Consider the following 57,671-nt stretch of genomic DNA (forward strand, 5'->3'; position numbering starts at 1 on the left):
GGCCCGAACCCACTAATGTTGAAAAATTAGGGGATGAGCTGTGGATCGGAGTGAAAGGCTAAACAAGCCCGGAAATAGCTGGTTCTCCTCGAAAGCTATTTAGGTAGCGCCTCGTGTATCACTCCTGGGGGTAGAGCACTGTTATGGCTAGGGGGTCATCCCGACTTACCAAACCATTGCAAACTCCGAATACCAGGAAGTGCGAGCACGGGAGACACACGGCGGGTGCTAACATCCGTCGTGGAGAGGGAAACAACCCAGACCGCCAGCTAAGGTCCCCAAATCATGGCTCAGTGGGAAACGATGTGGGAAGGCAGAAACAGCCAGGAGGTTGGCTTAGAAGCAGCCATCCTTTAAAGAAAGCGTAATAGCTCACTGGTCGAGTCGGCCCGCGCGGAAGATTTAACGGGGCTTAAGCCATGTACCGAAGCTGCGGGAATCAGATGGCAGATTTCAGATATTAGAAATCAGAAGCAACATGGAGGTTTGATATGGATGCGAACGGATTCGAGCGCATGGAGGTTTTTCAGCGGGCATACAAGCTCTCGCTGGAAATACACCGTGCAAGTCTGAAGCTGCCCAAGGTCGAGCAATATTGTTTGGCTGCACAGATGCGTCGGGCGAGCAAGTCGATACCGGCGAATCTGGCGGAAGGATATGCCAAGCGCGCCTCTCAGGCCGAGTTCAACCGTTTCGTTCAAATGGCGATCGGTTCGGCTGACGAGATGCGGGTCTGGCTACGATATTGCGTAGATCTCGGATACATCGGAAAAGACGAGTGGACGAACTGGAAGGCCGAGTACGTCGAAGTGGCGAAAATGCTCACAGGCCTCTCAAAAGCCGCCAGTCTGAAATCTGATGTCTGATCTGAGATCTGATGTCTGAAATCTGTCATCTGATTCGGTAGAGGAGCGTTCCGTACGCCTGTGAAGGTGTGTCGAGAGGCATGCTGGAGGTATCGGAAGTGCGAATGCTGACATAAGTAACGATAATGCGGGTGAAAAACCCGCACGCCGAAAGCCCAAGGTTTCCTGCGCAACGTTAATCGGCGCAGGGTTAGTCGGCCCCTAAGGTGAGGCAGAAATGCGTAATCGATGGGAAACAGGCTAATATTCCTGTACCTCGTGATACTGCGACGGGGGGACGGAGAAGGCTAGGTCATCCGGGCGTTGGTTGTCCCGGTTCAAGCGAGTAGGGAGTGATTCCAGGAAAATCCGGTTTCACAATCCTGAGACGTGACGACGAGTTCCTACGTGGAGCGAAGTGACTGATGCCATGCTTCCAAGAAAATCCTCTAAGCTTCAGGTATCACGGGACCGTACCCGAAACCGACACAGGTGGGCAGGGTGAGAATCCCAAGGCGCTTGAGAGAACTCGGGTGAAGGAACTAGGCAAAATGGTACCGTAACTTCGGGAGAAGGTACGCCCTTGGTGGTGATGGGACTTGCTCCCTGAGCTGCTGGGGGTCGCAGAGACCAGGCCGCTGCGACTGTTTATTAAAAACACAGCACTCTGCAAACTCGAAAGAGGACGTATAGGGTGTGACGCCTGCCCGGTGCCGGAAGGTTAATTGATGGGGTTAGTCTTCGGACGAAGCTCTTGATCGAAGCCCCGGTAAACGGCGGCCGTAACTATAACGGTCCTAAGGTAGCGAAATTCCTTGTCGGGTAAGTTCCGACCTGCACGAATGGCGTAACGATGGCGGCACTGTCTCCACCCGGGACTCAGTGAAATTGAAATCGCTGTGAAGATGCAGTGTACCCGCGGCTAGACGGAAAGACCCCGTGAACCTTTACTACAGCTTCACACTGAACTTTGAACCTGCTTGTGTAGGATAGGTGGGAGGCTTTGAAGCGGCGACGCCAGTCGTCGTGGAGCCAACCTTGAAATACCACCCTGGCATGTTTGAAGTTCTAACCTAGTCCCGTTATCCGGGACAGAGACAGTGTGTGGTGGGTAGTTTGACTGGGGCGGTCTCCTCCCAAAGAGTAACGGAGGAGTGCGAAGGTACCCTCAGCGCGGTCGGAAATCGCGCACTGAGTGCAAAGGCAAAAGGGTGCTTGACTGCGAGACAGACAAGTCGAGCAGGTGCGAAAGCAGGTCTTAGTGATCCGGTGGTTCTGTATGGAAGGGCCATCGCTCAACGGATAAAAGGTACTCCGGGGATAACAGGCTGATACTGCCCAAGAGTCCATATCGACGGCAGTGTTTGGCACCTCGATGTCGGCTCATCACATCCTGGGGCTGAAGCAGGTCCCAAGGGTATGGCTGTTCGCCATTTAAAGTGGTACGCGAGCTGGGTTTAGAACGTCGTGAGACAGTTCGGTCCCTATCTGCCGTGGGCGTCGGAAATTTGAGAGGATCTGCTCCTAGTACGAGAGGACCGGAGTGGACGTACCTCTGGTGTTCCGGTTGTCACGCCAGTGGCATTGCCGGGTAGCTAAGTACGGAAGGGATAACCGCTGAAAGCATCTAAGCGGGAAGCCCACCTCAAGATGAGATTTCCCTGGACCCTCGAGGTCCCTGAAGGGCCGTCGGAGACTACGACGTTGATAGGCTGGGTGTGGAAGCGCAGTAATGTGTGAAGCTAACCAGTACTAATTGCCCGTGCGGCTTGACCATACAACCCCAAACAGTTTGGGTGTGTATGTGGCTCCAAAATCGACATGACACTGCGCCTGGATGTTTTTCCGAATTCCGTGTGACGAGATTGATCGGAACACGGTACAAGTTTGCCTGGCGGCAATGGCGAGTGGGAACCACCCGATCCCATCCCGAACTCGGAAGTGAAACCGCTCAGCGCCGATGATAGTTTGGGGCTTCCCCATGCGAAAGTAGGTCACTGCCAGGCACTTAACGCAAAACCCCGGCTGAGCAATCAGCCGGGGTTTTTTTTTGGTTTGAACCACGAAGCGCACGAAGCGCACGAAGGGCACGAAGGGTCTTGGTCAAATGATCAATTGCCTGTGTGAAACCTTGGTAATCGAGCTGGGCTTCAGTGCCCGGGAGACACTTCCGGCTTGTTCCTCTCGCAAAGCCGCGAAGCGCGCCAAGAACTTCGAAGATTGAGTAGGTTGGGGTGAGGTACGAACCCCAACATCATTGGCTGGGATCACTCACCGCATGTTGGGGTTCGTTCCTCACCCCAACCTACATGATGTTGGTTTTCTTGGCGCGCTTCGCGGCTTTGCGAGAGACATGTTCGCCGGAGCGAACGAAGCCACCACCCCTTAGGATGGCGCAGGACCTCACGGATCAGGCGAAACCCAACAGCACGAGAGCCTTTTCTTCGTGCCCTTCGTGCCCTTCGTGGTAAGAAACGCCTTTGCCGGAGAGGGGACTTCAGCGGGCCGCGGCGGAAGCATCCGCCAGGCGCTGGTAGTGGTCCATGACGCGGACGATGTAGTTCTGGGTTTCGCGGAACGGGGGGACGCCCTCGTGGCGTTGCACGGCACCGGGGCCGGCGTTGTAGGCGGCCAGAGCCAGGGTGACGTCCTGGTCGAACTGTTGCAGCATGCGATGCAGGTAGCGCACCCCACCGCGAATGTTGTCAACGGCGTCGAAGCTGTCGCGTACACCGAGTTCATCCGCGGTGCCCGGCATCAGCTGCATCAGGCCGCGAGCGCCTACGCGCGATACGGCGAAACGGTCGAAGCACGACTCGACGGTGATGACCGCCTTGACCAGTTGCGGGTCCACGCCGTAGTGGTTGGCGAAGTCATGAACGGCGGCCGTGTAGGGCTCGGCGCGCCGGGCGAGCACCGCGGGTGTGATGCCGTTGCAGGAGTGCGAGGCGGTGGGCCGCCCGTAGGAGCGGATGTAGGCGTAATCGGGCCCCATGACACGGCGATCGGTGAACAGCATCGTGCCGTCCGGTTGCCGGTGGACATGGATCTGGTTCTGGGCAAGCAGGGGCGGCGCCAGCACGAGCAGCAGCGCCAGCCCCAACGGCAGCCGGGAAATCCCGCTTCTGTGAATCAGGCGCATTGAGTTCCTCCCCTGAGCCCCTGATCATAAAGGAAATACGGACAGACCCATAAGTGTGCCCAGCCACCATCCATCCAAACCAGATGCCATGTTGTCGGATACCGCCCTGATGCAGGATGCGGCGGACCTGCTGGGCTACCTGATCGCCCGGGCCGAGCGCCCCGGTGTGACGACTGCACTGCCGCTGGCGGGGGCGCGCCTGCAGGCCGCCCGGCAGGTGCTGACCCAGTGGGGAATGATCCTGCCCGAGTCCGCCAGCGACGACCTGCGATGGCCGGCTGCCTGCCTGCCGCCCCTGGAGGTCCGGCGGATCGAGGCTGGGCTCTCCGCCGCGACGCGCAGGCGGCTTGAGGTTCACGTGCACCCCGTGGTGGATTCCACCAATGCGTGGGTGGCGGCTCTGCCCCACGGCGACCGGGTGCCTGCCTGCCTTGCGGAATACCAGACGGCCGGTCGCGGCCGGCGCGGGCGCGGCTGGCACATGCCGCCCGGTAGCGGTATCGCCATGAGCCTGCGCTGGGATGTCTCTGCCTGGACCGCACTGCCGCCCCATATCACTTTGGCGCTCGGGTTATCCGTGGCCCGGGCGCTGCACGATCTGGGCGTCACCGGCATTCGCCTGAAATGGCCCAATGACTTCCAGGTGGACGGCAGGAAGCTGGGCGGGATGCTGGTTGAGAACCGGCAGGGCGGGCAGCGAAAGCGACTGATTGTCGGGCTTGGCATCAACGTGCGCGTTCCGGGGGATACGCACATCGACCAGCCCTGGACCGATCTGGAAACGCTGTTGCCCGGGGGTTGCCCCGGGCGGGAGCACCTGGCTGCCGTGATGCTGGATACCCTGGTCCGGGAATTGTCCGGGTTTCCCGGGCGGGATCCTGCGTCGCTGCCCGGAGACTGGGCGCGGTTCGATGCATTGGCCTCGGAGCCGGTACGCGCCGAGGCTCCGGGCGGCGCCATCGAGGGCATTGCCCGGGGGATTGACCCCCACGGTCGCCTGCGGGTGGAGACGGCACAGGGTGTCGTGGCCCTGGATGCCGGCGATGTCCGGGTTCGGAGGCGCCGCGCATGAACGGGAAACTGCTCCTGGATGCCGGCAACAGCCGCCTCAAGTGGGCATTTGTGGGCGCCGGGCATGAGCCGGTCACCGGGTGTGTGCAGCCCGACGCCCGGGGTTTCGGGGAACTGGTCCGGCAGGTTGCGAATGCGGGCACTCCGGATGCGGTGGCGCTGGTCAGTGTGCGCGGCGAGCAGTTTGCGGACCAGGTCTCCGGGTGGTGCGCCGAAGCGGGATGGCCGGAACCGCTTCGCGTGAGGGCCTCCTCCGGCACCCACGGTGTGCGCCCGGCCTATGCGAACCTGGACAGCCTGGGCGCCGATCGCTACGCGGCCATGGTGGCGGCCCGCCGGCTGTTCTCGGGGCCCGTCGTCGTCGTGGATTGCGGCACCGCGGTCACCGTCGACGGCGTCGATGAGGCGGGGGCGCACGCGGGCGGCGTGATCATGCCCGGCAGGGATCTGATGCTCGACGCCCTGTCCACGGGCACGGCCGTGCTTCCCCGCGCGGAGGACCGGGAAGTCGATTTTCCGGCCGTCAACACGGTTGATGCCATTGTATCCGGGAGCACGCTCGGTCTGGTGTATGCTGTAGAGGGTATCTGCCGGCGCATGGTTGAATGTCTGGGCGGGCAGGCCGAATGCGTGCTGACCGGGGGCAATGCGGGCCTTGTCCGCGCGCACGGCACCTTGTCTTACGCGTGGCGCCCCTGGCTCGTGCTCCAGGGGGCGTATTTCATCATGGAGGGTGAGTCATGCGATCCCTGGCACTCCTGCTGATTCTGCTCAACGTCGCCTTCTTCTACTGGCACACCGCCCACCAGGAACCCGCGCCGCACCTAAACGGCTACGCCGAGGTGCAGCCGCCGTCCGGGGTGGCCCGGCTGGTTCTGCTGGACGAGCGGGAGGCCCCGGAAGCGCTGCCCGAGACGCAGCCGCGCGAAGCGCCGGAACCGGCCGTGGTCGCCGTGCCGGCGCTGATCTGCGAGACGGTGGGGCCGCTCGCCGAGCGCGAGGCCGCCGAGGCGTTGCAGGCTGCGCTGGAGGAACAGGGTGCCGCCGCCAGCCTGCGCACCGCATCGAGGGAAGTGCCCTCCACCTACTGGGTCTACCTGCCGCCACGCAGCAGCCGCGAGGCCGCACAGGACCTGGCGCGCTCGCTCACCGAACTCGGTGTCGAGGATCTTTACGTGATGGGCGAAGGCGATTTTCGCCACGGGCTGTCCCTTGGGCTGTTCTCCGAGCACGAGCGGGCCAGGCGCCGCGTCCGGGAGTTGGAGGCGCTGGGTTATTCGCCGCAGATCGAGGCCCGGTTCCGGACCCAGACCGTCTATTGGCTGGACCTGGCTGTACCCGCCGACCGGGTCGATGCGCTGGACGTACCCGAGACACTCGGTCGTATGCAACGGCCTTGCCCGGGAGAGGCCCTCCCACAGGGATGATTGCCCCTGCCGCCAACCTTGAAGTAGACTGCGAAACTACCGGGATGCACGTGAGGCCACTGGTCGAACGCGTCCAAACCCGGTGCCGCCAGGTGGGCATAACCGGCACCCATCCCGGATGCCGGCCGGTCCGCGAATGTCGGGATATTCGGCTGGCGTAGCTCAGTTGGTAGAGCAGCTGATTTGTAATCAGCGGGTCGCAGGTTCGACTCCTGTCGCCAGCTCCACTTTCCGGTGCAAGGGTTTTATTCCCGCCACCGGAGCCGAGCCAGGGACCGATCCGGATGTACCCGGATCGAGCGAGGGGGGCGTGGTGCTACACGCTTCCCTCGCTTTTTTCCTGCCCACCCTGGCCGAACTGCCTCCATCTCACAGAGAGTTGTTGGACTCATCCGACGGCTACGCCCCGTCAGAGAGATTCGCCCCACTATCTATATCAATTCCGCCGGACATGCAAGGTGTCACCATACCCCATTCTCGGTGATCCGGCACCATCTGCGCTCGATACGTCGCCTTACAAAGCGGTGAGGTTGCCCACGATATGCCGCAGCTGCTCCGTGTCGGTCTCGACATAGCTGAGAGTGGTTCGGATGTCGGTATGCCCCAGGAGCTGCTGCACGGCCTTCACGTCCGGGTTCCGGCCACGCATGAGCTCGGTGGCCACCGTGTGACGCATCCGGTGGGCAGAGATCGCGATTCCCGTAGCCCCGGAGAGGCGCCTGAAAAAGCCGTGAACGTGTGCTTCTGTCATCTCGGCCCCTTTGTACCGCTTGTAGAACAGGGTCACGTTGAAAACCTGTCGATCCAATAGTGCTGCCTGGGCCGTGATACCCGATGTCCGCATCGTGCGGTTCATGAGAAGGCGGAGATCGTCCCGGAGCAGGGTCGATAGGGGGATGGTCCATTCCCGTCGCGTCTTGCTTCCCTCTGCCGTGAGAAGGATCTCGTTGCGCGCAAAATCGATGTCACGCCAACGTAGGGAGACGAGTTGACGGAGTCGCATCCCGGAGTAATAGAAGGTTCTCAGCACGATCCGCCAAAACCAGCGGGGATACAGAGAACCAGTATCCGTTCCGCCGTCGTCCCCATAATCGTCGTTCAGTAGCGCCAGAATTGTGCGCAGGTTCTTTTCAGGGACAGTGCGCTTGCGCCGCTGGGCCGTCGGGGCGGATTTCACATAGATGAGCGGATTGGTCTCGATCCATCCCCAGAGAATCGCATAGTTCAGGAGGGCCCTGAGATGGGTGCGATAGTTGTTCCAGGTGGCCGGCGAGGCTCTCTCAAGGACCATCCGGCGCCATTCGGTCAGGAGGTCGAACGTGATCTCACCGAGAGGCAGGGTGTCCGCACCCTTGCCGCAGTCTTTGATCAGGCAGGCGATAACCTTTCGGTAGGTCCTGAGCGTTGCTGGGCGCAGGATGTTGTCCTTGAGGTAGCGCTCCAGCAAATCGGTGATGGTTGACGGGCTGATCTCGGCCCGAGCCAGAAGTTCTGCCATGGGGATGCTCCCTTTCCCGTTGTCTGACGCACAAACGTCGGAATTATACGGGAAGTGGAAAGTTTGATCCCTGGCAAATCGGAGTATAGCCCGGAACGGAGTGGTTACGCGCGAGGGGCGCTACTCCACTGAATCAGCGCGCTGCAGGTACTTGTTCGGTGCGGGAGCCGGCCCGTCGAAGATGAGGCCGGGATCCGCCACCATGAATCCCTTGATACTGGATTGGCGCCTGGGGCCGCTCACACGGTAACGGTGGATGTTGGTTCCATCCGGAAGTTTTTCGTGGAGCTTGAACTTTGCGAAGCGTTTCTGTACGTGCTCCCACGACTCACCACCGGCTTCCGACGAAAAATCCTTGAACAGCCCGGGACTCACCAGGAGCACGCCCTCGGGCACCGTGTGGACGCGGGCGTTGGCGTTGTTCACCGAAATCCGTTTGGTGACCAGCCCGTGCCGCACCCACTGGACGAACCTCACGCCCGCGTCGTTTGGATCCCGACCGTCCAGCGGATCGTTTGCGCGTGCCGGGGCTTTGGCGGATGCGATGGTGGGAACGTCCGGGCACGGGACGTTCCCAGGGAACGTCGGGTCTGGTCGTTCAAGCGAGGCCGCGTCATGGCTCGCGGCCTCCTCGTGCTTCTTTGTCGCGGGCGGTGGTTCATAAGGAGATGGAAGTGCTGCCGGCTGGGCGATAGGCCCCGGCTCATCTGTCCCCGCAACCATCTCAGCCGGACCCTGTGTCTGCTCGGCCCCCTCGTCTACGTCTGTGATCGGAATTATCTCGCCATCAAACGGGCTTGGTCGTGTCGCTGGATCGGGCCAGATCCGGTGGGCAGGGATACGGATGAGGGTGAGGTCATGGCGCCACCCGTCGCCGGCGACCGTGGCTCGCCAGATGGCGCGATCCTTGTTCGGCATCAGGATGCCGTGTTCCTGGAGCGTGTCATACACCCGGTCGTTCGATGATGGGATCCCGCTATGACCTTCGGCGGTGAGGTGCCCACGCAGGGCGTCGATGGTGCGTTTGGAGACCAGCCAGAGCTCATCGCCGACCAGCCATCCCGCCGCGCCGTTACGATTCAACGGCAGATCGCCCTCCGAGATCAGAAATCTCAATCCGGTCAGCAGACGCTCCCACAGGGACTTTGCTCGTCCCCTGACCGCGCGTTCCGAGGGCCCGGCGCAGAGGTTGGCTGCTACCGATTCGCCATCTGCCTGCAGGACAATCTGGCCCAGGATGCCGGCGTCGTCGGCAGCCCCTGAGATGGCAGCGAGCCAGCAAGAGAATACCTCAGGGTCGCTCGCGATCCAGGAGAGCGCTTCTCGGGGCAGAATATGGTGGACCAGGAGCGGGGTCGCCCGTTCGTGAAACCTGTGGCGCCTGTCGCGGCGGTACTCGACCGTGTAGGCAGTACACGCCGCCACCTGGTCCATGGGGCCGGACCAGGGGTCCCATCGGGCGAGGCGGCGCCCGTTGGAATCATAGAGGGTGACGGTCTGATCGACCGCGGGTTTGCCAAGGTCGTGGAGGAGGGCGGCTGTGGCCACCGCATAGGTCCATAGGTCGGCCAACTTCGCAATCTTCTCGGCCTCGGCGCCAGGAGGCAGAATGTGCCCCTGACGCAACCTCAGCGCCTTGGTCAGAACCTCCAGGCCATGATCCAGCATACCGCCAAGGTTCGCATGATGGTGTGCCTCTGAGGCAGGCAGCTGCTGTACAAAGCGACCGTAGCGCTCGATGGCCTGCTGCATAAGCACCGCGTAATGCTGCGGCGGAAGACTGGTCAGGGATGCAATCTGGTTCAAAATCGCCTGCCGATGGGTGGGCTGCAAAAGGCTTGCGGCCGTCTGGACCGGAATAAGGCCATCTCTCGATCCGCGACTGGGCGGGGATCGCTGGCCGCGGATTCTGCGTAGCAGGTTTCCGAGCATGGGCAGGGAAGCTAATCCCGTCCCACGGGTGACGCAATGAGAAACCGATACTTCCCCGGGGGTAGTTTCTGTGGCTTCAGCAATTACCTGGATAGGTAGGAGAGGGCTAGATCTGAAGAACTTCTCGCAGTCGTCTGATCGCGGCTTTGTGCCGGCGATTGCTCATCATTCGAATGTTGTGTAGCTTCCATTGAATTGCCGGCCACCGGTCCAGTCCTTCGAACGGTAACAGCGACCAATCCGGCTCGCCTTGTTTGATGGACAGGATAAACCGCCGCTCGTCGGCATCGAGGGCGCTCGCGGCCCACTCGAACAGCTGCGTCCGAGCGGCCTCCAGTTCCGCCAGTTCAACCGGCTCTTCGGTCATTCCGGCGAAGTGGTTGGCGAACAAGTCCTCGGTTGGTTTGCGATTCGGTTGTAGAAGCTCTGCAATCGGGCGCCGGTGACCGGCGAGGTAGGCGACAAATGCTTGGCGTATGGAATCCGGGATCGGGCCCGATGCTTGAAGATGCAAGACGTCGAAGAGGTCCCGCGGGTGCTGTCGGTCCAGCGCCGCACACAACTTACCGGCATAGAGGTCCGCTGAGTCGAGTCTTTGGACCTCGACGAAGAGCTCGTAGGCTTCCTGTGCGGCCGAGCACAGTTCGCTTGAGACCGGCGGCACCAGGCTACCGCGGATAATGACGCTCGGCTCCACCTTGATACGCGCTCCTGACTTGTCTACGAGCAGCTTGGGCGCATCGCCTTCGACAAGTTGGACATCTACGGTCGGCACAGTCCTCTTTAGCGCATTGGCGATCGTAGTGAGCTGGGCGCGAATGTCAGTCAGCGCCGCGTCGCGATCGGTCACCGGGAGGTAAGTCAGGTCGATATCGACCGAGAGTCTCGGCATGTTCCGAAGAAACAGGTTGATGGCAGTGCCGCCCTTGAGCGCGAAGTTGGGCACGCTGGCGACTGCCGGTAAACAGCGAATCAGAAGTTCGACCTGGGCTCTGTAACTATCGCGCGCTGACATTGTTGGTCCTAACCCTGTCCAGGGTCGGCGACGACCAGATCATATTTCTTGTCGAGGCGTCCGCCAGCGTGGATGGTGCGCCGGCCTGACCCGAAGTCGACTGCCGACATCTCTAGGCGCTTCAGCCACGGGTGGTTTGCTCGCTCAGCGGCATGCATGAATAGCCGCTTGGTTTTGACCGAGGTGCAGCCCTCGAGCAACTGTTGTACGACCTTTGGACGCAGAGACGTCAGCGATTCCATCACCTGGAAGGCCTCTTCGTAAGACTGCCGTTTCGGCACGAGGTACATCATCTCGAAGGCCGCGCGCTCGAGTGTCGCGACCTCGAGGCCGACCCCGTCGATCGGAAGTGTGGACGTGGTCTTCTCGCTGCCCGCGAAGACGCCGGTCGTCACGAGCGTTACCGGTCTGGACCAAGGGTGAGCCTCGAACCAAGCGGGCAATTTCGTGCCGGGACTTCCGAACAGAACGACCTCACGCGCGCCCAACGCCAAATAATGCGTATAGCCGCGCAGCTCGATGGCGCTGATGCCGCCGGGATGGACGGCGAGGCCGAGTTGGGTTTGTAGGGCGTGGACCGCACCGACCCAATCGACTGTCTCGCCGGCCCGCATGTAGGCGCCATGACCCAGTCGTTGCAGCCAGCCGGACTGGACGTACTTGTCCGCAAGCCGGCGGTCGACACCTCGGCTATTGAGCCAACGCAGCGTGGCGACCTTGCCGGCTGGCCACTGTTGTAAAAGCTGGTTTATTTTTGATCCCATTCGACTACCAGGGGGCGACATAAACGTATCAAATTAAACTATATGGCGAGGCTACCACAAGTTTATAAAATGGCGAAATAGTCGCCTATAACGCGACAAATGGGGGAAAATATGAACCATCCCTGAAGATTCGGTAAGCCCCGAGAGCGGCCCTCTCAGCACGAAATGGCTGAAGTGGCCATCTAGGCGGGCTGCCAGCTTCGGTCCAGTGGCTGCCCTCTGGAGTCTTGCCGGCGAGGCGGCCACCGATGGATTCGGCCAAACGGATCGCCCTCGGCTTTCGATGCCGCTCAGTTCTGACCTGCCGGAGTTCGCGAGGTGGCGCGCCGCACGGCTCGATGATACAAACCCTCGGTAGGTAGGGTCTATGCATCGAGTGTTTGTATCAATGGCAAGAACTCGATCGCAGCGTGAGCTTGCCCAAACTCTGCTGAAGAAGCAGGGAATCATGCGCCTGGTCGAGCTGCGCGTGGCGGCCTGACCGCGGCGACGATGAGTCGTATGGAACGGGCCGGTGAGGTCATCCGCCTGTCGCGGGGCGTCTAGTTCAGAGATATCTGCTCTCTGGCCCGGTTTCCTCACATCTGCTGGAAACCCAGTGCATGAACCCAGGCCTTTACCTGTTCAGCTAGGTCACGGGCATCAGTCGTGTAGAGGGCCCGAACTTGGACCATTTCCGGACCTTCTGTAGGATTAAGGCGGTCTCCAGGGAGAAGAGCCGCGACTATCATGCGGTATCCAGAGGAACAACCCCCGCCCCGGCGCTCCGGCCAGAGAGCGACTCGTGGTCGACCATGGCCGGCCCGGGCCGCTTTGCTCTTGAACATCAAACGGTGTTCATGTCCGTTCGCCCCGGCCACCAGGGGATGTCACTGGCGGCGTATCCTCTGCATCCTGCGCCCGACGCCTCATACTATGCAGCGCATCCATTGGACGGCGCACGGCTACGCCCTGTTTCCAGCAAAGGCCACCACATGCTGCTCCAACTACAGGCCCCCAGTCGACGCAACGCCCCAGTTCACTGCCAGGTCCACCTTGATCGGGCGAGGTGTTATGCGGTGGCTGTGGTGCATAACGCGTTACGCTATGCATTCGCGGGATACCGACCGGAAGCAGAGCCAGGCGTGTAAGGCATAAGGCTTTGATCTCACGCGGAAATGCGTTTCCAGATATTTCTGGACGCGGGATATACGCGGTCGTTAGGCCGCATACATATAGTTGGGCCTCAAGAAGTGATGGCTTAGGCATATGAAACAATGCGCGTACTGCAGCGAAGACAGAAAGCTGACAAAAGAGCATATCTGGCCTAGCAGCATCATTAAAAAGTACGAATCAAAGCTGGCTTCGTACAACAAGAAGCTAGACAGTTTTGTTTACAGCGATCCGGTAATTAAGGATGTATGTGAAGAATGCAACAACGTCCTATTGTCGCCGCTGGATGCATATCTTTCCAGTCTATACGACGAGCACCTTCACCAGAGTCTAAATCCCGGAGACAGCACGGAGCTTTCCTTCGACCGTGAGATGTTGTTAAGAGCCCTTCTAAAGATATCCTTCAACTCCGCGAGAGCATCTGCTGCCGAAGACATAATGGCCGCTCATCGGAGATTCGCGCCGTACATTCTGCGGGGTGGATATTCTTTCGGAGTCCAGCTTCGACTTCTCGTGGTTACGTCGTCAAAGATCATCGCAGACGGCGAGTTGCAAGAGAAACACTTTCCGGTCAGCCAGCTCCGTTGCGCGGATATTCCATACGACGGACCGTTGAGCCATAGATTCATCGTTCGGTTGATAGCCATAAATAGCTTCTGGTTCTACCTGTTAATTTCCAAGAAGAGAGAGCCAGAGGACAAATGGAGAAAATTCTTGACAGGGTTCAAGACATGGAAGATCCAGCCTGGAATTCCCTTAGGCCCAGGCGTTAATAAGGTGGAAATTCCTGTCAATCAGACCACGTATATGACACCACAGCTCATGGAAACCATGTGGGAAGCAATCAGAAGGGCCCAACAAGTGGCTCAAGCCGACGGCCCCGCCTCGGGCGGGACCGCGGCTTAGCCCGGGCTGTTAGGACGACAGAAGAGCAGCGCTGATGCAAGATCTAGGTATAGACACGGCGATCTTGGTGCCATGGTTCGCTAACGAGCATGAGTCGCCATACTTCTTGGTTCGCGTGTCCGACGAGCACGCGGCTGCCTGGGCGGACGTCCTGGGCGTGCCAGTTCGCCGGTGCTACATCGACGATGCGCTGCTCGAGCAACGGGCGCAAGCCACCGGTCTTCCGAAATCGGAACTCGTCGCGGCCAAGCTACCCGATCGAGGCTCCACCATGGCGGGCGACTTCGGGGAAATTCTGGTCTTCCTGTACCACGCAACTGTCGAGCCCGGGGTCGAACTCATTGGTCCGAAGAAGTGGCGCTTGAAGCAGGACCGGACGAAGCCGGCGCCATACTCGGATGTCGTTCACTTCGTACTGCCGCACTGGCCCGAAGCCTCAACCGGCGATCGCATCCTCTGTTCCGAGGTGAAGACAAAGTCCACCAATGGGGATTCCACACCCATTAGCTCGGCAATTGCTGACTGCGAGAAGGATCGGACAAGTCGCTTGGCCAAGACGCTGGTGTGGCTGAAGGAGCGTGCGCTTCACGAAGACCTCGGAACCACGACCGTCGCTCACCTAGAGCGGTTCACCAAGGCCACCGACCACCCCGAAGCCCAGAAGCAGTTCCGGGCCGTTGCGGTTGTATGTGCGAGTCTCGTGGATGACGAGGTCGCAGACGCGCCCGAGGAAGAGCCCACGGATCACACGGTGGTCGTGATCGCCGTTCCAGATCTGAAGCAGCGCTACGAGGATGTCTTCGACGCCGTTCACGCCACCGTCGCGGAACCCGGAGGCGGCATGTGAGGGAGACTCTGGCCAAGTGGGTGAGCGACGCTGATGCCCTTCATCACGTGGAGCGATTTGGCTTTTCACAGCCGCCATTGCAGCTAAGCTACCTCCGCTCTCGAGGGGACGACTACTACATCTCGCTCGTTGCGGAACTCTTCGACCGGCTCCATGAGCCGTACAACGATTCTGTAGACTGGTCGCGGCTGGGCAACGCGATCACTCAGGCAGGCGGTGTCGGGGTCGATCAGGCACCGGCCTATCGCGGGATCCTGGAACCGGAAGCCGCTGTCCTCGGGGCGGCAGCGTTCTACTTCGGGGGCTACTCGGCCTCTGCATATCTCACGCTCCAGGCGGCGGACCCGGATGCCCTCGGTGAGATTCAGCGAGCGTGTTACGAGCTGCTCTCAAGGCCATCGACGATCAAGTCGGCACGTGTACGTGCGCTCGTCGGCGCCGTGCGAAGGGGTAATTTGGACACGATTCGTGCGCAGAGCGAGCAGGCTGCGGAGATGGAGTCATCCGCGCTGCAGCTCGACCCCGATGAATGGGTCGGATGGCGCCTGTTCCGACGAATACTCTCCAGGTTCGAAGAGACGAATGTCCGTGCCGTCCTTCCGGATGGCGAGTCGGAATTCTGGAACCCCCTGGTTCGGTCGCTCCTCAACCGAGACCCGCCGGCATGGGACTTCTTCCCTTCGCAGATCGACGCGATCAGAAGCGGGTTACTGGAAAGCGCGACCTCTTTCTCCATCCAGATGCCGACCGGCGCTGGCAAGACGGCGCTTTCGGAGACGCTGCTCTTCTATCACCTGAACCAGCACCCTGAGGATGTGGCAATCCTGCTCGTTCCGTACCGGTCCCTCGCGGCAGAACTGCGCGGCAGCCTCGTCAAGCGCCTGGGCCGCATGGGTCTGCCCGCCCGATGCGCGTACGGGGGGACTGTGCCTACTGGAGATGAGGTTCGAGACCTGGACGACACGCGGGCGGTCGTCGCGACGCCAGAGGCGTTGTCTGGCTTGCTCAGCGCGGAACCGGACTTCTTCGCCCGTGTTTCCCTCGTAATCTGCGATGAGGGGCACCTCCTCGACGGCGAGGCCCGCGGAGTAGGACTGGAGCTGCTGCTCGCTCGAATGCGAGCCCGCGAGATCGGACCGCCCAAGTTCGTCTTCGTTTCAGCCATCGTCCCGAACATTGAGGAGATCAATACATGGCTGGGCGGCACGGACGAAACCGTCGTCCGCAGCGAGTACCGCCCGGCACTCGCCGAATTCGCAGTGCTCCGGGTGGCCGGCAAGAACGCCGGCACGACGGTGGCACTGCAGCTTCACCCGCATCACACCGCATCCACGTTCTCGATCGAGCGCTTTCTAAGCCGCGATGACTTTCGCTACCGCAATGCCTCGACAGGCCGACTGAATACATACTCGTTCAACACCGTGAAGACCCAGGCCATCGCCGCGGCACGAAAGGCGCTGTCGATGGGGGCGGTTGCCGTGTTTGCGGCCAACAAGCGGGGCAACCAGGGAGCCGTAGGGCTCGCGGACGAGCTTCTGGCCCAGTTGGAAAACCCGCTGCCAATGCCCACTCCGATGCAGTTCGTTGAAGACGCCGCGAAGCTCCAGGCTGCGGTCGAGTACTTCACCCTCGAGTACGGCGCTTCATGGGTCGGAACGCGAGCACTAGCGGCGGGAGCCGTTCTGCATCACGGAGATATTCCTCAGGAAAGCAGGGAGCTCGTTGAAGCCTTGGTTCGCAAGGAGGACGTTCGACTGGCGATCTGCACGAGCACGCTGGCCGAGGGCGTCAACTTGCCGATCAGGACGTTGGTCTTGTACTCCGTGCAACGTCGCGGCCCAGATGGGGCCGCGGAGAACCTGCTCGCGCGCGATATCAAGAACCTCGTCGGACGAGCGGGACGAGCGGGAGCAACCACCAAGGGCCTCGTCATCTGCGCCAACTCCGGACAATGGCCGCTCGTAGCCCCCGTAGCTCAGCAGCAACCGGGCGAGCGCGTTTCCGGGGCACTTCTTGAGCTGATGGACCTTTTGCAGACGGGGCTCAGCCAGCAAAGCCTCACTCCCACGAATGACATTCTGGAGGGAGAGACTGCGCTTCACACGCTGATCGACGGCATCGACGCGACGCTCATCGACCTTGCCGCCGAAGAGCTTGGGGAGGACGAGCTGGTTCGGATTGCCGGGGAGCTGTCGAGCCAGACGTTTGCGGCTCGCCAGGCCGGGCCCGCGACCACCGCACTGATGAAGCAGGTCTTCGAGCTGCGTGCTCAACGGGTGGCCGCGATCAAGGGGTCTGGGCGACTCGGCTGGATCCGAGAGACAGGTACGCGAGCGCGCATGCTCGAGTCCGTGGAAGCGAAGCTGCTGCCCATGCGGGAGCGATGGGATGACGTTGAGACCGCAACGGACCCGGAGTTAGCGGAGGCGCTACTGACGTGGGCATGGGACCTTCCGGAGGTGGCTGAAGCCGTCAAGGAGGCGTACCGGGATGCGCCGCCGTCGCGCTCGGACTTCACTCGGGTATTGGAGGCATGGATCGACGGCCAGCCGTTGGTCGAGCTGGCTCGACGAGCGGGCATCGACATCGACACGATGCTTGGTGTTCACGCCAGGGTGATCAGCTACGTCCTACAGGTCGCCGTCGAACAGGGCATCGGTCTGCTCAAGAAGCTGCTCGAGGCGAGCGACCGCGAATTGGCGCAAGCCGTCGCCGACTTCCCCGAGCACCTGCGTTTCGGTGTCCCCACGCCAACGGCGAAGGTGCTCGCGGCCGGTGGTGTCCGGCACCGCCGAGCTGCGGTCGCGCTGGGCCGAAGCCCCGAGCTTGTGACGCTGGTTGATCGCGCATCGGTGTTTTCCGCGGCGCGACATCTGCTTGATGATCGGGAGCGGTGGCTGCCTGCGATGGGGCGCCTGGTGCTGGAGAACACGCTGGAGGATCTGAGAGATCCGAGTGTATTCGATGATGAAGGATAGATTCCCACGCGAAGAGCGTCCTAACGAATAGGGTTATTGCGCCAGGCAAAGCTTGGTGGAGGAGGATATGACTTAGAAGGAGAAACGCCATTGAAACTTCCAATGCGACCCAGTGGGATGGAACGTTCCCAACCGACAAACGTTAGCCACCAGCCGGAACCGAGGATTGCGTGGTCCCGGGGCGACCCGGGATGCGAAGCGTATCCAGGGAGTCTGTAGGCCGCATAATAGAGGGCGGAATCCAGTTCCAAGTGCGCCAGTGGGGTGAGAGGCGGGCATTGTGAACGTAGCTGGTGGGATGGGGTTGACGATCCACCATCCGAGCTGGAGTCCACAATGCCCTATCAGCATCTTAACGCCGCGGAGCGGCAGGTGATACAACTCTCCTCGGTTTCCGGCCGAAGCACCGTCAGAGTCGCGCGAGATGTCAGAAGTAGATCCACGCTAGTGCGCCGACGAATCCCAATAGGACCGGAATTTTCACAAACGTCAGCAAGCTCAATGCCCAGGGCGGATCAATCCCGTCGCTGACGCCCTTTGGAAGACGCTTCCCCGTGAGTGCTGGAACCCAGTACTCTCTCGCAAAGCCCTCTTCAAAGAATCCGCTGTGGTCCACGTGATAAAATCGATCCGCGACGATGCAGTGTTGAAATCCCCACCGACCCGAGATACCGAAGCCCCAAGTCATCGCCTTTGCCATGAGTGGCCATATGTCCTTCGTACCGCAATCGTTTACCACCCGACAGGCGGGCGCGTTCTCGAATGACGGATTGTCAATTCTGTCGGAAACGGTATCCCAATCGAAATTTGCATCGACTATGGCACCGCACAGCAAAAGTCGATGAATCCGTATCGGTTTGACGACGAGAAGGTAAACTGCAATCCATGAGCCAAAGCTGTGCGCAATAATGGAGACGCGGTCGAAATTTGGGTTGCCGAAGACTGACTTGGCCTTTAACCATACCGTTTCTGCGGCTTTTCTCCGAATGGCAGGAAACGGCAAGAGGAACTGAACTACATTGAAGAACCCGTACCCTATGGGGATCGGCGTGAGACCGCGTGCCGATTCTTCGATCTCATCTCCGACGCGCTGTCGCCAGCCGGCCGCCGTTCGAATGCCATGGATAAGGAGAACGGCGTGGCTGGGCACAACAAATCGATCGAGCGCGGCGCTCTTCGTGAATTCGGCAAAAAAAACCATTGCCGCCCGCTCTCCCTGATTGCCCAACATAAGCCAGATTTCGACCGTAAATGGCTTAGGTGCCCGCTCCATTGCCGCGCGAATCTCAGCACACATTGCTAAGGCAGCACGCTTTGGATCGAAGCCGGCGAACCCTGTACCAAGGGCTGGGAAGGAAATCGTGTGAAGCCCCATGCCCTGCAGGAGAGTCAAGGCCTGACGAGTGGCGTTCCGTATGATCTCCTCTTGGTTATGCACGTCACGATCGCGGTGACTCGGAATCGTGGCAGCATGAAAAATGTGCCGTACTCCCTGCTCCGCTAAGAGACCGGCCCCGGTGACTGCAATCGCTCCGACGGCAACAGGAATAAGCCGCCGCGACTCCTCGAACACTGAATCCCCTGCTGCTGCGCGAATTGCCGCTGATGTCCCGCCGCCCATACTCAGATTCGAGTCGTCGGAAGTAACGACCACTTCTGTCCGCGCTTCTCGGATATCGCCGAGCTTGACTACGAGGCTAGAGCCGTTAATGTCGTACAATTGTTCGAAGCGCATGTGCAGCCTTCTCCAGCGACTGGGTCGTTCGTGTGCGTCCGAGACTCGAACTCAGCATTTCAATTTCAGCGCTCAGCCAGCGATCCTTTGGCAGCTCTCCCAAGCTCGATCACTGGCGGGCACCCCTGACCCCACACCATTCTGCGACAGACGTCGAGAACTCTTCTCTTCATACCTTGTGGGCATACGATCGCCCTAACGTAACTCCTGAACAGTCGGTTCTCGAGCGCAGAGCCTAGGACAACCCAGCAATCGCGCAGCCACGGCTTCTCCAGTCGCTGGTCAAGAAGCTTCGCAATCTGTTCTACAGCCGCAACCTTCCGTTCTCTAAGTGGCTTGACCCCTTCATCCTCCCCCACTTCCGGTCCGTCCACGCTGTACCCGACCAAGGAATTGTTTAGCACGCGTGTAAGCCGCCATTCCTGCTGCGAGAAATACAGCATCTGTTCGTTCCGCGAGCTACTGTCCGCCGTCTGAACCAATCCGGACAGAAGATCTATCGCCTCAACGAGCAATGCAAGCCGCCTGCGATCGGTTTCAAATGCTTTAAGAAAAGACTTGACGCCTTCGGTGGGTAGCATTTGGCGCGCGGCCTCCAGGCGTGTCCTTGCATCTTCATCCTGGAAGATAAGATCGACCCGCGCACGCTCAAACGCATCGAAATAGCGTCTCTGTTCCGCGGTCAGTGCGTCAACGTCCCGATAGACTCGTTCCTCGAGACGCGATAGCACCGACAACAATTCGCGCGTCTCGAGCAATGCCGCGATGAGAGATGCCGCCATCGGGTAGCGGCGCTCATCCCGATCGACATAGAAATAGTGAACAGGAGCCATATCGAGATCGCGAGCCGCTACCGCATCCAGAGCGATTGCGAATTCCCCGAACACCTCGAAGTGATTCTCACGCTTTGAGGCATGCGGATTCGGCTTCCGCATTTCCGTGACACTCATGTGTGCGAAACACGCGCGAGTCTGCCGCAGGGGCACCTCCGCACGTCCGGCACGCGCAGCGCGCGAGTTCGGTGATAGTTTGACGCGTATCGTTTCCGGAGTAAGCAACAAGCCGTCGCGCAGTGTGGTCTCGAGCATCGCTACGCCGCACTCGCACATCAACTGCCAGTCGTCTTTGGCATGATGATCAGAAAAAGCGCCGAATTGACTCGGAAAGCAATGGAAGAGTAGCTTGGTGTCCGTATCAACCTTACTCATTGAATATTTCTAAGGCGCTTTCTGGTAACGCGCGAAGGATAGCAGCGGAACAGAATGTCGCGAGTGCGTGTAGCTGCGTCTCCTCGCTCGGTCTTGCTGCGAAATTGACGGCCCTGATGTAGCCAGCTTCCCTTTCTTCCGGCAATGTCCAACTGTACCGGGCGGGCAACCCTTCACATCGAAGCCCTTCACCCTCGGGATGCGGAGACACCGTGAAGTAGGCATGGATATCGCTGTTCACCCAACTGCTATCCGCGCTTGGGCCAGCCGGCTCCTTCAGATATCCTAGACTACGATTCAGGCTCATCCGAATTGCCTCCGCCTCTTCGTGTGCGCGATGAGGATCAACAAAGGATTCGTCGTAGTCGATGTAGGCCATCAGATCGACGAAGAACGGCGTGTTGAGATCCTTCGCGATGTAGTCTCCAACGCTCACAAACCTAGTGATCACGCTCGTACCCTTCAGCCTTACCGGCTCCAGGCCGCTCACCGCTGCTGTTCGTTGCACTTCTTGCGTTCTTTTGAGCGGCGCGTCCTTGGGCGCCGTATACACGCCGAGCTTTCCGGTTCGAACGAATCGTGCGAGGGCTACGAGATGCTGTCGCTCGAGCACGAACCGCCGGCACGTGGACTCCTTAATCACTATGCAGTAGTAGGGATCCTCTTCGGAGCCCATGGACTTCAGGGCGACATCGTCCGCTTCAACCGGCGTTCCTTGCTCATCCTCGAATCTCGCGATGCCCTGCATGATGACCCCACGATAGTCCATTGCAGAGTAGGGTGATACCTGAAGGAACAGCGTATGCGGTGGGACGAGCTTGTTTTGGTTGACTTCTGGAATCATACGACTGTGTTCGTCGAAGCCCGACTGTGCGAGTGCAACGGTTGCCGCGAACCAGAGGAAAGTCAACCACAGAACGCGTTTCATCGTTGGTCTCCCGTGTTAAGGATATGTGGTTTCAATGCCGCCGCATGGCGATTGATCTAAGCTAGATAGTGCGATTCCCCTCAAGTCATTCAGCGTCCGCCAACTCATCCACTCTAGTACCAAACGAGCTATAGTCAAGTCTGGTGTATGGAGCCCATGTTGGCCTGACTGATCAGGCGACGAGCTTCCGCTGTTGCTGCTCTTCGTCTTTCACCGGTTCACCGTCCTGGAAGACGACGCCCTGCATGAGTTCGGCAATGCGATGGGCGCCGCGAATGCGTCTCCAGGATCGCTCGGGCTCCTGCACGAGCTTGAAGGCCAGACCGAGAAAGGTGGAGCGCGACACGAAGTTCGTCGAGCGGCTGGTGCGGTGACGCACGGTCGCGAAAGTCGACTCGATCGGGTTGGTGGTGCGCAGGTGCATCCAATGCTCGGCCGGGAAGTCGTAGAAGGCGAGCAACGTGTCGCGATCGGAAGACGCGTAGGGTCAAGTCTAGTAATAAGAAGGAATATGTGGGAAGCAATGGGATCAGCTGGCTACCTAATTCTTTGTCTGGCGATCGACATGCATCAAGAAACCTAGCAAGCCGGCCGGCACACGCTTCTTCAGCAAAAGCTGCAGGCGCTTTGCGATGCGCTGGAGTAGGTAGTCCCCGAGGGGTCAAGCCCCTTGGTCGACCATGGCCACCCGGTCTGTGATCCTGCTGGTCTTGCTCACCGGCCGGTAGGTAAATCTCCTCAGATACCCTCAACATCCATTCCATGTGCCGCCAGCCACTGCCTCCTGCGCCCGAAGTCGGGTAGGGCACGCTCGAGATGCTGCCAGAACTCCGGGGTATGGTGCGGATGCCGTAAATGCGCCAGTTCGTGGATGACCACATATTCCGCGATGGGACGAGGGAGGAGGATGGTCTTCCAGTGGAAATACAGGCGCCCCCCCTTGCCGCAAGATCCCCAGCGATACCCGAGGTCCTGCACCTTCACATCCGAGGGGCGCGCTTCCAGGCGGCGCGCATGTTCGGAAACTTTGGTGCTCAGCCAGTCACGACCACGTTCGGTGTACCAGCGAATGAAATGCGCCCGTCCCTCGCCTGTCAGGTCCCGACGCAGCCGGAATCGACCCGCAATCAGCTTGAGCGCCTCGTCCTGGTCCTCCACAAGCTTCAAGCGGTAGCTGCGCCCCAGGTAAAGAAAACCTTCTCCCTGGACGTACTCCTTCCTGGGAATGGGTCGCTGGAGCAGAGCCTTTTCCGCGAGCTTGCTGTAGATCCAGTAGCGCTTCTCGCGCACGAAGGCCTCGAGCTGGCGGGGTTCGGCATGCTCGGGCGCTGCCAGCACGAGGTCGCCGCCCCGGTCGACGGTGATCTGCAGCGTCCTGCGGCGGGGGCTGCGCCGCAGCACAAAGGCCAGGTCGTCTACTTGAAACTCGGTCATAGCCGGATCAGCTTGTCATGGTTTGCCCGGGACACTTCCACCAGCTTGTCCACCGTGGCATCCAACCGGTCCATGGGCAACAGGCGGCGGTTGAAAAGCTCCTCGAAGAGACGCCCCTTGAGCCGCTCCTGGTCCGGGATACGGGCCGGCTTCCAGAAATCGGGGATGCGCAGCTCGCCAATGATGATCTGGACGATCTCCATGGTGGCATCCACCAACCGGGTCTGGGTCGCTGCATCGGGCACGGCCTCGTCGCCCAGTTTGGCCTGGGTGAGAATGCGCAGGAACGGGAGATACTCAGGGGGCAGATCGGGCAGCGTCTCACCCCCCACGGGCTGGTCGGCCTGCAGCTCGTCAATCAGTTCCGCAAAGGCATCCACCTGGGCGTCCCAGGCGCCGTCGAGCTTCTTGAGGATCTCCTTCAGCCGCTCGCTGAGCTTGCTGTACTTGACTGGGTCCTCATCCAGATGCTTTCGGATATGGGCGCGGATGGCATGTTCCATCTCAGAGGCCTTGGCGCGATCGCTCACCTGCCGGTCGAGGTGCTTCACGAAATCCGCATCGGTCAGCTGTACCGGGGGAATCCTGGGATCGATGCCCAATGAGATCATGTGGTCGTCGATGAGCTTGCGTACCTTGGCCCCAACGTCTTTGCCAAGCTCCGGCGTGTCCTTGTAGCGATTTCGGGCCACGGTATAGATGTAGGAGAGCTTCTTGGCGTCGGCGGTGAACTCCAGCCCCTCCGGCCGGGGCAGGACCTCGTCCAGGGATTGGGCGAACTGCTTCAGCTTCACGGTGAACTCCGCCCGCACTCGCTCGTCCGCGAGCGCCTGAATCGCCTCCTCGATGTCGTCCAGACTCTCCACCCCCTGACTGCGCAGCACGTCGATCACCCGCAGGTGGCGGTCGCGCAGTTTCGGGATCTCGTCCTTGAGGCTTTGCAGGCTCCCTTCCACGTCCTCCGGGCTGTAGGCGGCCAGGGCCTCCTTGAGATGGTTGGCCACCCCGTAGTAGTCCACCACGATGCCGTGCTGTTTGCCGTGGCCGGTACGGTTCACGCGGGCAACGGCCTGCAGCAACTCGGCCTCGCGGATGGGGCGGTCCAGGTACATCACCCCCTCGATGGGGGCATCGAAGCCGGTCAGCAGCATGGATTTGACGATCAAGAAGGCCAGCGGGTCGACCTTGTCGGGGTCTTTGTGCCGGAGCGGCTGCTTGAAGCGCTTGATGTGCTGCTCCACGGCCGCGTGATCACTCCACCTGGCCCAGGCCGGGTCATCATTGTTGCTGGCGCTGATCACCACCGCGAACTCCAGCCGTTCGAGGAGATGTCGATAACGCCAGGCCTGGACCGCCGCCTGCACCCGGGGCGGGCGCTGCATCAGGATCACGTCGTCCATGGCCTTGTCGGCCGGGCTCAGGCCATGGGCGTCGGCCAGTAATGCGTCCCGGGCTGCCAGGAGCGCCCCGTGATAACGCACCGCCGCCCGGCGGCTGTAGGCCACCACCTGGGCCTTGTAGCCGTTCGGCAGGATGTGGGTGACGTAGTGGCGCAGCATGTCGCCGGCCTTCTCTTCGATCAGCTTCGGCGCCTCGAAGATCTGGCCCCGGGTGGCGTACTTCTGCTTGATGGCCTCCAGTTCGCCCGGCGTGCGTTCCCGGAACAGGTCCTCGAACAGATCATCCAGGCTCGCGCCATCCTTCACGGCCCCGTGGGCGGTGCGGCCCTCGTAGAGCACCGGCACAGTGGCGCCATCCTGTTCGGATTCCTTCAGGGTGTAGCGGTCGATGAATTCCCCGAAGATGTCATGGGTGCGTTTCTTTTCCCCCATGATGATCGGTGTGCCGGTAAACCCGATACGGGCGCAATTGGGCAGGGCCTGGAGCAGGTTGGCGTGCAGGTCTCCCGCCTGAGTGCGATGGGCCTCGTCCACCAGCACAAGGATGTCCGCGCTTTCGTTCAACACCCCTAGTGACACGTTCATTCTGGGAAACTTGATGATGCCTCCCGAATCCGCCGCTGCCACCTCATCCAGCTTCAGGGATTCGGTCCTGGTCGGGGAGTAGGGCTGGCCCGCCTGGGGTTCCCGATATTTCTGAATGGTGCCGAACACCAGACCGGGGCCCGGCCGGCCGACCAGCGCCTTGAGCTTGTCGGTGGACTTCGCCGTCTCCACCGTCTCCCCGCTCAGGCTCGCCGTTTCCGAGAGCTGGCGCTGCAGGTCCTTGCGGTCGGTGACCACCACCACCTTGAACCGGCGCAACGCCGGGTCAGTGCGCAGCTTGCGCACCAGGAACACCATGGTCAGGCTCTTGCCGCTGCCCTGTGTGTGCCAGATGATGCCGCCGCGCCGGTCATGCTCACCATCCTCCAGGCGGGTCTTGCCCGTCCTCAGGCGTGCGATGGCGCGGGTCACGGCGCGGAACTGCTGGTATCGGCACACCAGCTTGAGGGTCTGCCCGCCCTCCGTGGTGAAGAGGGTGTAGTGGCGCACGATGTCCAGCAGGTTGGCTGGCGTGAGCATGCCCGCGATCAGCCTCTGCTGGCTGGAGAGGCTCTTCGTGGCCAATTCGGCGGCCACCTCGTCTTCACTGCGCGGCTCCACGGTCTTCCAGTTCAGGTAATGCTCGAAACTCGCGCTTATGGTGCCCACGCGGGCATCGTCGAAGTTCGTGGCGATCAGGAACTGGTTGGTGTGAAACAGGGCAGGGGCGCCCTCGTTCTCGTCCACCTCCCGGGCGGCCTTGCGCTGGTTGGTGTAGCGGCGCAGCTGGTCCACCGCGTCGCTGATCCCTTCCGGCACGGTGCGGCTCTTGCACTCCGCCACCACCAGCGGGATGCCGTTCACCAGCAACACTAGGTCGGGAATGATATGGCCCTTGGCGGAATCAAAGCCCGGCGGACACTTCATCTTGTACTGGTTGATGACGGTGAAGCGGTTGTTTCCGGGTTCATCCCAGTCGATGTACCGGATGGTCTGGCCGCGCCCCCCGTCCCAGTCGGGCAGACCATCCACGGAGATGCCCTTGAGCAGCAGCTCGGTGGCCTGCTGGTTGGCTTCCATGAGCCTGGCGGCGGGGATGCGGGTCAGGGCACCCACGGCCTGGGCGATGCGGGTATCGTCCAGCCAGGGCTGGCCGTCGCGGAGGTTGATGTGGCGAAGCTGCTCGCGCAGCACGCCCTCCTGGATCACCTGGGCAAAGCTCTCCCGGCCGGTGACCCCGGGGTCCTCCACCGAACCCTCGACGTAGGTCCATCCCAGCCCCTGCAGCTGGCGGATGAACGGTGCCTCGACGTCTGTGTACTCCCCGTTAGCCACGCATAGTCCGTATGAAACAATTAGTTATAGTAATTTTTCCCGCAGACCGAACCCAACGACCCGCAACACCCCCCTGATCCTAGCGATTATCTGCGCCGATCTCACGCCAGGGGATAGCGTTGCGCTTATTGCGATTGTCGATTATTGCGATTAATCTCCCGTAAAAGACAACCATAAGCGCACCGCGCATACACGATCCCGGGAGAGCGACCATGAACACAGCCGAACGTCTGCCAAATGCCGAGACCACGGATCTCGCCCGCGACAGCGCAACCGAACTCAGCAAGCTGCTGGCCCGGATCCCGGAGGCCGACCGTGCCCGGGTGCAGCTGGACGGCACCGAGCTGATCCTGCCCAGGGATGCCCTCGCCCTGTTGCGGGACATCCTCACGGAGATGGCCCAAGGCAATGCCGTCACTATCTTGCCCAGACACGCCGAGCTCACCACCCAGGAAGCGGCCAACCTCCTCAACGTCTCCCGGCCGCACCTGATCAAGCTGCTGGAAGAGGGCAGGATACCCTTCACGCGCACCGGCACCCATCGCCGCATCCGTTATCAGGATCTGACGGCCTACAAGACCGAACGCGACCGCAAGAGCCAGGACGCCACGGAGGAATTGGTGAAACAGGCGCAGGAACTGGACATGGGGTACTGATGCGTTTCGTCGTGGTCTATGACGCCTGTGTGTTGTATCCCGCGCCCCTGCGGGACTTCCTGGTGCGCCTGGCCACGACGGGCCTGTTCGCCGCCAAATGGAGCGATCGCATCCACGATGAGTGGATGCGCAATCTCATTGCCAGGCGGCCGGAACTGGAGACGGCCCTGCAACGCACCCGTGAACTCATGGATCAGGCGGTCGAAGACTGTCTCGTGGAGCACTACGAATCTCTGATCGATGCCCTGAGCTTGCCCGACCCCGATGACCGCCACGTGCTCGCGGCTGCCATTCGCGCCGGCGCCCAGCTCATCATCACCACCAACCTGAAGGACTTTCCCGAACAGACGATGGCTGACTTTGGCATCGAGGCCGTGCATCCGGACCTGTTTATCGTGCAGCAGATGGATCTTCACGAGGGCGCGGTGGTGCACGTCGCTCGTGAGCATCGCGCCTCTCTGAAAAACCCGCCCAGATCGGTGGATGAGTACCTGGACACACTTGCGGCACAGGGCCTGGTGGTGACGGCTGACCGGCTCCGGGAGTTCGCCGGTGTGATCTGATGTGCGCGAGCGTGTCCGCCGCCATACGCTCACGGAGTCCTATCCGAACCGAGCCCGCCCATGAAAAAGCATCTCCCGAAGTCAGCCACGAAGCGTCGGCCCAGCGACCAGGACAGATTGATTCGGGCGGTGGCGAGTTCCACCGCCATCGAGACGGGTGAGTCCATCCAGGCCATCGAACAGCGTCTGAAGACCGGGCGGTCCCGTTTCAGGCATCTGAAGCTCGCCTGATCAGACTTTGCGTTGCTGTGCTTCTCCCAGGAGAGGGGTGACGCGGACGCGGCCGGTGAGGAGGTCGTCCATTAGGCCGGTCCGCAATGTTCGTAGACGTTCACATTTGCGGCGCTCCTTCGCCGTCCGAGCGTCCAGCCTAGCCTTCATCTCCACGATTCTGTTCTGCTCGTCGACGGGGGGAACGGAAACCAAGAGCGGATGGACAAAGTTCCGATTAAGTGTTGGAACTGATGTCGCTGCATCGAAGCGCCCGAGTCGCAGACTGTCGAGAAGTATCACTGCAAACTTTTTGTTGTTGCCATGAAAGTCCTTTACCCAGAGGCTTGTGTCGTGCGGCCAGAAGTTCGATTCAATGTAATGTGTCAGGCCGAGTTTTCCTTTTCTCCCAGTCACAACACCAGGCCCCTTGACCATATACTGATTGTGGTAGCTGGTAATGCCCGATGAGGAAACGACGGGATAATCACCGGCCGTCTGCGACGCTACGGTAATGTCAAAGCCTCTTTGGAGCCTGAGTGTTTCGCCTAAGCTTCTTGTGTGCCACGACTTCGGAATCCGCCCCAAGGGCGAGTCCTTGTAAAGGTGCGGGGCCTGGTCGGGGGCGGGGCGGAGTTGGCCGTTTTGGTCGATGCCGCGGGTGAGCAGGTCGGTGAGCAGGCCCTGCTTGATGCGCTCCAGCTTGGCAATCAGCGCCTCGGTCCGGCGGATTTGGGTGTCCAGGGAGTCGAGAATTTGGGCGATCTTCTTCTGCTCTTCTAGCGGTGGAGCGAATATTCGAAATTGGCGCACGTCTCGGTCATTTACGGCTGGATAATTCGACCCGACCGCCGCATTCACGGATTGCGCATACACTTCGTGTCCGAGGATTGAAAAGAAGAGGTACTTCCCGTCTGAGATGCCGTCTCGTGGCCTGATTACGGAGAAGCCGGTGGAGGCAACCAGCTCTCCTACAGGTTGTTCGGGAACGTAACCGTGGGATCGGAGGTTGGGCCGTACAGTCCCGAACAACACATCTCCGGGCTGGACTCTTCGTCGGGCACGACTTGGAGCTCCTGCAAACCTGAATTCTTGCAGACTGTCCCAGTGAACGATTCCCTCTTCAACCGCACCAAGGTCGATATATCTGAAACGGTAATCAGATTCTGTTTTTACCCCAAGCGTCTCGGGATTGGTGTCAGCAATCTGAGCGATTTGTCGCCATTCAGACATATCCGAGCCCCCCCAGGAACTCCCGCAACTGCCGCGCCGCCGCATCCCGCTCGGCCTCGATATCGGCCAGCGTCACCTGGTACTTGTCCCACCAGACCTCGAAGGCACCGATCACCTGCTGGCGTTGGGCGCGTACATAGCGGGCCAGGATGTCCGCCATGTCGTCGTGCAGGATGGTGAGCAGAAGTTCGGCGGCCCTGGTTTCGTCGAGAGCGTCCACCTGCTCATTGAGATACGCCTCGAAGCTGGCCTGCTTGGCCTTGAGTTGTTTGGTGACGGTGGCGCGTTCTTTCTTCCAGTCGCGTATCTGATTCTGAACACAGAAGTCGCTTAGTGCACCAAGAGCTTTTTCGATCTCGTCACCCTGTTCACCGTCATCGTCTTCGTTCTCTGGGGCCTCGGCGGCCTTGATCTGGCTGTCCAGTTCGGCTTTGCTGGCCTGGAGCTGCTCCAGTTCGTCCACGAACTCGTTTAGCAGGAAGCTGACCAGTTTGTGGTCCAGGGGATTGGACTTGTCCTGCTTGTCCTCCAGGGCGGTCACGATGCTGGTGCGCCAGGCGTCGATGACACCCAGTGCCCCACGGGCCTGCAAGGCGCGGAAGTCGTTTTTGCTCTGCTCCCAGAAGCCGGCGATGATGCCGCGCACGGCAAAGGGGTCGAGCATGGCCAGCGGCTCCAGGGCGGCGCTGAAGCTGGCCAGCAGTTCCTCGCGCAATTGGCTCAGCCGGCTGCCATTGGCCGTCAGGGTGTTGGCCAGGGCGGTGATGCTGTGGCCGTGCTCGGTCCACCACGCCTCGAAGGCCGCCTGGAGGGCCGCCTCCCTGGCCAGCAGCCCGGCATTCTGTTCGATGGCGGGTTTGAGGTCGGCCCGGACCGTGAATTCGGGCTTGAAATCGACGTAGTCCGGATCGCCCGCCCGCGGGGCGAACAGGTCCATGGGGTCGAGGCCGTGGGCCTCGAAGAGGGGCTGTTTGGCCTGGATCTCCCGGACCGGCACGCCGCCCTTGAGGTGAGCGCGCACGTCCTGGGGTTCCGGCGGCGGGGCGTTGTCGGCGTAGCGGCGGATGTTCAGGTTGTAGTCGTTCTCGGCCAGCTGCTCGTTGCTCACGATGGCCGAGAAGCCGGGCACTTCGGCGAAGTTGTCGAAGGTGCTGACGATCTTCTCGATATGCTCCGGCAGCAGGTAGTTCTGGGCGCGGCCCTCGTAGTATTCACGGTCGGCGTTGATGAACAGCACCTTGCCCAGGCGCTCGACGGGCTTGGCGCCCCTGGCGCGCAGCACCAGGATGGCCGCCGGGATGCCGGTGCCGTAGAAGAGGTTGGGGGCCAGCCCGATCACCGCCTCGATCAGGTCGTCCCGGATCATGCCGGCGCGGATCCCCTTCTCGTCACCGCCCCGGAACAGCACCCCGTGAGGCATGACGGTTGCCATCATGCCGTCGGCCTTGAGCACGGCGACCATGTGCTGCAGGAACATCAGGTCCGCCTTCTTGGCACCCAGGGGCACGGTGCCGTACTGGAAGCGCTCGGGGAAGCGGGGATGGAAGTCCTTCTGGCTCTCCTTGTCCGTGGGGCCGTAGTTGATGGAGAAGGGCGGGTTGGTGAGGACGCGGTCGAAGCGCATCAGTTCACCGCCTTCCACGTGCTGGGGCTCGGCCAGGGTGTCCTCGTTGCGCAGGTCGGCGCTGGGGATGCCGTGCAGCAGCATGTTCATCTTGGCGATGGACCACACGGAGCCCGCCGCCTCCTGACCGTAGAGGCCGAGCAGACGCGGGTTGTGGCCCTGCTCCTCCACGTATTCCTTGGAGAGGATGAGCATGCCCCCCGAGCCGCAGCAGGGGTCGTAGACGCTGTGATTCGCCTGGGGCTTCACCAGCCGCACCATCATGCGCACCACCGAGCGCGGGGTGTAGAACTCGCCGCCCTTCTTGCCGGCGGAGTCGGCGAAGTCGCCGATCAGGTATTCGTAGGCGGCCCCGAGCAGGTCCGGGAACTCGAAGTCTTCGTTGCGCAGGCGGTAGGCGCTGAAGTGGGTGATCAGGTCCCGCAGCTTGCGGTCCGGAAGCTTGGAAGCGCCCACCTTGCGGGTGAAATCGATGTGCTCCAGCACCCCGTCAAGGCTGGCGTTATGCTCCTCCAGCCCCGCGAGGGCCTTGTTCAGGTAATCGCCCACGTTGTGGTGGGCCTCGTTGAGCAGGTGCTCCCAGCGGGACTGCTCCGGCACGTAGAAGGTCTCCTTGTGCCAGTTCTTCATGTTGGCGATCTGTCGTGCCGATGCAGCGCTCTCACCGGCGGCGACCTGCTCCGCGACGATCTTCTCGAATCGCTCCTCGAACACGTCCGAACAGCGCTTCAGGAACAGCATCCCGAAGATGTATTCCTTGAACTCGGAAGCATCCATCTTGCCGCGCAGGATATCCGCGGCCCGGAACAGGTGGCGTTCCAGCTGGGGGAGGGTCAGGGGCATAAAATTGCCATTCTAAAACAATTGGTTATGATTGTTTATGATCTCATGGTTCTCGAGTAGCTTACCCGGTGGTCCGGGACAGCACCAACCGGATGGCCGAGGCCGGTAGGCCGTGGGTCAGCCGCCGCTGCCAGGGCCAAGCGCCCGAGACTAAGGATCGGCTTCTGAGGAGGAGCAATTAGTCCTTGCCGAAGGCGTGACGAGTCCGGACGTTCGGATCTAGCAAGACGATCCGCTGTAGTGGGAAGCCATCTCGGATCTTATCTGATCGGTCTTCGTCCAACCGAAAGCGGAAGAGGAAATAGGGAATCAGGCAACGGCGTAGTGTGACCTCCCAAACCCAGCCGTTGCCGCGCCGACTCATGCTGTATTCCTTGGCAATCACACGCTGTTGTCCCGCCGATAGCCCGGGGTTCGGGATGACCTCTATGGTTTCCATTTCTTCCCAATCAGAGTCTGATGTGGCTCCAGAGGGGCGCGGCGCATCCGTGGCGTCAAGGGAACTGATCCGTGTCAGTGCCAGGTCGATGTGCATGCGGCGGTTTTCGTCAAAGGCTCGGACATGCCAGCGATCACCGGTCCAGGCCAGCGCGTGCGGCCAGACGGTTCGGCACTCCGATTTCGCCCGGGAAAAGGATTGGTACCGAATAACGCATCCTTCCTTGCGATGAATCGCTTGTAGAATTCCCCGTAGAACTGCCTTGTCGATGGCGCCCTCGGGTGGCCGCAGCGCGTCGCAAGGGACGTCGCCACCCAATTCGGTCCGCAGGGCGTCCGCGGGGTGCTGCGCGTGGGCGCGCAGCAGCGCGAGGTACTCTCCGGGATCGCCAGACGCCAGGCCGGGTTGGAAGTCTTGGGTGGGACGGTAGGATCGGCTGGTCTCGTCATACCAGATGTTTTCAGGGAAGTGGTCCTTGTAGGCGCGCATTTCGCGGGTGAGATGGTTCGGCGTCACGCCGAACTCATCACAGATATCCCTACGGTTAACCGCGCCCTCCCAGAGCAACCGTGACTCTAGGAAACGCAGCCGCTGGCGCTGCCCGTGATTCAGGCTTGCGATCCAGCTTTGACGCTGTTGAGCGGTCGGCTTCCGCCGTTGACCGAATTGCACAATGTTTGACCTCATATAGTCCACGCATGACGAGTAGGCTGCTCGTCAGCAGTATATCAATGGTTTTAGTTGTATCAAGCTTCATGGTAACCTATGGCCAATAGTCGATTTTAGGAAGGGTCTGCGCCCGTGACCGACTCTATGACACAGCGCTGGCTTGAGGCCTGGGGCTATACCAGGGCCCGGGAAGGACTCCACCGCCGCGGCGACTCCGCGTCACCGTTGCACGCCTACCGCAATGAGATCCAGGAACTGCTTGACCCCGGGAACGAAATCCGCGCCACGGCGGTGTTCGACGTGGAGGGCGTCCCCACGGTGTGCTTTATCGAAGACGATGGGAGCCTCGCCAACAGTCAGGAGAGCCTGAACCGCATCCGGGAGAAAATCTGGAACCAGAACCTGATTTCAGTAGCGCTCGTAGTGAATCTAGATCAGGCGCTGGCGCTGCCAGTTGGGCGCAAGACCCTGGAGCCCGAGCGAATCACTTGGGCTCAGCGCGAGCCCAACGGGCCGTATTCCTGTCGCGGTATCCAGACCGGCGAACTATTCCGACGGCACAAAGATTGGTTCGAGCCGGAGGACCGAGTCGATGAGCAGCTCCTGAAAAACCTCAAGCACATGGTCGAGGAGCTGATCGGATTCGGACTGACCAAGGTAGATGCGCAGTACCTCATGGCCCAGGTGCTGTTCATCTCCTATCTGGAACACCGGGATATCGTCGGAGACCGGTATCGCCGGAAACACCATCTGCGGTGTTTTGAGACGCTGGTGCAGGACGGCGACCGACGGGGCATCGTGCGTCTGATCAAGCGACTTAAAACGGATCTCAACGGTGACTTTCTCGAGCCCGAAACGAAGGGTTCCGGCCTCTGGAAGGCGCTTTCGGATGACGCCCTTGAGCTGTTATACCGGTTCTTGCAGCGGGAGGACCTAGACGGTGGCCAGCGCAGTCTCTGGCGATACGATTTCCGTTACATCCCGGTGGAACTGCTGTCCGGGATTTACGAGACTTTCCTGGCCGACGATAAACGGGAGGTAGGTGCCTATTACACCCCACGGCATCTGGCCAACCTCGCCGTCGACCAAGCATTCCGGCATTCGCCGGACATCTTGTCCGAACGCGTCTATGACGGCGCCTGCGGGTCCGGTATTCTGCTGACTACAGCCTACCGCCGGATGCTCTCATATGCTCAGGCCAAGGCCCGCAAGCCGCTTTCCTTCAGAGAGCGTCGCAAACTCCTCGAAGGCCACATTTTTGGCTCGGACCTGAATAAGTCTGCCTGCCGAGTAACGGCCTTCAGTCTCTACCTTTCCATGCTGGAAGGGCTTCAGCCGACGGATATCTCCAAGCTGCAGGACAACAGTCGGGTCAAGCTGCCCAACTTGAGCCAAGGCAATATTATCGGCGGCGTGGATCGCGGCGATTTTTTCTCTAATCGCAACCCGCATGCCAACAGCCATAATTTCACGATTCTGCTGTCCAATCCGCCTTGGGTCGAGCCGAAGGGGCGGACTGATCTGCCGAGTGACACCTGGGCAGCGGAAAATGGATTCAAGCTGCCGCGCCGTCAGACGGCGGCCGCGTTCATGCTTCGTGCACGGGATTGCCTGGCCCCAGAAGGGCGTCTGTGTCTCATTCTACCGGTTAGTGTTGCTGCGGCGCCCACCAGCGGAAAGTTCATAGGCGATTGGTTGGACTACTACGAGCCGGAGACGCTGATCAACTTTGGGGATCTTCGAAAGCTGCTGTTCAGCACCGCTCGGCAACCCTGCATGATTGCCGTGGGTCGGCCCCGTCCCCATGATCAGGTCCGGCAGATTTCCGGCCGGGAAACCTTCGAGTACTGGGTGCCAAAAGCGGATATTAGCTTGGCCTTTGGTCGCCTGACCCTGCATAGCCAGGACCGCCATGAACTCTCTACCCGGTTCATCCAGATGGACAATGAGCCGCTGACAACTCTATTTTGGGGAACCAAGCAGGACATGGCCACCATCAGCTCCCTGCGAATGATGGGCCGGCTTGGGGACATGATCGGAAAAGACGGTCCTTGGAGTAACCGAAAGGGTTATCACGTCCACGACGCGTCCATTACCGATCCGGTGTCTTCGCGGCCACTTAGGGAGCTGCCGTTCCTGGATGCGCGGAAATTTCACGTCGACGGCCCTGTCCTGGACAAGGTCCTGCTCGAGGACTTCCCGTCCGACATCAAGACCTTGGCCCGGTTGCCGGATGCGCTCATGGCCGCTTTCAGCGGTCCCAAAATCGTGTTCACAGACGGTATCACCAGTGACCGCAAAGTGCGGGCAGCATTCTCCAGTGAGGCGTTCACATTCAAGCACAGCATCGGCATGCTCTCCGGCCCGCCGAGGGACGAGCCCCTGATGCGGTTCGTCGCCGCCTACCTTCACTCCAGTCTAGTTCAGTACATACTGCTGATGACCGCATATCAGGTGAATTTCGAACGTGAGCGGGTCTCACTGAAGGATATTCAGCGCCTGCCCTTTATGCATCCGGACCGTCATGAGCACTCCGGCCGTGCCTGGCAGATCGTCAAGGAGGTCTCTGAGCAAACTAAACAGTTCGAGAATGCGGGAGGCATACTCCAGCAGGGCTCGGATCCGAAGAAGCGGGACGAACTGATTCTCGAGTACTTCGGGCTGGACCGTCTGCAGAAGGAGCGCATCAAGGAGGTATCCACCCTTATCGCCCCGAACCTTCAGCCCGGCACCATCAAGGCACTGGATACGCCCCTACAGCAACGTGCCCACCAGAAACAACTCACCGCCTATGGGCGCTCCCTTCGGGATGAGATTCGAGCCTGGTCCCGAGCCAGAGGCGGGGTCGGCGATGTAATGGTCGAGGTGATGGCCAATTCCACGCATGTATGCGGCCCGCTGGGTATCGTCAAAGTGACGCCGGCCCCAAGGGGCGGCCGTGTCCGTGAAAAGTTGCAGGCGGAGGCTGATGATAAGGCCTTCAATGCTGTGCTGGAGGCATTGGGCAAGAAGGGCTTGCTGCCTCTCGATGCAGGCTCGCTGCTGCAGCTGGCCCCAGACACGGTGGTAAGGTCTGGGGACACCCTGTACCTCGTTAAGCCATTGCTACAGCGCCTCTGGTTGCACTCCGAGGCGTACCGCGATGCTGAGAGGATCGTGCGTCGCGTAATGACCGCTCCGCGAGACTTGGAGGTTGCTCAGTGAGACGACGCTTTAGCTGGGAGGAGTTGCTTCCAGTAGAGGAGACACGTGCGGCAACGGCGTTCATGATCGAGGTATGGAAGAAGGCATCGAGTGCCAATCCGAAAGACTTTAAATACAGCGCACGCGAACCCGATCTAACCGGGATGCTCACCTATTACCTGCATCAACTTGGAGCGGACGGAAGAATCCTCGGTTTCTGGAATGCTGAGACACAAATGCCGAGGAAACGCGGGATCGGGCGCCTGTCTCGAACCCGGAAAGACCTCTCATACCAGTCGAACTTATCAGGCGGCCGCCTGGACCTCACTTTCGAGTTCAAAAAAATTACAACATCCAACCTGGGCGCCTACCGTGGCGATGGGGGAATGAAGCGGTTTGTAGATGGTGACTACGCGATCGGAAAACCGCTTGCCTTCATGGTTGGGATCTCCAGGCCGGGTGATATGGCACCGATCAAACACCTGCGCCGCTCACTGATGAATAAGGCAACCCAGAGGGTCTTGAGGATGGTGCGCGATGGCTCCGGACGCTACTTGGTCGAGCCGTCTGAAGCCGTGCCCGGCTTCTGCCAATTTGATACCGAACACAACCGTCCCCGTGGCAAAGCGCCTGCTCACGGCACTATCACGTTGGGACACATTTTCTTGGAGTGCCCTAGTTCCTAAGCATTTGTCCGACATGCTGCGCACGCAGGATAAATGCTTAGGAACTAGATGCTCAACACCGTTATGTGGCAGCAGGGTGTAGTCTCAGTGCGTATTCGACGCTCATTCGGCCACCCATTCCGCGACCGTGCGACGGCAGGTGCACTATATTGCGTTGGCACCTGGCATAGCCATTTATCCGAGACAGGTGGCTCTGGGCGCGACTACGCTACATGGGCGATCATCGCGGTGGGTTGCGCTTCTCAGCCTTGGTGTTGCTGATTCAAATCCCCTCTTCATATCAAGCCGCGCAGGCAGTCGACGCCCACGATAGGAGTACACTTGCGGCCTGAAGCGAGGGGCTTTCACCGTTTCATTTGCCCTTTCGGTTAGGGCCATTGCCGTTATCCGGCCATTCCCTTCCAGCCCTTTCAGTTATCGCCTTTTTGGGGCCTTTCCCTCCGCCATTTTCTCCCGGAGAGCGGAGCGGCCACCGGGCAGGTATCGGTAGAGGGTGGAAGGGGAGACTCCGAGCCGCTTGGCGACGTCCTCTGCTGTTATCGTCTCGTCGGCCAACATGGCTGTAGCGGCCGTGAGATCTTTCTCTGTGAGGGCAGGTGGGCGGCCGCCTCGGCGTCCGCGTGCCCGGGCGGCTTGGAGGCCTGCGACAGTGCGCTCCCTGATGATGGCACGCTCGAACTCGGCCAGGGCGGCGAAGATGTGGAACACCAATTTGCCGCCGGAGGTGGTTGTGTCGATGGCCTCGGTGAGGGAGCGGAATCCGATATTTCGCTCCCCGAGGGATTCCACCGTCTCGATCAGCTGCTTGATGGAGCGGGCCAAGCGATCAAGGCGCCAGACGACCAAGGTGTCGCCGGGTCGCATGAAGTCGAGGGCGGCGAGCAGTTCGGGTCTGTCTCGCTGAGCGCCGGACGCCTTCTCGGTGAATACGCGGTCACACCCCGCTGCGTGTAAGGCATCGAGTTGGAGGGCAGGGTCCTGGTCCTGGGTTGACACCCTTGCGTATCCGATGAGCATCGCGCTGTTCTCTCAAAACTCGTATAAATCGTACGTTTCGAGAGAGAATGTTTCAAGAGACAGTTTTGAGATACTTCCAGCCTCCGCGTGGTACCGGTTCAGGACTCGCCCCTGCGCTATCCCTAAAACGGTGGTTTTCCGGACACGATCTGGAGACCTCCGTGAAGCCTTCGCGGGACTTGTGCGGCCGGCGCGCTGCCGATGAGGAGTGCATTGTCACAACCCGATTGAATTGAGCGCAAGGCTCGATTGTTCTTGACTGATTTATTGGCAATCATTATGATTTAGATTGAATCGAAGTGTGTAGGAAGAACCGTACCAGAAGTGGATAAGTTCGCGACTGAGCGTGAGGGCCTGGCGATCAGCTTTAGCAGCCGCTGTTCGCCCTGAGCTAAGCCGGCCTAGACCTCGATCGAAGGCTCGGGTGATGTCACCGCCCACGGTCAGGCCGCATACCTGGATGTCCGGATCAACGGTTCCAGCGATGTGGACACCAGCGTGCTGGTCGCCGACCGCGCTAGTCTGTAGGGGGCGGGTTCGGGCGCCATCGAGGCATTCGTTCGTTCCGAGGTACGCGCTTGACTCGCCGTTTCCGGCGACAGCATGGTGCAATATTGCCGCCACTGTGGCATAGGAGAATTCACATGCCCAAAGTTGAAACCCGTGTATTGACCGCACACGTGCCTGTCCCGCTCGCCGAGAAGGTTGACCAGTTGGCCCAGCGCCTCGAACGCTCGCGCGGCTGGGTCATGAAACAGGCTCTTTCGGCCTGGGTCGCTCAGGAGGAAGAGCGCGACCGGCTGACGCATGAGGCGTTGGCCGATGTGGACGCCGGTCGCGTCATAGACCACCAGGCAGTGCAGGCGTGGGCGGATAGCTTGAGCACCGATGAACCACAGCCGCTGCCTCGCTGATGGAGCTGAAGTGGACCAGCAAGGCGCTTTCCGACCTGGCGCGCCTGTACGAATTTCTGTCCCCTGTGAATAGGCCAGCCGCTGCACGGGCAGTGCAGGCGTTGACCAAGGCTCCGACGATCCTGCTGACCAACCCGCGTGTCGGCGAGCAATTGTTCGAATTCCAGCCGCGTGAGGTCCGGCGGATTTTGATTGGACACTATGAGATGCGCTACGAGATCCAGCATGAGACGATCTACGTGCTACGGCTGTGGCATACGAGGGAAGATCGGTAGTCCCGATGGCTTACATCATCGCCGCATGGTGCCATCCTCAGAACCGATGGCGCGACAGCCAGTTTCTCCACTAGGCCAGACAGGTATACGCCAAGACCAAGGGTGGTTGTGTTCCGAAGTGCGCGGGCAGCCTGGTGTACACGCCTTGCCTGTCGGGAGCAGGCATTCGGAATGCGCCCGCAAGGCCTGAGCAGTTTGACTCAATAGATCCCCATAACCAGTACATGAGCTTCTGCTGTTGCGGCAGAGTTTTGCGCGCCGTCCAGTGGGGGATTGTCGATACTCCCGCTACGAACGGCAGTAACATATCCGGGCCAAGCATTCGAATTCGGTATAATCCCCATGGTTATGTAAGCTCAAACCATCATCCAGGGACACGGGCTGCGAGAACAATGGAGTATACGAGCAGGCAGTACTCGCGACGGGATCCCAGCCGTCGAGTGATCCTCACTCGACGATTACCGACTCGGGCACTTTTGTCCCCGAGCGTCAAGCGAGCTTTTCGATTCCGAGATTACGATCAAAGCCCGACCCTCCGGTGGCCTATCCTCGGTTCAGACCATCACTTCCCGCGCACCGGGGGGGGCAGGTATTGTGCGGCGAATGTGTCGCATAGAGCGTTACACTGCGTGTTTGCAGGATAACATCCACCGTGGAGATCTGGGACCGCTGCCCACGGTATTCATTCGCCGGCCAAACACGGGCGCAACTTGCGCGGTCCTGGGGATTTACGCGGCTGTTAGGTCGCATACACATAGTTGGGCGGCTGCGCACCGAAACAGTCTCAGTTCAGCCAGCGCAGCAGGAAAGCTTGGCCACATCCTTTGAAAAGGTTTGGGCGCAGAGTTTGAGCGCCTCAACATGGACGAGGTACGGGAAGAGAAGGTCGCCCAGTTCCTCGACTGTCATGCCGTTGTGTATGGCCAGGGCGGCTGTCTGAACGATCTCTCCAGCCTCGGGAGCCAGAATTTGGGCCCCAAGGAGGTGATGACTACCCGCCTCGGCGACGAGCTTTATGAAGCCACGGGTTTCAAAGTTGGCCAAGGCACGCGGCACGTTCTCAAGGTCGAGGGTTCGGCTTTCAGTCTCGATGCCCTTGATCCGGGCCTGGCCTTCGTCCAGCCCCACTGAGGCCACCTGTGGCTCGGTAAAGATCACTTTCGGCATGGCCGACAGATCCAGCCTGGCTCTGCCGCCGGTCATGTTCACCGCCGCACGGGTACCGCCTGCGGCAGCAACATAAACCAGCTGCGGCAGGTCGGTACAGTCGCCGGTGGCGTAAACATTACTGACTGATGTGCGGAGGTGTTCGTCCACCTTGATTGCCCCGCGCTGGTCGGTTTCGACGCCGATTCGCTCCAGACTCAGCTTGGACGTGTTGGGTGTCCGCCCCGTGGCGACCAGCAGCCGGTCACTGCTTAGCCGTCCCGCACTGGTCTCGAGGTGGAACCGGCCGGATTCAAAGCGGACCGAGCGAGCCTCGGTATACTCCTGTACCTCAATGCCCTCGGCGCGAAACGCCTGCATCAGGCCCCGGCCCAGATCCGGATCCTCGCTGGATAGCAGAGTGCTGCGCGCCAGAACGGTGACCCGTGACCCCAGGCGCCGGAATGCCTGGGCCTGCTCAACGGCGACGACCGAAGACCCGATGACGATCAGGTGCTCCGGCGTTTCCTCGCTGAATACGGCATCATCAGAAGTCCAGTACGGTACTTCCTGAAGGCCAGGAATCGGCGGAACCATGGCTGAGGCACCGGTCGCGATCAATATGCGATCGGCAACGACCTGCCTCGATTCACCGTCGTGGCGTTCAACAAGCAGGGTGTCGGCACTTTCGAACCGGGCATGGCCGCGCAGCACGGTGATCGCCGGATTGTCTCCGAGGATTTTCTCGTATTTGGCCTGGCGAAGTTCGGCGACCCGCGCGTGCTGTTGTGCCGCAATGCGGCGACGGTCGATCTCTGGCTCCCGATCTGACAGTCCTTCGAAGGGATTGTGTCGTTGGTACTCGGCAAGCTGTGATGCCCGGATCTGTATTTTCGACGGCACGCAGCCGACGTTAACACAGGTGCCACCGATGACCTTGCCTGCCTCGATCATTGTGACTCGAGCGCCTTCTTCGGTCGCACGGATTGCCGCCGCGAATGCGCCGCTGCCGCTGCCGATGATGGCGATGTGCAATCGCTCACCGTTTTTGGGCGGGGTAACGACATCGCGGTACTCGCTCCGGTCATCGTCATTCATGATCATAATTCTCCAGACTTGCGCTGAATCCGGCATTCTCAATCGCGGCAACCAGGGCGTAGGTATCGGTTTGCGAAGGGTCGAATACGACGTAGGCCTGTTTGGTCTTGAGGTCTGCGTCGGCCTCGATAACGCCGTCCACATTGCCCAGGGCACGCTTGACGGTGATCGGGCACATCGGGCAATCCATGCCGGGCACGGAAAACCGGGCTTGGTGCCTTGCCACGGTGGCTTGGATATCATTGGCCGTTTGGCTCGAGTTGGCCGCGGTGGTGCCGGCAGTCGGCTCATCGCTGCATCCGGCCAGCAGGCCGAGTCCCAGCACGATGGCAACTATCAGCATTGCCAACCGGCCAGTGTTCGAGTAAAGAGTAGTCAGCATGGTCTTGATCTCCTGAAATGGAATGGATTTTCAGCTCAACACGGCGCCGATCAAGTACGGCGCGACGGCCGACAGGGCCACCAGCCCGGAAGTCACCCAGAACACTACGCGGTAGACACGTTTCACCTCGGGCACGGCGCACGCCTCGCCTTCCGCGCACTCGGTCTGTGGCCGGTAAAGCCGCCGCCAGGCGAAGAACAGGGCCACCGCAGCGATGCCGATAAACAGCCAGCGATAGGGGTAAAGGGCGTGCAGGTTGGACAGCCAGGCGCCGCCCAGCCCCAGCATCACCAGAACAAATGGCAACACACAGCAGACCGAGGCGAGGGCCGCGCCGAGCCCGCCGAGTCCCAGCAGGCCCCTGTCGGCATTATTTGCGAGCGGAGCCGAGCGCCGGCTAATTGGGGTGTCATGGTCATTCATTCTTTCAAACTCCGGTTGCTGTTCGAGAATCTGCGTAACCGCCGCACGGGGCAGAAATCCGCATTGATGCGATTGACGAGACGTGGCACAGGGACCACCATAGACCCTGTAGTGGCTACAGGGTCAAGAGCCCATGCGTATCGGAGAGCTCGCGCGTCAGACCGGTTGTCAGGTTGAGACCATTCGCTATTACGAGCGGGTGGGCATCCTGCCAGAACCAAAACGGGGGCAGAACAACTATCGGCACTACGTAGATGCTCACCGGCGCCGCCTGCAGTTTGTCCGCCGCTGCCGGGAGCTTGGATTCACGCTGGAAGAAGTTCGGACGCTGCTCAGCATGATAGACGGCGGCACTTATAGTTGCGCAGAAGTGGAGGCGCTGGGGCGCGGTCACCTCGAAGCGGTCCGTTCGAAAATCGCCGATCTCAGACAGATGGAGTCAACACTGAGTGAACTGGTGTCCACGTGCCATGGCGGAGACACGCCGGACTGTTCGTTTCTCGAGGAATTATTCGAGGGACAATTTGAGCATAAAGCCGCCCAACAATAGCTTCAACGCGGACCGGCTTTTCCGCTGGCGCTCCAAAGCCGGCCGGTGGAAGCTGAGGCAAACTACTATCGGCAACTCGCCAGTCAGGCCGCGATGGCGGCTTGACTTAAACCAACCAGCCTCCGCGATACCCGGGGCGGTTCATGGTTGCGAAAGAGGCAGAGCCTGACGAGGAGCCAGCGACACTAGGGCTTCAGGGCCAAGGGTTTGGGTTTGATGAAAACATAAGAAAGACGATCTCAGCACTAAACAGTTCGCGTTATACTTGGCGCTCCGTTAGCGGTGTTGCTCAGGAGAGCGGGTTGCCCCGTGAAAGCGCGACTCGAAGCTTGAAATGGCTAGAAGCGAATGGATTGGTGATGCGTGTTGGAGTAAGCAGACGGATTAACTGGGGACTTACTGAGCAGGGTCGTGATGTCGCCAACTCACTGCCTAGTCAGGCATAACACGTCGCTCCAGGCGACGTCAGGCCGCGCGCGGCCTTCCTCGGCTGAGCTTGGCGGGGTTCTCCCCCGTTTCCGCGAACGGTTGAGTTAAGAGTAATTGCTTCTGCTTAGCCGCCTCAAGACGCCGCCTGCGGCGCGGGTTGTGGAAGCGCTCGATGTAGTCGAATACGTCGGCTCTGGCCTCGGCGCGGGTCTGATAGATTCTGCGATTGACCCGTTCGCGCTTCAGCAGCCCGAAGAAGCCTTCCATCGAGGCGTTGTCCGCGCAGCTGCCCACTGCGCTCATGCTACAGATCAGATTGTGGCCTTTGAGGAAGCGCTGATATTCCCCGCTGGTGAACTGGCAGCCGCGGTCCGAGTGCAGAATGACCGGTGAGCGATCCGGCCGTTGCCACAGCGCCATCAGCACCGCCTGCAACACCAGGTCACGGGCCTGACGGTGACTCATCGACCAGCCAACGATGATGTCTGTGCACAGATCCTTGACCCCGCACAGATACAGCCAGCCCTCGGCCGTCTCGATGAACGTGATATCGGTGACCCACTTGGTGTTGGGTTCCTCGGCACGAAAATCCCGAGCCAGATGATTGTGCACACCGTTGGGGCGAGTGCCGGAGCCTTTCTTGCGCCAGCGTGTCTTCTGCGGGACCCCTTGGATGGCGTTGATCCGCATCAGGCGGGCCACGCGGTTCTGCCCGCAGGACACACCCGCATACCGAAGCTCCTCCCAGATCCGTGGCGCACCCAGCACCCCGTCACTGTCGGCGTGCAGACGGCGAATGTCGGCCAGCAATCGTGAATTGGCCTCTTCGCGGCGACTCGGCGCTCGCTCACGCCAGCCGTAATATCCACTGGAAGAGACCTTCAGGCACTCACACATCAGCCGAATCGGGAAGGCGTCGCGGCAACGCTCGATCATGCGGTACTTCACTTCGACTCTTTCGCGAAGAACGCCGCCGCCTCTTTTAAAAAATCCCGTTCCTTCTTCACCCGCACCAGCTCACGCTTGAGTGCGGCCAGCTCCTCATCACGCGGCCTGCCGTGACCGGGAAACGCCTTGGAGCCCTCGCCCTGGGCCTCCCGAATCCACCGGGTCAGCACACTGGAGTTGATGCCCAGGTCGCGGGCCACCTGACTGGCCGATTGACCACTGGATCGCACCAGCCCGACCGCCTCGCGCTTGAACTCCACCGAAAACGTCCTTCTCCTTGCCATGACACACCTCCGCGCTCAGTATGAGCCTTAATGATGTGTCCGTGGAAACGGGGGAGAACCCGCGTTGGGCATCAGTAGTGGCCCATAACAGGAAGCGCGCTCTATGAGTTGGAATGACGGACTCGACACTGAAAGCCCAGCCTATGCGGTAGCTGCCACTCAAAGTCCGCATGTTCGTGTGGTGGCGGGGCCAGGAGCCGGAAAATCATTCGCAATGAAGCGACGAGTCGCTCGGCTGCTGGAGGAGGGAATAGAACCGGAAAGAATTCTCCCAGTGACGTTTACACGAGTTGCCGCGGAGGACTTACATCGTGAGCTAGTAGGGATGCAGGTAGATGGCTGCGACAAACTGCAGGGGACGACACTCCATAGCCTCGCCCTCCGAATACTGATGCGAAATCATGTGCTCGTTGCGACAGGGCGGACACCTCGCCCTCTCAATGATTTTGAAATGAAACCACTGGAAGCAGATCTAGGGACTTACGGAGGACTGCGAGAGGTCCGTAAGCTAGTAAAGGCGTACGAGGCGGCATGGGCACGCTTGCAGCACGAAGAGCCCGGTTATACACAATCGCCGCTCGACCAAGCGTTTTCTACCGACCTCGTCGATTGGCTCATCTTCCACAATGCGATGCTCATTGGGGAGGTAATTCCGCAGTTGTATCAATACCTGCGCTCCAATCCTGGCGTCGACGAAAGAAGCGAGTTCTCGCATATTCTTGTCGATGAGTACCAGGATTTAAATCGGGCGGAGCAATCGTCGATTGAACTGCTTTCCGATGTCGCAGATGTATGTATTGTCGGGGATGACGACCAGTCAATATACAGTTTCAAACACGCTCATCCCGAAGGAATACGAGACTGGATTGAGAATAAGGAGGAGGCGGAGGATTTAACGTTAGTCGAGTGTAGGCGGTGCCCCACACGCGTCGTTGATATGGCAAATAGTCTAATTTCCCATAACCAACTTCGCCCTTTGCCCCGGGAACTGGAGCCACGGGCAGAGAATGGTGAAGGTCACGTCGAGATCATTCAATTTGCCAATTTAGACGAGGAAGTCAATGGCGTCGCGTCGAGAATCTCAGATCTCATCGCGGAGGGGGCGGACCCGGGAGAAATACTGGTTTTAGCGCAACGAGGCGTAATTGGCACTCCAATCTACGAGAAGCTGGTTGCCGAGGAGATTCCTGTTCGTTCGTACTATGCTGAGGCTGAACTCGATTCTGATGATGCGCAGCGACGATTCGCACTGCTGAAGCTTTACGTCGAACGGGACGACCGAGTGGCGTTGAGGTGGCTACTTGGCTTGGGATCGGCCAACTGGAGAACGCGTTCATATCGCCGCATTCGGGACCATTGCGCACAAACCGGCGATGCGCCGTGGCAAGTGCTATCGGAATTGTCGGAAGGATCTCTGTATCTCCCCCACACCTCCGCTGTTGTCAGTCGATTCGATTCCATACGCGCCGAAATCGAGGGCCTAGAGCAATGTGGTGGCCTATCTGAGGTGGTCGATGCATTATTTCCGGATGATGATGAATCGGTTCGCGATCTAAGACAGACGTCGCTTAACGTGTTGGAAGAACTTGAGGGCGAAGAGCCCGTAGACTTCTTGCGCGAGCTTGTTTCGGCTATCGCTGCTCCGGAGATACCCACGGAGATTGAAGACGTACGAATCATGAGCCTCCACAAGAGCAAAGGCCTAAGCGCACCAATTACGATCATTGCGGGATGCGTTGAAGGACTACTTCCGATGAGGCCCGCTTCTGACCTTTCACCCGATGCGCGCGCTGCCTATTTGGAGGAGCAGCGGAGGCTATTTTTCGTCGGCATTTCGCGAGTGAAGGCCGCGCCGCTGGAGGGAAAACCGGGCACGTTGCTGCTTACATATTCTAGACAAATGCCAATGGCCACTGCTATGAGCGCAGGCATTTCTCCTGCATCGGGCCAGTACGGAGTGGCGAACTTGAACGCTAGTCGATTCATAGCAGAGCTTGGAGCCTATGCGCCCGCGCCGGTTGCCGGTTAGTGGCGTATTGGTGGACAGATGCCCAACAAGGCGCTGCAACCGACGTTTGACCCGGCGCCCATTTTGCCTGCGCAAAATGGGCGCCGCCTCAAACGCGGCTGAGCTTAGGCGTTCGGCGGCCGCCTCACCGGCGACAGGGCAGAGCAGGGTGTGAAGTATGGGTGCTGATCAACACCGCCGCACGGCGGAGCTTATAAAGAGATGCTTCGATGAGTGGGTTTCGCCGAAGCAACCCACGTCCATGCATTTGTATGCCCTATGCAGATTGACGTGGGTGACTGGCGCCGGAACCGATAATACGAGGTCCGTGGTTGCTCCGGCGTTGCAAGATTTGATGGGGCAGACTGTCTGGGGAATTGAGCCAACTACGAGTGCCGAAAGACATTAGCGCATCATCCAGTATTGGCATCCTTCACCCAGAAAGAGCCTTCTGAAGGGCGACACGCCGAGGTTTTGGAGACCCGAGGACGCGACAATTAGTCGGAAAGTCCGAGCAACGGCTGGCGTCCTGACCTAGCAGTAGACTTTCGCTCCGGGCCGCGAAGGAGTTCCTCGCGGAGAATGCGTGTATCCTGGGGAGCGGCAATCCCAACGCGGATCTGGTTGCCGTTGACGCCCAATACATGGACCTCTACGTCATCTCCGATGCGGAGTACTTCGCCAGGGCGGCGGGTGAGAATCAGCATGGGAAACCTCCTTGTCATTGCGTTGATCGATCCAGCGTACGGAGATTCTAGCGGACCTGTGATGGTGGTCAAGCCGGATCCGCTCATTCAGCGATGATTCAGCTTGAGAGGCATAGGCTATGGCGGTAGATTAACCAAGGAATACGGAGCTGGAGCCAAGGACGGGTAGCCTGACGCAGTGTCCAACACCCCTCCTGCAGCACCCTCCTTGTCTATGGACGATTCAGGAGACGACTGCGATGAGAAGGAACCCCATTGTTACCGCCATCGGCGTGACCGGGATGGTAGCCCTGCTTTCGGGCTGTGTCGCCACCGGGGCGAGCGGCAAGCAGTATCGAATCGGGTTGGATGGGATTCGGGAGGTCCCGAAGGAAGAGGCCGCTGCTTCTGATGCGGCGAACGAACATCGGGCCAAGGCGCCGGTCTCGATGTTGGGGTTCGCAGTCACGACGTCGTTGGACGTCGATACAGCGTATGTGCGCATTCGACGCCATTTCGGGTTCCAGACATTTGAGGAACGCACAAGAGGCTTGTTGGTTCCGAGCCTCACCACCCATGACCGCGGATACCACCACCGCATAACGCCTGGCGTGCAGTACAGCCTGCGCCAGCCTGGTGTCGAGAACGTAGCGGGGTATCAGGATCCCCTGCAGATCGACATCGACAGGGAGGGGCAAGGCACACGGTTATATGTCCAGTTCTATGCGCACAATGCGCCCGGAGGCCCGCAGGCGTTTGAGCGCCATCTTCGATCAGAGCTGACTCGGGCCTTGCAGTGATCGCGTGTAACCGTCGAATTTGGTGGGGAGATTGGTTATGGGACACCTTATTTTAGCGTCTGGAATCATCGGACTCCTGATCTATCTGCTGCGCACGGATTATGAGGGGCTCGGGTACGAAGCCGATGACGATGACGATGCGGAGGAGATGGAACTAGTGGAACCTTCCCCGATGGATCGTCCATTGGGTGGATGGCCAATTGATAGCTGGAGAGAAACCGATTATCAGATCATATACGGGGACGATGATGGTCCGTAGGGGAGCGTGACGGCCCTGCGCTACTTTTTGCCCCCGGCACGTCCGATACCTCGGGTCGCGAGACCCTGAGCGGCCCTTCCGCTGCTCTCGCCTATGCCGCGGCTGGTTCGGGCGGCCTGCTGGGTAGCGGATGCGATCGAGCTCACCGCCCCTGCTGCAGTCCACCCAACAACGACTGAAAGCACCATCGGCAGCACCATGTAGAGGGCGATCATCACGATCCCCATGATCTGTGTCTTGATCGCGAAGCTCGGATCCGGATGGACAGCGGCCCATGCGTGAGCTGCCAACCGGTTGAACAGGTCGGGCCACAGGATCGTGAAGAAGGAAGACTCGAGCCAGGTGGCCACCTCGAACAGATAGGACCAGAAGCGCAGCACCAGGATGGCGATGGTGGCGTAGAAGACCGTCTTCCAGGAATACAGGGACGCCACCAGCGCAAACGGCAACAGCATGTAGATCCCGGCGAGCAGAAAGATCTGCACGATGGGCATCGTCGTTCGGACCGCATAGCCCATCGGCCCCTCGGTAAAGAGCTTGAACATTCCGAGCCCGCCCGCCACCGCCCATTCGCTGTATGTCGCTCCGATCCCTGATTCGGATCCGCCTCCATGGCTATTGGTGGCGATCACGTTGCTGACAGGTGCATTGACGGCGGAGCGGGCGAGCATGCTCTTGAGCGTGAAGTCCTCGATGCGCTCCGTGGCCACCGGGTCATTGGTGACATATCCCCACGCCCTGGCCAGGACCCCCCTGGACCGTTCCCATAGCGTCGGTTCGACCTGTTCCAGGAGGCGCTGGCGCAGGCCTGTTCCGGTATCGCCGGTCCACCAGTCCCGGCACGTCGGCCTGCCCCATAGGGGAGGCACCGGGTGGTCGTCGTACTCCACGTCGCGGATAAAGTCGTATGGGAACCCGGCTACAGGGCTTGCAGCGCGGTATTCGCCGTAGTAGGTGGCCAAGTAGACGCGGGACCCCAGCCATTCGGTATCGTCGCGCCCGTACTCGTCCAGGATGGTCGCGATGAAACCGGGGAGGGCGGACTCGTTGGAATCGCGGTGGAACCTCGACCTGGCGGGGATAAAGCATTCCGCCGCGAAACGGCTCGTCTCGGCGGACAACATGGGGTCCGAGATGCGTGCGTTCGCGAGACTGAATGTTGCCGCGGTGACGCTTTCGGCGCATGGCATGCCTGAGATGGCGGCGTTCGTGATCCCCCCGGACAGTGAGAGCACCCCATACCACCAGACGGGTATCATGGCGGAGGTAATGGTGCTGTCCCAGACGTCCGAATAGGTCGTATCGGACGGCGCTAAACGATCTAGCAGGCCGGTCGCCCCGGCACTCGCGGCAGCGCAGCCGCGCTCGTACTGCACGGCAGAGGCATGCAGGGTCATGATGGGCTGGGCCGCCAGCACCACCACACTGAGGGCCAAGGCGATCTCGACCTCCATGCGCCGCACCGATGCCGCCGTCCCCGCGTTCGCCTCCATGCTCGTGTTGGTCTCCGCGAAGTTGCGCACGAGTATGACCACGAAGGGGATGAAGACGATTCCGGTGGCCGAGAGTACGCCCCAGATATTCTCATACTGCATCCAGCCGAAGATCGTCAGATACAGCTCGGGTACGGAATGGACGTTCATGCAAACAGCGCCTCAATAAACAGGCCCGCGATGTTCTGGGCAAGCACCATTTCCAAGATCACCAGCCACGCCAACAGCCGCCAGCGATAACTCACCAGTTTCCGGCGCAGTTCGGGTGTCGCGCGGCGCGCAAACAGTGCGACCCACCACGGCCACAGGCCCACGATGAGAGCAATGCAGGCCATCCTCCAGATGAAGAACCCTGTCTGCGCGGAGGCGAGCCTGTCCCGGATCGTTGAGGGATCCTCGAAGAGATGCCAGGCCACCGCCGCGCTCAGCCCGGCGAGGACAGGCATGACCGCGACGGCAAGCCACCTTCCGCTCGGACGAGTCATTCTCACCGCGCCACCGTGCCGTCCGTGGTCGGCCTGGCGTCAGACGGGGGTGCGCTGTGGATGCGCCGGCTCCTGTCCTGTATCCGGGTGCTGTGCTCGAGCGACTTGAGGAGGGTGGGGGCGCTGATCTCCCTGCTTACCCTGACCTCGAACAGCGTGTTGTCGATCTCCCGTTCGAGCTCGGCGATCTTCTGCATCACGATCTCATCCGAGAGATCTCCTGCCGCCGCCGCTTCCGGGAGTTGCCGCCCCACCAGGAGCAGGCGTCGCACGTACAGCGCCTTCTCGATGTTGATGGCCAACGCCACCTCGTCGGCGACCCTCGCGATGACGATGTGACGCTCCGCGGGGCCAAGCTCGGCGATGGCGCGAACCGTATCCGCCGTGATCACGATATTCGCGGAGGAGACGCTCGTGAGATTCTCGGGCGTTGACCGGATGGCGCCTGAGACGAGCTGCTCGAGGATTGGACGAATGTCCTCGCTGGTTTCCTCGACCTTGGGTGGCAGCCCCGTACCAGTGGTTGTCTCCTGTCCTGGACATCCAGGGGCAGTGCATGTCGCCAGAGACAAATCGCCAAGGACCTCTCTGGCCCATTCGGAGGCCTGTTCCGGGGATGTCCAGTGAACGGCGATGGGTGGGTCCGAGGCGGCCCCCGTAAACGCCGTTCCCGTGGCGGCAGGGGGCCTGTCCGCGATCACGTTATATGCCGCGTGAACGAGATCACTGACTGGTTCAAGTGGCGGCATGTTCTGTCCGCCGCGATGGTCCCCAAACACCCAAGGGATTCCGTTGGTACCGGCGTTGGATTCCACCGTGTCCCTCGCCCTGACAACATCGCGCTCGCCGGTGCCCATCACCAGGCGCCAGTCGTTCCCCCTGCTCAGGACCATCCACTCGTGAAAAGGGTTGCGGCCTGCCAGGATCTCGGCCTCCATCTGCTCACAGCTCTTCGTGGCGAGCTGCACCGTTTCCTCGGCGCGGAGCAGAGCGTTCTGGAAGAGGTCATACAAGCCCGGGTTGGCCCGTTGCAGAATGAGCAGGGGAAGGGCGGCGATCGCCGCCGTGGCGGCCGCCTCGATCTGGTTGAGATACTCGTCCCCCAGGTTCTGCATCTGGTTGGTGACGCTGGTGATCGGATCGAATCGCCCGCAGCTGTATCCGAGACCCAGGACGCCGGTGACGCCGAACGTTGTGCTGGACGCTTGGGGGTTGGGGGCCCGGCTCACCGGGCGGCCGCCGCCGATCTCGTAGTAGAAAAGGGACTCGGCCAACGTGCCGGGTGCTTGCGCCCCGGCACCGGGCGCGACCGCAAGGAGACTCACGGCGACCGCCACGCCGAGCGCTTTGAATGTGCGGTGGTACATGGAGACTTCCTCTTGTCGTGATGCACCGGGGAGGAGGTGAGCCCTACGGGTAGTTCATCCAGTCAACATTGCCCAGGAAGACCTGGCCGGCGCGGGCGCAGCATTGATACGGACGCCATAAGGTCCAGGCATAGGAACCGCTCTGGGAGACCTTGCCGGCAGACCAGCCGCCCGCGCTGCCTAGGTCATTGCTTCCAAAGACCTCGCAGGATTGCCGGGACGCCGGCGCATGCATCTGCCACTGTCCTGTCCGCCAGTTGTTCTCCAACAGCGGGGGCGGAAGCCATACCCGGGTTCCAAGGAGGTTTCTGGTCCCGCCGGACGCGAGGTTCTGGTAGACATGCGGCTGCCCGGCGCGGGTTACGATGTCCCCCGCCCGTTGAGCGATGACCGCGGCCGCCTTGGGGTCCTCGGCCTGGGTGACAAACCCGTGTCGCGGGTGTACCGGTCCCCAGGTGTTGACGGGCCAGCTGCCGATCTCGCGCATGCCGGGTATCCAGGTCGCCGGATAGCCCGCCTCCGTGGCGCCCAGGCGCCAGGCCACGGCATTGAGTTTGGACTGCTTGTAGGGCAGAAAAGGTGTGGCGACGGACGGGCAGAGAAGATCGAAGGAGTCCGATAGTTCAGAGAACAGCTGCCACGGATGGCCAACGGCATCTACCTCCTTGAACAGCAGATTCCGGTGGTCGGAGCCCTTGGTGCCTTCCACGCTCGCAGTGCCTGACCCAAGATCGACAGTGGAACCCGTCGCGGCCCGGAAAACCGCGTTCATGCCGAGATCCGCGGCGAGGGACAAGGACTCCCTGATTTCCGCCCAGGGGTTGCCTGCGTCACCGTACGCGCTGACCACGAGGTCCGGATTGAAGTGGCCCACCTTCAGGGAGGCCCGGATGCTGCATCCACCGAAGAGCGAACACCTCAGCCAGAAACAGGTGCCCACGGGGCGCCAGTGCATACAGCTGGTTGCGGCGGACACGGTGTCCGCGATGATGCCGTCAGTCGTGATGTCCCGCGCATGGCCTGGAGCCGGGAACATCCACGCGGCGGCGAAGAACGCGGCGGCCAGACTCCATGCGCTTCTGTGTGCGCCCATGGTCTAGTCTCCCCTCCAACGGCGGTAGTGGCCGTAGGCCTCGACCACATCAGTGACTCCATAGACGACGGCGTGCCCGTCAATAACCACGGCCGGGATCCGGTCCAGTCTCAGGGCCGACGCCCTGACCAGGCCGCCGAAGGCTTGCTGGAGCTGCTTCGCGTCCAGATTCCGGATGCGATGCGCGGCGATCGAGGCGGCTTCCGCCTGGTCCGAGGGCAGACCGTCGCTCAAGCTGTTCTCCAAGCGCATGGCTGCCGAGAGGTCGTAGACCTGCACTTCGCCGACCGCGAGTGCCCGCTGGGCACGCCCGATGCCGGTCACCCGATAATGGGGTGTCGTGAACACTTCAACCGACACGTGGCCCTGGCCCAGGACGGGCGCGGAAAGAGAGGACAGGACCATGACCAGAACGAGTCCCGCGATCGCGTTTCTCATGGACGCGCCCCCGTTGACCTGGCCGCGATTCTGTCGGCGACGATCAGCGCGGCCTCGACCTCGCTGCATCCTGTCTCGGCCATGATCTGGGCCCTCTCCGCCTTCTCGTGCTTCTCGGTCATGGCCAGGGCCAGCGCGAAGGGAGGAGGTATGTTGCGGAACAGCGCGTTGACGTTGTCCGCGAGCACGGCGCCTTCGGTGTAGCGCCCGGGCGACTTGGTGGCGGAGACCAGCAGCTTCTTCTGCTCGTCGGTGAGTTCCTTGAAGCGCGCCACCTGCTCGACCTCGTCCTTGGTCATGGTGAGGCAGATCCACCACTCCATTGTGGTGAGCATCTTGCGGCTTTCGGCCGGGAAGTCCTCCAGGTTCTGGGTGGCGATCCAGAACCAGGCCCCCAGCTTGCGCCACATCTTCACGATCTTGATGACGTAGGGCGCGAGGAGGGGGTTGGTCGTGATGAGGTGCCCCTCGTCCGTGACCACGAGTGTGTGTCTGTGTTCGTACTGACGGGCCTCGACCACCGCGTTGATTCGGTTCATCAGGCCGATATAGGCCACCGCCAGCAGGTCCTCATAGCCCTCGTTGGCGAAGATGCCCATGTCCACGATGGTCACGTCGGAGTCGGGCCAGGGCTTGCCCGGGCGGTTGAAGAACCGCCCCGCGAGGCCGTCACAGAACAGTTCCATGCCGTCGGCCATCTCCTGGACCCGGTTGCGGCGGGTGTCGGACAGTTCCGGGTCCTTGGCCAGTGCCCGCATGGCGGCCACCAGGTCCTCCGGTATGGCCTGATCCCGGCCGGCCGATGCGACCGTGCGGGCGGCCTCCAGAATGGCGCGACGGATCAGCATACGGTCGGCGCGGGTCATCCGGTCGTCTTCCTTTTTCTCGCCTCCCGTGATCATGATCCGGGCCGCGATCTCCATCTCACCGAGGATGTCGCGTTCCTTCTCCTCCTCGGGGTCATCCTCCTCCGGGACGACGGCGTCATCGAAGTTCTCCACCATCGCCTCGGAGCGCAGCGCATCATCCAGCAGCTTCACGGCATCGGCAAAGGGATTGAGGGAAATCTCCACCCCCGGCTTCAAGGTGACCTGGTTCACGCTCAGGCCGCGTGAGGCGAGGTACCTGCCGAGAAGGCCGAAGGAGTCCCCTTTCTCGATGATGAATATCCGCGGCCGGTAGATGGCCGCCATCTGGCTGACGCTGTAGCAGAGGAAGGCCGACTTGCCGGACCCCATCGGGCCAACGATGAGAGCGAAGGCATTCTTGGAACGGTCCATCTTGTTGAGGGGATCGAATGTCAGGGGCTCTCCGCCGCGATTCCAGAAGGACCATCCGGGATGGCCCGTGCCGGTCGATCTCCCGTAGAAGGGCGCGAGGCTGGCGATCTGGCTGGCGTAAAGCAACCTGGAACGCTTGGTCTTCCTGTTGTGCGCGGGGTCGTAGTTCATCGGCAGCATGCGGATGTAGGAGTCCAGCGCGAGTAGGTCGGCCTCCCGCTCGATCGGCTGCAGACCCTGGCTGAGCAGGGCGGCCGTGACCTGCGTGGTTTTCTGGCGAAGGTTCACGATGTCCGAACCCCGCAGGAAGAAGCACAGGGTGACGGGATAGAGTTTGTTCCCGCGGGCCAGCTCGACCTCGGCCGTCTCGCATTGTTCACGGGCGGCGTTGGCGGTCGCCGTGTCCACCCGGGAGGCGTTCTTGATGGACGCTATCTTGTTCCTGATCTGATCCTGCGCCTGAATGACGACGGTCATGCCCATGATCGTGTGTTCGGGCATGAGGTCGAACAACGCGTTGATGTGTTCGCCGGCGCGCCGCTCTCCGGTGAGGTGCCCGGGTCTGGGCGCGGATCTCAGGCCATCGACGGTGAGGCACTTGTGGGGCAACCCGTCAAAGAACCAGGCGCCCTCCCTGGCATCGGAGGACGGCGGCGAGAGCAGCAGCAAGGAGGCCAGGTCCATGCCGAGACTGCGATCGCCGGACCCGGGGTAGGGCGCGTAGTCGAGCCCCCGCCCGCCGCGCGCAACCTTCGGTGCCGGATTGAACCAGGGGAAAAGCCATTCGTAGAGATCCCTCTCATCGCAGCGACGGGCCGAGACTCCGGAGGATGAGAGTGCCGCCACGAAACGTTGGGCCACCTCACCGAGTTCAGCCTCCGGGGTCGGCGCCCCGGAGCGGGATACCGATCCCCTGGGCGGACGCCGGTACAGGGCCGCCCGTACCCGGCGGTTCCTCGCATGCCAGCGACATCCGGTGACTGCCCCGTCCACGAAGATGCCGTTGGGGTTGGATAGTCGGGCCACGTGCTCCCTCATGAGGTCGAGGAATTCCCCGCTCAGCGCGTTGTCCGGATCCGGATTCCTCTCGCGGATGTAGGCCTCCAGGCCTGCCAGATATCCGGACAGGTCGTGGTCGTCCTGGACAAAGAACTGCAGCACCCAGGGGGCGGTGTCCTCTTCAGGGATCGAATCGGCGATGACCGTCTGCAGGCTCTCGCTGAGCCGCTCCATGTAACCCTCCGTCCGGCCCTCGCTCGGCACCGGCGTCAGTTCGAAGAGGGCCGCCACGCCGCGCCAGTCCTCCAGCAGGAAGACCTTGGATTCGTCGTCAAAATCGACCCACGGCAGCAGGTCGGCGAACGACGGCGGACGGTTGTAGAGGGATGCCGTCTGTGCGGTGGTTACGGGCTTCCTGGCGCCCGAGATCCAGTGTTCCTGCCGGCCTACACCGTCGTCCCGGCGGGAGCCGGCGTCACCGAATGTCCGCTTCAGCAGCCCGAACACGGGGCCTCCCCCGGGAGCGCGAACTCGGTACGCTCGTACATGGTGAACGTGGTGGAGTAGCCGGGGATGGGGACCGCGTGCCGGCCGGCCAGGTGGGGGTAGACGTACATCACCAGCGTCGGGTTCGGCAGGCGCTGAAAGATCGAATCGACCTCCCTGGCCGCATCTCTGGTGTACCCATACAGATCCCTGTCGCCATCGGACACCGGGTGCGGGTGATCAGAGGCGAGCGCCTCTCTGGCGCCGTCACTGCCCCCCCTGCGAGAGCGCTCCTGGTGCTCGTGGTAGATCTCCGACATGGTCGGCCCATCCTGTGGCAGCACGGCCTCCTTGGTGCTCGCGCACCCGGCCATGACAAAGCTAGTCAAGAGACAGGCGCTGATAGCTTTGAGTCTCGTTCGTGAAGTGATCATGGCGGACCTTTCTCCCGAGGGGGTCATAGTCGATGCGAAGCTCGCGATCCACGTGGATCGCCAGCTCCACGCCCGGCGTCGCGAATACCGCGTCAAAGCTCTGCTCCTGGCGCTCGCGCAGCCATTCGGCCACCTCGGCGGCTCCGCCCGAGACGGTCCTGCCGAGGATGAAATCGGTCTGATCGCCGGTCACGGCCGAGGTCGCCGCGCCCGACTCGACGGTTGTCGTTGTCTGCGCGGCCGCCGCGGCCTCCGCCGCCGCCTGGACCGACACCAGGCCAATGCGCTGGGCGAGGAAGGCCGGCGCGTTGGTGATGCGCTCGCCTGAGATGCACGGATAGCCCCTGGCATCTGAGATCCATCCAATGGGCTCATCGGTGCCGGCGCCGCCCTCGTCCGCGGGCGCGGGATCCGGCAGGGTGCGGATCGTGCCGTCCTCGAACACGAAGGTCACGGAGGTCAGACGCCCCCGTACGCACGACAGGGTCCAGTCACCCACGGCCGTCCCGCTCCAGATCATGCCTTCCACGCCCGGGATCGTGATGCCATTGGCGGCGAGGTTCTCGGGGCCGGTGATGACCTTGAAAGGCATGGGGTCCTGTACGGCGCCCCGCACTGGGATGCGTCCGACCAGGGCGGTCATGGCGGTCGAGCCGATCAGGGTGGCGTTACGGGGAACCGTGTATACCGGGGTGGGTTTCTGCTCATCGAGCCGGACATGGGACGCGATCGGGTCCGGGAGCTTCACGCGATCCGCTACCCTTCCGACATGCGTCTCATCCAGGCGCCGCTGCTGACCGGTCGAGCCGCGTGCAATGTTCCGCGGGCCTGCCTCGTAGCCGACAGGATCGATCCAGACGATTCGGTCTCGGTCGTGCGGGCGGAAACGGGGTGCGTCGTCGGGACGCAGGCCAAGACCGACCGGGATGTCTCCGCCGTTGCCGAAGGCGTCGGGGGTTGTCCCTTCGGCCAGTTCGGCCACGCGCCCCGAGAGCTGATCGATGCGCGCCATCACCGCATCGAGGTGACGCCGCTCGCCCTCCCGGGCGGACTGCTGCTCGCGAATGGCGCGCTCGACCCGCGACTGCACCTCCTGGCCCAGGTGCTGCTCGCGAGTGGCGGCCTCGCGGCGCAACCGCTCGTTTTCCGCAGTCAGGTCGGAGAATCGCTCGCGCATGGAGGCGACCTCGGCGGTCAGCGTTCTGATCGTCTCGGCCGGGGAATCCGCGTCCGGCGCGGGAGCCCGCGGCACCTCGGTCATCGTCACGGGATCGAGCGGGTCCTGGCTGCATGCCCGCAAGGCGACGAACAGGGCCATCAGCAGGACCAGACCGCCAATCAGGGGCAGAAGGCGATTGCTCTGTATGCCAGCCATCACCGCGCCCCCCAGACGGTTTCGTCAAACGGGCGTCGGGAAATCAGGTACACGGCGGTGGTATCCGCCTCGTCTCCGGCGGGCAGGAGCCGGGCGTGCTGGAACGTCGCGGCGAGCCAGTCATAGCGCAGATCCCTCGGGTCGAGCACGAGCGGGTCGGCGCTCTCGTTGACCAGCTTGACGACGGTCACGTACATGGCCCCGTGGCGCCAGCTGATCAACGGCTCGGCCCGCACGGCGGCGCCGCGCACCAAAGGCACCTCGGACCGGGCGACGGGGGTGCGCACGACGCCCGGGTGCGATGGGCGCAATCGCTCGGGCGCATACATCTGCTGCGCGGCGAACCGGGTCAGGGTTACGTAATCCAGGTTCTGGTGGCGCTCGGCATCATCCCTGGCGCCGCGGCGCGGGTCGCTGGACGTCTCCCGTTCCATCACCGCCAGAGGCGCGAGCGCATCGCCCTCCCGGGCCTCGAGATCCACCAGGTAGACGCGCCCGTCGTCCAAGCCCTCGATGACCACGCGCACGCTCTCGAACGGCGCATGCGCAAGCCAGTACACGGAGCCGTCCACGTTGAATGTCCTCAGAAGTCCCTCGAGTCTCGCGGGCACACCGACCCTCACCTCGACCGGGAAGTGGACGATCCGCTCGTGCCCCACGGGCAGCGCGATCCGGATCGGGGTCCGGTCCCAGA

44 protein-coding genes, 1 tRNA gene, 2 rRNA genes and 1 pseudogene (2 of these 48 only partly in view) are annotated in these 57,671 nt (G+C 61.1%); 19 read left to right on the forward strand and 29 right to left on the reverse strand.

From position 1 onward, the window contains the following. Together B1C78_RS00100 and rrf are read left to right on the forward strand one after the other, a co-directional pair. A 23S ribosomal RNA gene (locus B1C78_RS00100) occupies nt 1-2,622 on the forward strand; it begins 713 nt to the left of the window's first position. 113 nt (nt 2,623-2,735) lie between these two features. Continuing rightward, a 5S ribosomal RNA gene (gene rrf, locus B1C78_RS00105) occupies nt 2,736-2,851 on the forward strand. A 491-nt stretch (nt 2,852-3,342) separates the two neighbouring features. Here the strand turns inward: rrf and B1C78_RS00110 are convergent. Then, complete coding sequence (locus B1C78_RS00110) at nt 3,343-3,987, reverse strand: lytic transglycosylase domain-containing protein (RefSeq protein ID WP_077277119.1); 645 nt, start codon at nt 3,985-3,987, stop codon at nt 3,343-3,345. Nucleotides 3,988-4,075: 88 nt separating this feature from the next. Between B1C78_RS00110 and B1C78_RS00115 the strand changes: the two genes are divergently transcribed. From B1C78_RS00115 to B1C78_RS00130, 4 genes are all read left to right on the forward strand, one after another. Beyond that, nucleotides 4,076-5,059, forward strand: a complete 984-nt coding sequence (locus B1C78_RS00115; protein WP_077277120.1) for a biotin--[acetyl-CoA-carboxylase] ligase — start codon at nt 4,076-4,078, stop codon at nt 5,057-5,059. Next, nucleotides 5,056-5,823, forward strand: coding sequence for a type III pantothenate kinase (locus B1C78_RS00120; RefSeq protein ID WP_077277121.1), 768 nt, complete (start codon nt 5,056-5,058; stop codon nt 5,821-5,823). The genes B1C78_RS00115 and B1C78_RS00120 overlap by 4 nt, the downstream gene beginning before the upstream one ends. Then, complete coding sequence (locus tag B1C78_RS00125) at nt 5,799-6,485, forward strand: SPOR domain-containing protein (RefSeq protein WP_077277122.1); 687 nt, start codon at nt 5,799-5,801, stop codon at nt 6,483-6,485. Before B1C78_RS00120 ends, B1C78_RS00125 begins: the two co-directional genes overlap by 25 nt. A 151-nt stretch (nt 6,486-6,636) precedes the next feature. Next, nucleotides 6,637-6,712 (forward strand) — tRNA-Thr (locus B1C78_RS00130). 287 nt (nt 6,713-6,999) lie between these two features. On the opposite strand, the gene B1C78_RS00135 is transcribed toward B1C78_RS00130, so the two are convergent. From B1C78_RS00135 to B1C78_RS00150, 4 genes are all read right to left on the reverse strand, one after another. Next, entirely contained in the window at nt 7,000-7,983 is a 984-nt protein-coding gene (locus B1C78_RS00135; RefSeq protein WP_077277123.1) for a tyrosine-type recombinase/integrase, read from the reverse strand. Between the two features lie 120 nt (nt 7,984-8,103). Next, nucleotides 8,104-9,915 (reverse strand): MobH family relaxase, encoded by a 1,812-nt coding sequence (gene mobH / locus B1C78_RS00140; RefSeq protein ID WP_139349742.1) that lies wholly within the window; start codon nt 9,913-9,915, stop codon nt 8,104-8,106. A gap of 106 nt (nt 9,916-10,021) precedes the next feature. Next, complete coding sequence (locus B1C78_RS00145; protein WP_077277124.1) at nt 10,022-10,930, reverse strand: nucleotidyl transferase AbiEii/AbiGii toxin family protein; 909 nt, start codon at nt 10,928-10,930, stop codon at nt 10,022-10,024. An 8-nt stretch (nt 10,931-10,938) separates the two neighbouring features. Beyond that, on the reverse strand, nt 10,939-11,694 hold the full coding sequence (locus B1C78_RS00150) for a type IV toxin-antitoxin system AbiEi family antitoxin (protein WP_175628171.1): 756 nt from the start codon (nt 11,692-11,694) through the stop codon (nt 10,939-10,941). Nucleotides 11,695-12,942: 1,248 nt separating this feature from the next. Between B1C78_RS00150 and B1C78_RS00155 the strand changes: the two genes are divergently transcribed. Genes B1C78_RS00155 through B1C78_RS00165 form a run of 3 tightly spaced genes read left to right on the forward strand, consistent with a single transcriptional unit; the run spans nt 12,943 to nt 17,577 of the window. Then, on the forward strand, nt 12,943-13,752 hold the full coding sequence (locus B1C78_RS00155; RefSeq protein WP_077277126.1) for a hypothetical protein: 810 nt from the start codon (nt 12,943-12,945) through the stop codon (nt 13,750-13,752). A gap of 34 nt (nt 13,753-13,786) precedes the next feature. Beyond that, nucleotides 13,787-14,599 (forward strand): Hachiman antiphage defense system protein HamA, encoded by an 813-nt coding sequence (locus B1C78_RS00160; RefSeq protein ID WP_077277127.1) that lies wholly within the window; start codon nt 13,787-13,789, stop codon nt 14,597-14,599. 20 nt (nt 14,600-14,619) lie between these two features. Further along, complete coding sequence (locus B1C78_RS00165; RefSeq protein ID WP_217697977.1) at nt 14,620-17,577, forward strand: DEAD/DEAH box helicase; 2,958 nt, start codon at nt 14,620-14,622, stop codon at nt 17,575-17,577. 427 nt (nt 17,578-18,004) lie between these two features. On the opposite strand, the gene B1C78_RS00170 is transcribed toward B1C78_RS00165, so the two are convergent. From B1C78_RS00170 to B1C78_RS00195, 6 genes and pseudogenes are all read right to left on the reverse strand, one after another. Continuing rightward, a complete protein-coding gene (locus tag B1C78_RS00170) occupies nt 18,005-19,312 on the reverse strand; it encodes a macro domain-containing protein (RefSeq protein ID WP_077277129.1) in 1,308 nt (435 codons plus the stop codon). Nucleotides 19,313-19,377: 65 nt separating this feature from the next. After that, the gene (locus B1C78_RS00175) at nt 19,378-20,520 is read right to left on the reverse strand and encodes a hypothetical protein (RefSeq protein ID WP_077277130.1); all 1,143 of its coding nucleotides are present in this window, start codon (nt 20,518-20,520) and stop codon (nt 19,378-19,380) included. Beyond that, a complete protein-coding gene (locus B1C78_RS00180; RefSeq protein ID WP_077277131.1) occupies nt 20,513-21,448 on the reverse strand; it encodes a hypothetical protein in 936 nt (311 codons plus the stop codon). Before B1C78_RS00180 ends, B1C78_RS00175 begins: the two co-directional genes overlap by 8 nt. 172 nt (nt 21,449-21,620) lie before the next feature. Next, nucleotides 21,621-21,920: pseudogene (locus B1C78_RS00185) on the reverse strand (transposase); the annotation flags it as partial. A gap of 266 nt (nt 21,921-22,186) precedes the next feature. Continuing rightward, a complete protein-coding gene (locus B1C78_RS00190; protein ID WP_077277132.1) occupies nt 22,187-22,882 on the reverse strand; it encodes a M48 family metallopeptidase in 696 nt (231 codons plus the stop codon). Beyond that, on the reverse strand, nt 22,879-26,202 hold the full coding sequence (locus tag B1C78_RS00195) for a type I restriction endonuclease subunit R (protein ID WP_077277133.1): 3,324 nt from the start codon (nt 26,200-26,202) through the stop codon (nt 22,879-22,881). The genes B1C78_RS00190 and B1C78_RS00195 overlap by 4 nt, the downstream gene beginning before the upstream one ends. Before the next feature lie 212 nt (nt 26,203-26,414). On the opposite strand from B1C78_RS00195, the gene B1C78_RS00200 reads away from it, so the two are divergent. The 3 genes from B1C78_RS00200 to B1C78_RS17530 are packed head-to-tail and all read left to right on the forward strand — an operon-like array spanning nt 26,415 to nt 27,652. Then, nucleotides 26,415-26,858 carry a helix-turn-helix domain-containing protein gene (locus tag B1C78_RS00200; protein WP_077277134.1) on the forward strand — a complete coding sequence of 148 codons (444 nt, stop codon included), beginning with the start codon at nt 26,415-26,417 and terminating at the stop codon, nt 26,856-26,858. Beyond that, nucleotides 26,858-27,421 (forward strand): PIN domain-containing protein, encoded by a 564-nt coding sequence (locus B1C78_RS00205; protein WP_077277135.1) that lies wholly within the window; start codon nt 26,858-26,860, stop codon nt 27,419-27,421. The genes B1C78_RS00200 and B1C78_RS00205 overlap by 1 nt, the downstream gene beginning before the upstream one ends. A gap of 60 nt (nt 27,422-27,481) precedes the next feature. After that, a complete protein-coding gene (locus B1C78_RS17530; protein ID WP_175628172.1) occupies nt 27,482-27,652 on the forward strand; it encodes a hypothetical protein in 171 nt (56 codons plus the stop codon). On the opposite strand, the gene B1C78_RS00210 is transcribed toward B1C78_RS17530, so the two are convergent. The 3 genes from B1C78_RS00210 to B1C78_RS00220 all read right to left on the reverse strand — a co-directional run bounded on the left by B1C78_RS00210 (nt 27,653) and on the right by B1C78_RS00220 (nt 32,442). Next, on the reverse strand, nt 27,653-28,864 hold the full coding sequence (locus tag B1C78_RS00210; protein ID WP_175628173.1) for a restriction endonuclease subunit S: 1,212 nt from the start codon (nt 28,862-28,864) through the stop codon (nt 27,653-27,655). Further along, on the reverse strand, nt 28,857-31,331 hold the full coding sequence (locus tag B1C78_RS00215; RefSeq protein WP_077277137.1) for a type I restriction-modification system subunit M: 2,475 nt from the start codon (nt 31,329-31,331) through the stop codon (nt 28,857-28,859). Before B1C78_RS00215 ends, B1C78_RS00210 begins: the two co-directional genes overlap by 8 nt. A 178-nt stretch (nt 31,332-31,509) precedes the next feature. Next, the gene (locus B1C78_RS00220) at nt 31,510-32,442 is read right to left on the reverse strand and encodes a BrxR family helix-turn-helix transcriptional regulator (protein WP_175628174.1); all 933 of its coding nucleotides are present in this window, start codon (nt 32,440-32,442) and stop codon (nt 31,510-31,512) included. A 141-nt stretch (nt 32,443-32,583) separates the two neighbouring features. Here B1C78_RS00220 and B1C78_RS00225 point away from each other — a divergent pair, with 141 nt between their 5' ends. Both B1C78_RS00225 and B1C78_RS00230 read left to right on the forward strand, forming a co-directional pair. Then, nucleotides 32,584-35,643, forward strand: coding sequence for an HsdM family class I SAM-dependent methyltransferase (locus tag B1C78_RS00225; RefSeq protein WP_077277139.1), 3,060 nt, complete (start codon nt 32,584-32,586; stop codon nt 35,641-35,643). Continuing rightward, the gene (locus B1C78_RS00230; protein ID WP_139349743.1) at nt 35,640-36,308 is read left to right on the forward strand and encodes a hypothetical protein; all 669 of its coding nucleotides are present in this window, start codon (nt 35,640-35,642) and stop codon (nt 36,306-36,308) included. Before B1C78_RS00225 ends, B1C78_RS00230 begins: the two co-directional genes overlap by 4 nt. Before the next feature lie 414 nt (nt 36,309-36,722). On the opposite strand, the gene B1C78_RS00235 is transcribed toward B1C78_RS00230, so the two are convergent. Beyond that, complete coding sequence (locus tag B1C78_RS00235; RefSeq protein ID WP_077277141.1) at nt 36,723-37,325, reverse strand: recombinase family protein; 603 nt, start codon at nt 37,323-37,325, stop codon at nt 36,723-36,725. Between the two features lie 644 nt (nt 37,326-37,969). On the opposite strand from B1C78_RS00235, the gene B1C78_RS00240 reads away from it, so the two are divergent. Both B1C78_RS00240 and B1C78_RS00245 read left to right on the forward strand, forming a co-directional pair. Continuing rightward, nucleotides 37,970-38,239 carry a CopG family ribbon-helix-helix protein gene (locus B1C78_RS00240; RefSeq protein ID WP_077277142.1) on the forward strand — a complete coding sequence of 90 codons (270 nt, stop codon included), beginning with the start codon at nt 37,970-37,972 and terminating at the stop codon, nt 38,237-38,239. Continuing rightward, nucleotides 38,239-38,514: a type II toxin-antitoxin system RelE/ParE family toxin gene (locus B1C78_RS00245; protein ID WP_077277143.1), complete on the forward strand. Its 276-nt coding sequence runs from the start codon at nt 38,239-38,241 to the stop codon at nt 38,512-38,514. Before B1C78_RS00240 ends, B1C78_RS00245 begins: the two co-directional genes overlap by 1 nt. 789 nt (nt 38,515-39,303) lie before the next feature. Here the strand turns inward: B1C78_RS00245 and merA are convergent. From merA to B1C78_RS00255, 3 genes are read right to left on the reverse strand one after another with little or no spacing between them, the layout of a single operon-like run. Next, nucleotides 39,304-40,758: a mercury(II) reductase gene (merA, locus tag B1C78_RS00250; RefSeq protein ID WP_342745147.1), complete on the reverse strand. Its 1,455-nt coding sequence runs from the start codon at nt 40,756-40,758 to the stop codon at nt 39,304-39,306. Beyond that, on the reverse strand, nt 40,751-41,140 hold the full coding sequence (locus B1C78_RS17770) for a heavy-metal-associated domain-containing protein (RefSeq protein WP_139349745.1): 390 nt from the start codon (nt 41,138-41,140) through the stop codon (nt 40,751-40,753). Before B1C78_RS17770 ends, merA begins: the two co-directional genes overlap by 8 nt. Nucleotides 41,141-41,170: 30 nt before the next feature. Then, the gene (locus B1C78_RS00255) at nt 41,171-41,563 is read right to left on the reverse strand and encodes a mercuric transporter MerT family protein (protein ID WP_077277144.1); all 393 of its coding nucleotides are present in this window, start codon (nt 41,561-41,563) and stop codon (nt 41,171-41,173) included. A gap of 133 nt (nt 41,564-41,696) precedes the next feature. Here B1C78_RS00255 and B1C78_RS00260 point away from each other — a divergent pair, with 133 nt between their 5' ends. Then, entirely contained in the window at nt 41,697-42,113 is a 417-nt protein-coding gene (locus B1C78_RS00260; RefSeq protein ID WP_077277145.1) for a MerR family transcriptional regulator, read from the forward strand. Between the two features lie 465 nt (nt 42,114-42,578). On the opposite strand, the gene B1C78_RS00265 is transcribed toward B1C78_RS00260, so the two are convergent. Next, nucleotides 42,579-43,774, reverse strand: a protein-coding gene (locus B1C78_RS00265) for an IS3 family transposase (protein ID WP_139349746.1) whose coding sequence is annotated in 2 segments (ribosomal slippage) — nt 42,579-43,534 and nt 43,534-43,774 — 1,197 coding nt in all. Because the reading frame shifts where the segments join, the coding sequence is not laid out codon by codon here. 103 nt (nt 43,775-43,877) lie between these two features. On the opposite strand from B1C78_RS00265, the gene B1C78_RS00270 reads away from it, so the two are divergent. Continuing rightward, nucleotides 43,878-45,803: an ATP-dependent helicase gene (locus tag B1C78_RS00270; RefSeq protein ID WP_077277146.1), complete on the forward strand. Its 1,926-nt coding sequence runs from the start codon at nt 43,878-43,880 to the stop codon at nt 45,801-45,803. Between the two features lie 476 nt (nt 45,804-46,279). Here the strand turns inward: B1C78_RS00270 and B1C78_RS00275 are convergent, their stop codons facing one another. Next, nucleotides 46,280-46,576 (reverse strand): carbon storage regulator, encoded by a 297-nt coding sequence (locus tag B1C78_RS00275; RefSeq protein WP_425443943.1) that lies wholly within the window; start codon nt 46,574-46,576, stop codon nt 46,280-46,282. Between the two features lie 152 nt (nt 46,577-46,728). On the opposite strand from B1C78_RS00275, the gene B1C78_RS00280 reads away from it, so the two are divergent. Continuing rightward, the gene (locus tag B1C78_RS00280) at nt 46,729-47,268 is read left to right on the forward strand and encodes a hypothetical protein (protein WP_077277148.1); all 540 of its coding nucleotides are present in this window, start codon (nt 46,729-46,731) and stop codon (nt 47,266-47,268) included. A gap of 279 nt (nt 47,269-47,547) precedes the next feature. On the opposite strand, the gene B1C78_RS00290 is transcribed toward B1C78_RS00280, so the two are convergent. The 9 genes in view from B1C78_RS00290 to B1C78_RS00330 are tightly spaced (at most 43 nt apart) and all read right to left on the reverse strand, a layout consistent with a single transcriptional unit that may run on beyond the window. Further along, complete coding sequence (locus B1C78_RS00290) at nt 47,548-49,170, reverse strand: conjugal transfer protein TraG N-terminal domain-containing protein (RefSeq protein ID WP_077277150.1); 1,623 nt, start codon at nt 49,168-49,170, stop codon at nt 47,548-47,550. After that, nucleotides 49,167-49,505: a hypothetical protein gene (locus B1C78_RS00295; protein WP_139349747.1), complete on the reverse strand. Its 339-nt coding sequence runs from the start codon at nt 49,503-49,505 to the stop codon at nt 49,167-49,169. The genes B1C78_RS00290 and B1C78_RS00295 overlap by 4 nt, the downstream gene beginning before the upstream one ends. A gap of 2 nt (nt 49,506-49,507) precedes the next feature. Next, complete coding sequence (locus B1C78_RS00300; RefSeq protein WP_077277152.1) at nt 49,508-50,872, reverse strand: integrating conjugative element protein; 1,365 nt, start codon at nt 50,870-50,872, stop codon at nt 49,508-49,510. 43 nt (nt 50,873-50,915) lie between these two features. After that, complete coding sequence (locus tag B1C78_RS00305) at nt 50,916-51,965, reverse strand: TIGR03756 family integrating conjugative element protein (protein ID WP_077277153.1); 1,050 nt, start codon at nt 51,963-51,965, stop codon at nt 50,916-50,918. Nucleotides 51,966-51,968: 3 nt separating this feature from the next. Further along, complete coding sequence (locus B1C78_RS00310; RefSeq protein ID WP_175628176.1) at nt 51,969-52,403, reverse strand: TIGR03757 family integrating conjugative element protein; 435 nt, start codon at nt 52,401-52,403, stop codon at nt 51,969-51,971. Further along, a complete protein-coding gene (locus tag B1C78_RS00315; RefSeq protein ID WP_245795244.1) occupies nt 52,400-55,189 on the reverse strand; it encodes a conjugative transfer ATPase in 2,790 nt (929 codons plus the stop codon). Before B1C78_RS00315 ends, B1C78_RS00310 begins: the two co-directional genes overlap by 4 nt. Next, nucleotides 55,174-55,629 (reverse strand): TIGR03751 family conjugal transfer lipoprotein, encoded by a 456-nt coding sequence (locus B1C78_RS00320; protein ID WP_175628177.1) that lies wholly within the window; start codon nt 55,627-55,629, stop codon nt 55,174-55,176. The genes B1C78_RS00315 and B1C78_RS00320 overlap by 16 nt, the downstream gene beginning before the upstream one ends. Then, on the reverse strand, nt 55,550-56,977 hold the full coding sequence (locus B1C78_RS00325; protein ID WP_077277156.1) for a TIGR03752 family integrating conjugative element protein: 1,428 nt from the start codon (nt 56,975-56,977) through the stop codon (nt 55,550-55,552). Before B1C78_RS00325 ends, B1C78_RS00320 begins: the two co-directional genes overlap by 80 nt. Then, a protein-coding gene (locus B1C78_RS00330) for a TIGR03749 family integrating conjugative element protein (RefSeq protein ID WP_077277157.1) crosses the window boundary here: on the reverse strand, nt 56,977-57,671 show its 3' portion. The gene runs 94 nt beyond the window's last position; the window shows 695 of its 789 coding nt (coding positions 95-789); the start codon falls outside the window, past its right edge — the gene reads right to left on this strand; its stop codon occupies nt 56,977-56,979. The genes B1C78_RS00325 and B1C78_RS00330 overlap by 1 nt, the downstream gene beginning before the upstream one ends.

Source organism: Thioalkalivibrio denitrificans (genome assembly GCF_002000365.1).
GTDB lineage: Bacteria > Pseudomonadota > Gammaproteobacteria > Ectothiorhodospirales > Ectothiorhodospiraceae > Thioalkalivibrio_A > Thioalkalivibrio_A denitrificans.

Bases quoted from the DNA above. Each gene is read 5' to 3' on its own strand.
- B1C78_RS00110 (WP_077277119.1), bottom strand. From the start codon at position 3,987: ATGCGCCTGATTCACAGAAGCGGGATTTCCCGGCTGCCGTTGGGGCTG.
- B1C78_RS00115 (WP_077277120.1), top strand. From the start codon at position 4,076: ATGTTGTCGGATACCGCCCTGATGCAGGATGCGGCGGACCTGCTGGGC.
- B1C78_RS00120 (WP_077277121.1), top strand. From the start codon at position 5,056: ATGAACGGGAAACTGCTCCTGGATGCCGGCAACAGCCGCCTCAAGTGG.
- B1C78_RS00125 (WP_077277122.1), top strand. From the start codon at position 5,799: ATGCGATCCCTGGCACTCCTGCTGATTCTGCTCAACGTCGCCTTCTTC.
- B1C78_RS00135 (WP_077277123.1), bottom strand. From the start codon at position 7,983: ATGGCAGAACTTCTGGCTCGGGCCGAGATCAGCCCGTCAACCATCACC.
- mobH (WP_139349742.1), bottom strand. From the start codon at position 9,915: ATGCTCGGAAACCTGCTACGCAGAATCCGCGGCCAGCGATCCCCGCCC.
- B1C78_RS00145 (WP_077277124.1), bottom strand. From the start codon at position 10,930: ATGTCAGCGCGCGATAGTTACAGAGCCCAGGTCGAACTTCTGATTCGC.
- B1C78_RS00150 (WP_175628171.1), bottom strand. From the start codon at position 11,694: ATGGGATCAAAAATAAACCAGCTTTTACAACAGTGGCCAGCCGGCAAG.
- B1C78_RS00155 (WP_077277126.1), top strand. From the start codon at position 12,943: ATGAAACAATGCGCGTACTGCAGCGAAGACAGAAAGCTGACAAAAGAG.
- B1C78_RS00160 (WP_077277127.1), top strand. From the start codon at position 13,787: ATGCAAGATCTAGGTATAGACACGGCGATCTTGGTGCCATGGTTCGCT.
- B1C78_RS00170 (WP_077277129.1), bottom strand. From the start codon at position 19,312: ATGCGCTTCGAACAATTGTACGACATTAACGGCTCTAGCCTCGTAGTC.
- B1C78_RS00175 (WP_077277130.1), bottom strand. From the start codon at position 20,520: ATGAGTAAGGTTGATACGGACACCAAGCTACTCTTCCATTGCTTTCCG.
- B1C78_RS00180 (WP_077277131.1), bottom strand. From the start codon at position 21,448: ATGAAACGCGTTCTGTGGTTGACTTTCCTCTGGTTCGCGGCAACCGTT.
- B1C78_RS00190 (WP_077277132.1), bottom strand. From the start codon at position 22,882: ATGACCGAGTTTCAAGTAGACGACCTGGCCTTTGTGCTGCGGCGCAGC.
- B1C78_RS00200 (WP_077277134.1), top strand. From the start codon at position 26,415: ATGAACACAGCCGAACGTCTGCCAAATGCCGAGACCACGGATCTCGCC.
- B1C78_RS00205 (WP_077277135.1), top strand. From the start codon at position 26,858: ATGCGTTTCGTCGTGGTCTATGACGCCTGTGTGTTGTATCCCGCGCCC.
- B1C78_RS17530 (WP_175628172.1), top strand. From the start codon at position 27,482: ATGAAAAAGCATCTCCCGAAGTCAGCCACGAAGCGTCGGCCCAGCGAC.
- B1C78_RS00210 (WP_175628173.1), bottom strand. From the start codon at position 28,864: ATGTCTGAATGGCGACAAATCGCTCAGATTGCTGACACCAATCCCGAG.
- B1C78_RS00215 (WP_077277137.1), bottom strand. From the start codon at position 31,331: ATGCCCCTGACCCTCCCCCAGCTGGAACGCCACCTGTTCCGGGCCGCG.
- B1C78_RS00225 (WP_077277139.1), top strand. From the start codon at position 32,584: ATGACACAGCGCTGGCTTGAGGCCTGGGGCTATACCAGGGCCCGGGAA.
- B1C78_RS00235 (WP_077277141.1), bottom strand. From the start codon at position 37,325: ATGCTCATCGGATACGCAAGGGTGTCAACCCAGGACCAGGACCCTGCC.
- B1C78_RS00240 (WP_077277142.1), top strand. From the start codon at position 37,970: ATGCCCAAAGTTGAAACCCGTGTATTGACCGCACACGTGCCTGTCCCG.
- B1C78_RS00245 (WP_077277143.1), top strand. From the start codon at position 38,239: ATGGAGCTGAAGTGGACCAGCAAGGCGCTTTCCGACCTGGCGCGCCTG.
- merA (WP_342745147.1), bottom strand. From the start codon at position 40,758: ATGAATGACGATGACCGGAGCGAGTACCGCGATGTCGTTACCCCGCCC.
- B1C78_RS17770 (WP_139349745.1), bottom strand. From the start codon at position 41,140: ATGCTGACTACTCTTTACTCGAACACTGGCCGGTTGGCAATGCTGATA.
- B1C78_RS00255 (WP_077277144.1), bottom strand. From the start codon at position 41,563: ATGAATGACCATGACACCCCAATTAGCCGGCGCTCGGCTCCGCTCGCA.
- B1C78_RS00260 (WP_077277145.1), top strand. From the start codon at position 41,697: ATGCGTATCGGAGAGCTCGCGCGTCAGACCGGTTGTCAGGTTGAGACC.
- B1C78_RS00270 (WP_077277146.1), top strand. From the start codon at position 43,878: ATGAGTTGGAATGACGGACTCGACACTGAAAGCCCAGCCTATGCGGTA.
- B1C78_RS00275 (WP_425443943.1), bottom strand. From the start codon at position 46,576: ATGAGCGGATCCGGCTTGACCACCATCACAGGTCCGCTAGAATCTCCG.
- B1C78_RS00280 (WP_077277148.1), top strand. From the start codon at position 46,729: ATGAGAAGGAACCCCATTGTTACCGCCATCGGCGTGACCGGGATGGTA.
- B1C78_RS00290 (WP_077277150.1), bottom strand. From the start codon at position 49,170: ATGAACGTCCATTCCGTACCCGAGCTGTATCTGACGATCTTCGGCTGG.
- B1C78_RS00295 (WP_139349747.1), bottom strand. From the start codon at position 49,505: ATGACTCGTCCGAGCGGAAGGTGGCTTGCCGTCGCGGTCATGCCTGTC.
- B1C78_RS00300 (WP_077277152.1), bottom strand. From the start codon at position 50,872: ATGTACCACCGCACATTCAAAGCGCTCGGCGTGGCGGTCGCCGTGAGT.
- B1C78_RS00305 (WP_077277153.1), bottom strand. From the start codon at position 51,965: ATGGGCGCACACAGAAGCGCATGGAGTCTGGCCGCCGCGTTCTTCGCC.
- B1C78_RS00310 (WP_175628176.1), bottom strand. From the start codon at position 52,403: ATGAGAAACGCGATCGCGGGACTCGTTCTGGTCATGGTCCTGTCCTCT.
- B1C78_RS00320 (WP_175628177.1), bottom strand. From the start codon at position 55,629: ATGACCCCCTCGGGAGAAAGGTCCGCCATGATCACTTCACGAACGAGA.
- B1C78_RS00325 (WP_077277156.1), bottom strand. From the start codon at position 56,977: ATGGCTGGCATACAGAGCAATCGCCTTCTGCCCCTGATTGGCGGTCTG.